Here is a 41,484-nt window from a genome sequence, read left to right as displayed (position 1 = left end):
AACCCCGGATTCCCGGGGTTTTGTTTTTTCCTGACCATAGATGTCACACCTGACAGGTTTACAAAACCTGTCAGGTGTAGCAGGTGTTCCAAACAAAACATAAAAAAACCGGAGACAACTCCGGTTTAGTGATTATTTTTAATACGTTATTTGTTTTTATTTCTATTGTAAGAAGTATTTCGATTGTTACTACCACCTTTATTTGGACTAAATGATCTCTTTGAAGGAGTGGTCGATTGTTGCACTTTTGCTTTGGGTAAACTAGCTTCTTCGGTTTTGCTGGAAGGGGCAATCAGTTCGTTAAGGGTTTTGATTTCACCGTCAGTTAGGTCGCGATATCGGCCTACCGGAATATCAAGGGTAATATTAATGATACGGATACGCTTTAAAGCGGTTACTTCATAATCAAGATATTCGCACATTCGTCTGATTTGTCGGTTCAGCCCCTGCGTAAGGATTATCCGGAATACAAATTTACTGATTTGTTCCACCTTACATTTTTTGGTAACCGTATCTAAAATAGGAATTCCATTACCCATACGTTGTATAAAACGATCGGTTATGGGTTTGTTTACAGTTACGATATATTCTTTTTCGTGATTGTTACGGGCACGAAGGATTTTGTTTACAATATCGCCATCATCGGTCATAAAAATCAAACCTTCACTGGCTTTATCCAGACGTCCGATCGGGAAGATACGTTTCGGATAATTAATATAATCGACAATGTTATTGCGAACCGATTGGTTGGTCGTACATTCAATACCTACCGGCTTATAAAAAGCCAGATATACCGGTTTTTCAGTCTTTTCACGAACCAATTTACCATCGACTCTTACTTCATCATCAAGAGTGACTTTAGTGCCCATTTCCGGGACTATTCCGTTAATGGTGACTCTTCCTTCGTCGATTAGCCTGTCGGCTTCTCTACGGGAGCAAAATCCGGTTTCGGATAAGAATTTGTTGAGTCGTTTTAAATTTTCTTCCATCTGGCAAAAATACGCTAAATAATAAGGAATGACAATTTATAGCCGCTGAATTGATTAATCGGCTTCAAAAAGAAAATGATAGATGCGTTGGTAAAGCTGATCGTCGTGCAGACTGTGGCCCAGTCCTTTTGTTGAGATAAACTCGGCTGTTTTCCAGGCTTCCGCGATCTGTTTTCCTTCGTTATAGGAAACAATAGTATCGTCTTCGTCATGAGCTATCAGGCCTTTAAGGTTAAGTCCGGAGACAAAACGTTTGCCTGAAAATTCGTTTGGATCGATATTAAAACGCTCCATGATTCGTTTTTCCAGAAGACGGGATACTTTTTTATTCAGACTTAGTGTTTTTTTATAATTGTTCAGTACAATCATAAATTCACTTGGGGCACCTAAAATGACCATTTTTTCCAATAACGGATTCTGATAGGTATACTGGTAATAAATACAGGTTGCACCACCCATAGAATGGCCAATGATGGATGTAGGGCTGAATTTCTGCATGATAGCGTCTACAAAGCGCGCATATTCGGGAATGTTGAATTCGGTTCCGCTGGATAATCCCTGAGCCGGACCGTCGAGTGCAATAATAGTGCTTCCCGATTTTTTAAGCCATCCGATAAAGCGTTCCCATCGGGCGGCGTTACTTTCCCAACCATGGACTAATAAAATACGATGATCATTTCCTTTCCAGGTATAGGTTTGAATCTGATGCTGACCAAAAGCGACCGTTTCCGGATGTGCTTCACTCAGTATTTTTGGGATTTTAGTAGCGTCGAGTTTTCCATCCCTGGGTTCTGTAAAAAAGCGATACGCCAGTTTTGTGGCTTTTTCGGGGAATAAAAAGCCCATAAGATTAATATACAATCCAATGGATTTGGTTAGTATAAAATAGGATATTTTGTCAAACAGTTTCATAAAAAAAGCCTCCGGTTGGAGGCTTTAAATTACTTATATTTTAGAGAATAATTGTTGCATTTTCTCTTTTTCTTCGTCTGCTAATGCGCTGTCAACTAAGATTCTTCCACTGTGCTCATCAGTGATGATTTTTTTACGGGAAGCGATCTCCATTTGCGTTTGTGGCGGGATTGTAAAGAAAGATCCTGCAGAAGCTCCTCTTTCAATAGAAACAACTGCTAATCCGTTACGAACACTGGTACGAATTCTGTTGTAAGCATTTAATAAGCGTTCTTCAATCTGCTCCTGAAATTCAGCTGATTTTTCCAATAAGAAGTTTTCTTCTTTTTCGGTTTCAGACATGATGTCTTCCAATTCCGCTTTTTTGTGTTTTAAGTGCGATTGTCTGCCTTCTAATTTTTCTTTTGTTTGCGAGATCACTTCTTTTTTGTGCTCGATAGATGCTTTCATCTCACGGATGTGTTTTTCCGCTAATTGGATTTCCAATTCCTGAAATTCAACTTCTTTTGTTAAAGAGTTAAATTCACGGTTGTTACGAACATTCTTTTGTTGTTCGGTATATTTTTTAATCGATTCTTTATGACCGTCGATAGCATTCTTTTTTTCTTTGATTTGCTCTTCGATAGTCTCTAAATCTGCTTTCAATTTCTCTAAACGAGTGCTTAATCCAGCTACTTCATCTTCTAAATCTTCCACTTCAAGAGGTAATTCACCTCTTACATTTCTAATTTCATCAATGCGTGAATCGATTAACTGTAAGTCATAAAGTGCTCGTAACTTCTCTTCTACACTTAGTTCTTTGATGTTTGCCATATTTTAAAAGTACTTAACTGGATTTGTATTTTCTTCCGATAAAATGATTGCAAAATTAGGAATTTTTTTCGTAAGATAATCAACTATATAGTTTTTTGTATACCTTTCACTTTCAAAATGCCCAATATCGGCTAAAAGTAGCTTGTTTTCGGCTTCATAAAACTGATGATATTTCAAATCAGCTGTGATAAAAGCATCTGCCTGAGCCGAAATAGCATTTCCAATCGCAAAACTTCCCGATCCGCCCAATACCGCTACTTTTTGTATTTTTTTACCGGTAAAGGCGCTATGTCGGATACCGTCGGCTTGCATTTTGTCTTTTACCAGTTGCAGGAATTCGGATTCATCCATCGGATTTTCCAGTTTGCCGGTCATTCCCAGGCCAATGTTCTGATGTGCATTTTGCAACGCATAAATTTCATAGGCAACTTCTTCGTAAACGTGGTTTTGGAATAAGGCTTTTAAAATTTTGCTCTGAAGGTGTTTTTCAAAGGTTACCTCGATTTTGATCTCGGTTGCTTCTACAAATTCAAAACGCTCACCGATTTCCGGATTGCTGTTTTCGTTACCCATATAAGAACCCATTCCCTGTGACGTAAAACCACAGTCTTCGTAATTTCCAATCTTTCCGGCTCCGGCTTCAAAAAGCGCGTTGCGAAGTGTTGTCGCGTTTTCCGGAATCGTATAGGTAACCAGTTTTTGGATAAAATTAGCTTTTGGAATCAATACACGGGTGTTGGTAAGTCCGAGTGCATCACAAAAGATTTTATTTACGCCTTGCTGATGGTTGTCCAGCGCAGTATGAACGGCATAGATTGCAATATCATTTTTGATAGCTTTTAAAACAGAACGCTCGACATAATTTTTTCCGGTAATCTTTTTCAGACCCGAAAATAAAATCGGATGGAAGCAAACAATAAGATTGCATTCGCGTCGGATGGCTTCGTCGATTACATTTTCCAGTGCGTCGTGGCAAACGAGTACACCGGTTGCAGTGGTATTGGTATCGCCAACGAGTAAGCCCACATTGTCAAAGTCTTCGGCATAGGCCAGTGGCGCCATTTCTTCCAGTACGTCGAGTATTGCTTTTATTTTCATCAGAACGGTTTTATTTTGCGGATGGAACCGTTAGTTTTAAGCCCAAACCGGCTAAACTTTACGGTAAAAGTTATTTTCAAAGATAAAAAATAGCTACTTTCGTACTATGAATTTTTTGCGAAAAATACTTTTTCCTTTTTCCATCCTTTACGGATGCGTTACCGGGGTTCGTAATTTTTTGTATGACAAAGACATACTAAAATCCAGTTTTTTCAATACACCTGTAATTGCCGTTGGAAATCTTAGTGTTGGTGGAACCGGTAAAACACCACAAATCGAATATTTGATCCGATTGTTGTCCGGTACCTATAAAGTAGCTACTTTGAGCAGAGGTTATAAACGTAAATCGGAAGGTTTTGTTTTGGCCGATACCACAGCTACTGCGGAAATATTGGGAGACGAACCGTATCAGTTTTATAAAAAGTTTCCGAATATAAACGTAGCGGTTGATGCCAATCGAACCAACGGAATTACGCAATTACTGGAATTGGTAAAACCGGAAGTGATTTTGCTGGATGATGCCTACCAACACCGTAAAGTAAAAGCCGGATTTTATATCTTGCTAACCGCCTATAACGATTTGTATATTGATGATCTGATCCTGCCGGCCGGAAATTTAAGGGAAAGCCGGGATGGTGTAGCGCGTGCTGCGATTATTGTGGTAACCAAATGTCCACCATCGTTAACACAGATTCAGCAAAATGAAATAAAAGGACGACTAAAACTCAAGTCCTGCCAACAGTTGTTTTTTACCTATATTAAATACGACGACAGTGTCTATTCGGAAAGAACAATATTAAAAGTTACCGACCTGGATCCGGAAAACCTGTTTCTGGTAGCCGGAATTGCAAAACCCCAACCCTTTTTTGATCACCTAAAAGTAAAGGCGTCCAATTGTATGACCTTTCCGGATCATCATCATTTTACGGACAAGGATATTGCTGCGATTCTGGAAAAAGCCGGAACCAGAAAAATTATTACAACAGAAAAAGATTATGTGCGACTGGAAGGGAAATTGCCATCGGAGCAATTGTTTTACCTGCCCATCGTTAGCGCATTTTTAAATAATGAAAACGATTTTGATAAAACTATTTTAGATTATGTGGGAGCAAGTACAAGAAACAGTTAGTTACATTAAAGAAAAAACAAATTTTACTCCGGAATATGGTGTGATTTTAGGCTCCGGCCTGGGAGGATTCACTAATGATATTACAATTGAATTTATCTTACCGTATAACGAGATTCCAAATTTTCCGGTATCGACCGTTCAGGGGCATAAAGGTGCTTTGGTTTTCGGAACTATCGGAACTAAAAAAGTGGTAGCCATGCAAGGCCGTTTTCACTTTTACGAAGGTTATTCGATGAAAGAGGTAACCTTTCCGGTTCGTGTGATGAAATATTTAGGAGTGGAAAAATTAATCGTTTCGAATGCTTCGGGTGGTGTTAATCCGGACTATAAAGTAGGATCGATCGTGATTATTAAAGATCATATCAATATGATGCCGGAACATCCGCTGCGCGGAAAAAATGACGAGCGTTTCGGACCGCGTTTTGTAAATATGAGCGAACCGTATAGCCGTAAGATGATCGCCAAAGCAAAAGAACTGGCCGCAACTTTAGAAATTGAAGTGCTGGACGGTGTGTATCTTGGCTTACAAGGGCCAACTTTCGAAACACTGGCCGAATACCGTATGGTAAAAACCGTTGGCGGCGATTGTGTTGGAATGTCAACAGTACCGGAAGTGATCGTGGCACGGCATATGAATATGGAGTGTTTTGGCATTTCGGTAATTACCGATATGGGCGATGAACACAGTATCGATACCATTACACATGATGAAGTGTTGGAAGCAGCGCAGGCAGCTGAACCGCATGTTCGAAATCTAATCCAAAATCTGATAACGGCCTATTAATTGCCGTTTCTTGAAATGATGGTGGTCGCAATAATCTCGTAAAACTTTTCCGGATCGAAGGGTTTTGTGATCACCTCATTCATACCATATGAAAGTAGCATTTCGCGATTTTCATCGAGTGAAATAGCTGTTAAGGCAATGATCGGGGTTTGCATATCGAACTTGCGAATTTCTTCGGTGGCAATCGTTCCGTTAATACCCGGAAGATGTACATCCATTAATACCAGATCGTATTCGTTTCGGTGTTTTTCCAAATGTTCAATCGCGTCTTCTCCGTTTTCGATGATCGTACAAACCATCTGTTTACGTTCAAGCATTTTTTTAGTGATCATCTGATTGATTTTGTTGTCTTCAACCAAAAGGATTTTTCTGCCAATTAGCCATTGTTCATCATAGCCCAATCCGGTTTTCTTTTCCACTTTAATTTCTTCGCCAATAGGGAACGCCAGGTCAAAATAGAATTTGGCACCTTTGTCCAGTTCGCTTTCCAGGTGAATTTTTCCGCCTAATATTTCAACCAGTCGTCGAACAATGGATAGTCCTAATCCGGTTCCGCCGTATTTACGGTTAATCTCTACCGAACCTTGTGTAAAACTGTCGAAAATAGTTTCCTGTTTTTCTTTTAAGATTCCAATTCCCGTATCGATAATTTCAAAATGCAGATCGACACAGTTGCCGTCTTTACCCGTTTGAAATACATTAACCCAAACATCGCCGTCTTTGGTAAACTTCAGCGAGTTGTTTATAAGGTTGATCAATATTTGTGAGAGCTTGGTTGGATCACCAATCAGGAAGCTCGGAACGGTTTCTTCGATGTTAAGTCGGCAAATGACATTGTTGTTGTTGGCGATCTCGACAAACGAATCCATGATGTTCTGGAACAATTCCCGGATGTTAAAATTAATATGTTCTACTTCCAGAGCATTCGATTCTACCCGGTTGATTTCGAGGATATCGTTGATAAAAGTTGACAGGTAGTTTCCGGAAAATTTCAAGGAATTCAGGTAGGTCAGCTGACTTTCCTTTGGTTTGTCTTCCAATAGAATATGCGTAATTCCGTTGATCGCATTCAATGGCGTGCGCAACTCATGACTCACGGTCGACAGGAATTCGGAACGTGCTTTGGAGGCTCGCTCGGCACGTTCTTTCTGAACTTCCAGTTCCAGATTTTTCTCTTTTAAAAGCTGGTTGGTTTTCTTCCGGATGATGTTGTTTTTATAAAGCGAAAGACTGAGTAATGATAAAATGGAAATCAGCGCAATACTTAGAATACTGATTAACTTGGAAAACTTAATCGATTTTTCCTGTTCCTTGTTTTCCTTGTCCATTTTTTCTATGGTTTTCAGCTGCTCGTTGGCAATATAGCGTTCGAATGCGGCTTCACCGATACTGTCGTTGTTAATTGCCGAAAGGGAATCTTTCAGATGAACATAACGTTTCAGGTAATAGAAGGACTGGTTGACACTGTTGGTTTTATTGTAAAGCGTACTGATTTTGCGAATGATTTTCAGCTTTTGGGAAATATTATTATTGCTGGTGAGTGCATTGGCTTTTTCCAGATAATCGATGGCTTTTTTAGGGTTGTTCCGCTCGTTGATTTCCGCCAGCTGATAATAGGCTTCAGCTTTTGTTTCAAAAAGATTGTCGATATTGTTTTTGGAAATGATGTTTTTGAACAGGGCAGTGGCCAGGTTGATATTCCCCTTTTTTTTATAAATGATTCCTTTTTGCAGGTTGATCAACTCAATTGCGTCGGGAATTTGTATTTGTTCGTAAATGGAAATGGCTTTGTCAAAATAATTTTCTGCAATCGCAAAACTGTTTTTGTCCAGATAGCACAATCCCAGGTTGTAATAACAAAATGCAATGTTGGACGATGGTTTTAAATTGTTGTAAATTGCCAGACTTCGAATAAAGTTTTCGATTGCGTCATCCGTCTTTTTTAACTGATAGTAAATGCCACCAATGGCCAGATAGGTGTCGGCCAGACCTTTTTCCAGATTGTTTCGGGTGGCATAATTAACCGCTTTTTTACCAAATTCTAATGCCTTATTATAGGTGTAATTGTTTTTATGAAAATTAGACAACTCCAGATAATAGGTAATGCTATCAACTTTTATTGGGGTGTTTTTTTCCTGAGAAAAACAGGGAATTCCTATAAAAAATAATAAAAGCAGGATATACTTCATTTCTTTGTTTAAAAAATCCGTATAAATATAGTTAATTATTTGGCATATGTATGTGTGATCAAATCTATTATTCGGGATGAATAACCAATTTCATTGTCATACCAGCCTACTACTTTTACCATTTTATCGATTACCGAAGTTAGCTGTGCATCAAATAAACAGGAGGTCGGATTACCAATAATGTCTACCGAAACGATAGGATCTTCGGTATACGATAATGTACCTTTTAAAGTGGTTTCGGATGCTTTTCGGAATGCTTCGTTGATTTCTTCGATGCTTACCTGACGTTTTACGTTAAAGGTAATGTCGGTTAGCGAACCATCGGGAACCGGTACGCGTATACCACAACCACCCATTTTTCCATCCAGTTCCGGGAAAATTTTAGTTAAAGCTTTTGCCGCACCGGTCGTAGTAGGTACGATCGATTGTGCCGCGCCTCGGGCTCTTCGCAAGTCTTTGTGCGGTTGGTCATGCAGACTCTGATCGGTCGTATAGGAGTGTACTGTCGTAATATAGGCTTGTTCGATTCCACATAATTCCTGAATCACCTTGATCATCGGGGCAGCGTTGTTCGTCGTACAGCTGGCATTGGAAATAATACGTTCGGTACCGTCCAGAATAAAGTCGTTTACACCCAATACTACAGTTTTGATGGTATCGTCTTCAGCCGGAGCCGAAAGAATCACCTTTTTGGCGCCCGACGTAATATGCGCTTCGGCCAACGGATAGGTTTTGAATTTTCCGGTAGCTTCTACCACAATATCCACATCCAGCGGTTTCCAGTTTAATTTCGAAATTTCTTTTTCGTGGAAAAATGGAAAAGCTTTGCCATCGATACTAATGGACGTTTCATCAAACGTAACCGTATTGGGAAGTACGCCATGTATACTGTCATATTTGATCAAATGTGCCATCGTCCTGTTGTCGGCAATATCGTTAATCGCTACGACTTCTATGGCAGGATGGTTTAACAATAATCGGAACAGATTACGCCCGATTCTGCCAAAACCATTAATGGCAATTTTAATTTTTGGATTCATTGAGTGTCCGTATATTGTGGGTTGACCGTATTTATAAAATGTGTTTTTGAGCATGGTAGGACGAACGTACCAAAGCACCGCTTTCTACATGGCGGAATCCAAGTTCTTTACCGATGGTCTCATATTTGGCAAATTGTTCCGGTGTGATAAATTCTTTTACCGGTAAATGTTTTTTACTCGGTTGCAGGTATTGCCCGATGGTTACAATGTCTACATTCGCCTCGCGTAAGTCTTTCATTGTCTGAATAACTTCTTCTTCCGTTTCGCCCAAACCTAACATAATACCGGATTTGGTACGACGGATGCCCTGATCTTTTAAATATTTCAGTACGGCAAGGCTACGATCGTATTTCGCCTGAATCCGAACCTCACGGGTCAGACGGCGAACGGTTTCCATATTGTGAGATACCACTTCCGGATTGGCTTCTACAATACGATCGATATTACGTTCCATACCCTGAAAATCCGGGATAAGGGTCTCTAAAGTAGTTTCCGGGTTCATTCTACGGATGGCTTTTACGGTTTCTTTCCAGATAATGGAACCACCATCTTTAATATCGTCACGATCTACGCTGGTAATTACTGCGTGTTTAATATTCATTAATTTGATCGAACGCGCGACTTTTTCCGGTTCGTCCCAGTCAACCGTTTCCGGACGCCCGGTTTTTACACCACAAAATCCGCATGAACGCGTACAGGTATTCCCCAGTATCATAAAAGTTGCGGTTCCTTCTCCCCAACATTCACCCATGTTCGGACAACTTCCCGATGTACAAATTGTATTTAACTTGTATTTGTCTACCAGGCCTCTTAATTCGGTATATTTTTTTCCGGTCGGTAGCTTTACGCGTAACCATTTTGGTTTTCCGGTCGGAAGGATATTCGTGTCTAAAACAGTTTCCATTACTGATAATTTTGAAGTGCAAAGATACGTAATGTTGTTTATTTGTAATAGTCCGTTTAACGCATTTTTAATAGACAATACCGATCAGGAAATTGTCCGAAAATGGCTTTATTTTAAAAATTGTATCTTTGTAATTATCGATAAAAAGCCGTTTAATTTATTCTAAGCATGATGAAAACTACCAAATTGTTTACCGAGTTTTTTGATAACGAAAAATCTTCCGGGATTGTTTTGATCTTTTGTACCCTGATTTCGCTACTACTGGCCAATTCCGGATTACAGGAATTTTATCAGAGTATCTGGCATTTCGAATTGGGATCACATTCGTTTGAACATTGGATAAATGATGGTTTGATGACGATCTTCTTTTTTCTGATCGGACTGGAGTTGGAACGGGAAATATACAAAGGAGAACTTTCGAATATCAAAAATGCAATGTTACCCATTTTTGCCGCTATGGGCGGTATGGTGGTTCCTGCGGCGATTTATATGATTTTTAATCACGGTACGCCAACACAGGCGGGTGCCGGAATTCCAATGGCTACCGATATTGCTTTTGCGTTAGGGGTATTGTCGCTGTTGGGGAGTCGGGTGCCGTTGTCGCTAAAAGTATTTCTGACGGCCTTAGCTGTAATCGACGATTTGGGCGCCATTTTGGTAATCGCTATTTTTTATACCGATCATTTATCATTGCTGAATTTAGGAATTGCATTGGGTATCATGGCGGTGCTGTTTGTCTTTAATCGTTTAAAAGTGAATAATCCGTTTCCGTATCTTTTAGGAGGTGTGTTGATGTGGTATTTTATGCTCAATTCCGGAATTCACGCCACAATAACCGGTGTGTTACTGGCTTTTGTGGTGCCTTTTGGTGATGGCGGTAAAAAAACAATTTCCTATAAAATGCAACATGCTTTACATAAACCGGTAGCGTTTTTTATACTGCCGTTGTTTGCTTTGGCCAATACGGCCATTGTAATCGGAAACGATTGGGTGGAAGGATTGGTACACGAAAACAGTATCGGGATTTTCCTGGGATTGGTAATCGGAAAACCACTGGGAATATTTTTATTCAGTTTTGCGGTAGTAGCTGTCGGGATTTGTAAACTACCGGACGATTTAAAATGGAAACAAATACTGGCAACCGGTTTTCTCGCTGGTATCGGTTTTACGATGTCGATATTTATAACCTTACTGGCGTTTAAATCGCAGGCTGAAGATATTACGATTTCCAAAATTGCCATCCTGATTTCGTCACTGGTGGCCGGAATTATCGGATTTGTATTTCTGAAGTTTTCACTGGATTCTAAAAAAGAAGTCGTATAAAAATATCGTTACCTACAGTAAAACAATACAATAAAGCCTGTCCGATGTATATCGGACAGGCTTTTACATATAGCATCTTTTCTCTTTTCTCTTACTTCTTAATTAACATTCACGGTTATCGGAAGATTATAAGCGGTTCGTGCCGGCTGACCGTTTCGGTAGCCCGGTGTCCATTTGGTAGTCATGGAATTTAACACCCGAATAGCTTCTTTACCCAAACCATATCCCGGATCTCGTGTTACCCGGATATTGGATAAGCTACCGTCTTTTTCGATGACGAAATACACCATTACTTTAAAGGTTTTTAATTCGTCCATTTCGGGCGTTTTAAAACGTTTGCCAATGGTGGCTAAAAAAGCGTCGATTCCGCCCGGATATTGTGGTAAGGCTTCCAGCTCGTAGGTGGAGTTGATCGTGTTTGTACCCTCCGTTCCGGTTCCGTTTCCATTCCCGGTTGGCTGTGAAGCAACACTAAGACTGGTGGTGGTTCTGGTTCCTTCACTGTTTTCAGTACTGATAGCGGCATTTTTTAACTCCTCATTGGTGGGAACTTCCTGAGTCGCCTGATTTTTGGCAACCGGTGTAAACCCAACATATTTTATTTTTTTTACCGGATCGGAAGGTGTTGTTTCCAATTTCGGTTCCTCTATTTTTTTTGGTTGTATTGGTGTAAGATCCACAATAACAATGGGATCGTTGAATATTTTTGGAATGTTATCCGCCATATCGTTTCTACTGTTAAGTGAATTCACAATAATCGGAACGGCAATAGCAGAACTCAATAGTAAAACACCAGCACACAAAGCTTTTAGTGTTGTTTTTGGATTTTCGGCTCGTAATTGATAGGCGCCGTACGCTTTGTTACGGCCTTCAAAAACCAAATCGATCCATTTGGTTTCGTAGATGTTTAATTTAGACATGATAACGTAGTTTAAGGTTAGAATATAGTGGTATATACCTGTATAACGTTATTTGTTGTAGTATTAGTATTTCAAATGTTAATAAAGTGAGAAATATTTTTCTTATTTGATATTTCGTAAATGAATTTTAAGTTTTTTTAGAGGTTGGGTTGCGAAAATTAAAATTATTTTTTCTGCTGAATGATTTCCGCCAGTAGTTTTTTCGCCCGGAGCAATTTGATTTTTACATTGTTCAACGGTTCTTCCAACTGATCGGCTATTTCCTGATAGGTCATCTCCTGGAAATACCGCAATTGAATGACTTCCTGATAAGCGGGTTTTAATTCTTTAATGTATTGTAATAACCGCGCCAGATTTTGCTCTTTAATAATCTCATCTTCAATAGTAGGAGTGGAGTCGATTACATTATAGGCCTGTTGATTTTCTTCGTCGATGGTACCTAAAAATAAAGCCGATTTCTTTTTGCGCAGCATGTCGATATGTACATTTTTGGCAATGGCAATCAACCAGGTATTAAATCCGAATTCAGGATTATAGGAGGTGATTTTATCAAAAGCTTTGGCAAACGTTTCGATGGCGATGTCTTCCGTATCGGTTTCGTTTTCCGTACGTTTTAACATAAATCCGTAGATCTCATTCCAGAAAAAATCCAGTAAAAACGTAAAAGCTACCTGATCGCCGGCTTTTGCTTTTTCAATATTCTTTTGAATTATTTCCGAATTTATTTCCAATGTACCGGTTTTGAGAAAGAGTTGGTAAAATACACGTTTAGTTGTGTGAAGATAAGGATTAATTCGATAATCGGAAACCAATACATCACATCTTTTTCATGCAATTTACCCGAAGCATAACCCAACGTGATCCAGGTGAAAATATAACGGACAACGATTAATCCGGCTACAATCATCCATTGAAATTGGAAGGCCAGTAATAAAATGGCCAGTATAAAAAAGGAAAGTTGTGAGAAAAAGAAAAGTCCCAATTGGAATTTATCAAAGCTTTTGTAATAGGACGCTGTCGAAACATGACGTCGTTTTTGCTGGAACCAGGTTTTGTAGCTTGTTTTGGGAGCCGAAATGGTAAAGCTTTCCGGACTGTAACAAATCGCTGTATTTTTGCGGTTTGCCGCCTGATTGATAAACAGATCATCATCGCCGGAGCGTACTTTCATATGATCCATAAAACCGTTTACTTTGAAAAATTCTTCTCTTTTATAAGCCAGATTTCGGCCCACTCCCATATAGGGTTTGCCCATTTTGGCCCACGAAAAATACTGAACCGCCGTTAAAAGTGTTTCAAAACGGATAATCTTATTTAAAAAGGATCCTTTAATTTTTTCGTAAGCACCATATCCTAAAATGATGGTTTTATGTAAGGTAAACTGAGAGGTCATTTGGGTAATCCAATCCTTGGAAGTCGGATAACAATCAGCATCTGTAAAAAGTAAATATTCTTTTCGGGCCGCTTTGATTCCAAGTGTGAGGGCAAATTTTTTATTTCCCCAAAAGGCTTCGTTATTCTGAACTTTTACCAGTCGGATGTTGGAATATTGTTTCTCAAACGCTTCAAAAATCTCCAAAGTATCGTCGCTGGAAGCATCGTCAATTAATACAATCTCATAGTCGGGATAATTCTGATCGGCTAAAAGCGGGATGTATTTAGCCACGTTTTCAGCTTCATTTTTAGCACATACAATTACCGAAACCGGAATGCGTTTTGAGGTGATTTTTTGTGCCGGTGCAAATGCAAATTTGCCGAAAACGATCAAATAATAGAAAATCTGGATGGCAATAATTCCGATAAAAAGATAGAGTAGAATTGTTAACATATGCAATTCATCATGATGATTAATGAAGCGACAAAGGTACGAATCAAATGTTAAATCCCAATTGGAATTTAACAAATTCGTCGCGGCTTATTTTCGGTTTTTTCGCATTTCCCGGGCAATGCTAATGGCATTCGGACGGTTTTGGTTTTCCAGCTTTTCGATAATAGCCGAATGGTTCTTGTCGTCGCGGTTTTGAGAGAGTTTATGAACCGCCTGAATTTGATCAATGCTAATCTCAAATGCAGTAATACCGTTTACCTGACGCATGGTTTTAGCGGACAGGTTTTCGATTTTTGTTGGATTTTCGGAAGTGGCTTCGTATTTGTCGACGAGCTTTTTTAAGGAAAATAAAAGTTCGTCACCTTCAATAAGGCGAATGGTACCATATATATGTACCGCAATATAATTCCATGTCGGAACATTTTCATGATCATACCAGGAAGAGGAAATATAATGGTGTGGTCCGTTGAAAATCGCCAATACGGTAGCGCCGTTTTGTAGGGCTGCCGATTGCGGATTGGCTTTGGCAATATGGCCGTAAAGAACTTCTTTGCCTTCCGGATTATACTCCAGTTCCAATGGAATATGTGTACCCCATGGTTTTCCTTCGGTTTGGTTGATCAATATCCCAAAGCTGTTCTGCTGGATAAAATCGCGGATCGCTTTGGGATCGTTGTTCTGATATTGCTCCTCGATATACATTTTAGATGATGTTGACTTCGGCTTCTATCGCAATTCCGAATTTTTCCAAAATGGTTTTCTGGATGTTTTTTGATACTGCCAGAATTTCCGCTCCGGTAGCATTTCCGTAGTTTACCAATACCAAAGCCTGGTGTTGGTGTATTCCGGCATCGCCAAATCGTTTGCCTTTAAAACCGGCTTGTTCGATTAGCCATCCCGCCGGTACTTTGACTTCCGTTTCGGAAACCGTATAATGCGGCATATCAGGATACTGACTTTGTATTTTGTCGTAATCCGCTTTAGGAATGACAGGGTTTTTAAAGAAACTACCACTGTTTCCAAGTTCTTTTGGATCCGGAAGTTTACTCTGACGGATGGTGATCACCGCATTACTCACATCTTTAATCGTTGGATGGGTAATGTTATGTCGCGTTAGTTCGGCTTCGATCGCACCATAAGAGGTGTTGATTTTATGATGGTTTCGGGTTAGTTGAAAAGTAACCGACAGGATTACAAAGCGATCCTTTTCCTGATTTTTAAAGATGCTTTCGCGGTAGCCAAACTGGCATTGCGCTTTGTCGAAAGTTACAATTTCCTGTGTTGCAATATTCATCGCCCGACAAGAGACAAAGGTGTCTTTGATTTCCACACCGTAAGCACCGATATTTTGAATTGGAGTAGTACCGACATTTCCGGGAATCAACGACAGGTTTTCCAGTCCGCCAAGTTGGTGATCAATAGACCAAAGTACAAATTCATGCCAGTTTTCACCGGCTTCTGCCTGTACCAATGCATAATCGTCGTTTTCTTCAAGAATGCTTTTTCCTTTTAAATTAACATGGATTACCAGTCGGTCGATATCTTTAGTGAGTAACATATTACTGCCACCGCCCAAAATAAAAGGTTTTTCCGAATGGTGCTTTTGTAAAATTTCCGCCAGTTCTGTTTCGTTTGTAACCGAAACAAAAGTTTTGGCCTTAGCATCAATTCCGAATGTATTGTATTTTTGAAGCGAAAAGTCTGAAGAAATGATCATGAATGAATATGCTTTATTGATGGTGTAAAAATAGGTAAACCATTTTGAATTCTGTTTCTTTTCGCCGTCATAATTTGTGAAAAACAATGGGGATCAACTTACCGTTTTTAAAATTTTAGCATAAAGTTCTTCTTTGTTTACGGGTTTAAGAATAACGGTTTCCAACGGAGAATCGTCGGGTGTTTTGTCCTGCGCCCAATAGTCGTCACCGGTAACGGCTATAATCGGTATCGCGTGCATTTTTTGTATTTCCCGCGCGAGTTGAATACCGGAAAACGTTCCCAATTGTAAGTCGGTAATCACCAAATCTGTGGTGTTATTACTAAGATGGTTTTGCAACTCGGAAGGTGTCGTAAAAGTGCTGACTTTAGCATTGGTATTATTGATCATCTTTTTAAGACTGGCCAACGTGATGGCGTCATCGTCTATGATGGCTATGGCAAGTGGTTTTTTACGGTTGATTTCCAATAGTTGCTCCAAACTTGTTTTGACATCGCGGGATTTGTTTAAGAGTAGTGAAAAACGAACTTCGGTGCCTTTTTGTAGAACGCTTTTTACAGTGATCGTGCCGCCAAAAAGATCGACAATTTCTTTACATAGGTTTAAGCCAAGCCCGGCACCAAGCTTGATCTGTTCGGAATGGAATTTACTCTGATAATGTTGATCAAATATGTTTTCCAGGTCTTCAGGCGGAATACCGGCTCCGGTGTCTTTAATCGTAACTTCCAAAAGGTATTGCGTGCCTTGATCCGATAAACCGGCCGTTACGGTTATACTTCCCTGGTCGGTAAACTTGATGGCATTTCCGATAATATTATAAAAAAGCTGGTGTATTTTTACATTATCCGCCCAGACTATAGTGTCCAGTTTTGAGTCAATCGTATGATTGAGGTCGATTTTTTTGATTTCTGCCAACGAACGTAGCGATTCCAATACCGATAGGATTTCGTTTTTCAGGTTAAAGTTGGAATTGTATACGACCAGTTTGCTGCTTTTGTTTTTAAAAAAGTCGAGAATCTGATTGACGGTAATCTGTAGTGAATTGGAAGTAAAAATTAACGAATTGACGGTAGGAAGTGCGGTTTCCGGTAGCGTAGCCGATTTTAGCCGTTTCGAAAAGTTCGAGATAATATGAAGCGGTGCCCGCATTTCGTGACTTAGCATGCCAATGATACGGTTTTTGAATTCCAGATTTTTTTCGGCTTCGGTCTTGGCGTCCAACAGGCTCTTTTCGTAGATATACGCAAACTGCGTATAGAACAATAAAATTATGGTGATGATAACCATGATTGGAAGTAATGCCAGAATCAGGGTGCGCTGTTTTTCGATGTTTTTGAGTGCTGTTGCGTATTTTAATTTGTCGAGCTCCTGAGCCGAATCCGAGTAGACCTGTAATATCTCCTGACTGTTGCGTAGTATGGTTTTGTTGATTTCCAATAATTCCCGATCCTTTTTTCGAAGGTTGTTATAGGTGCGGTTTAGTTTTTTAAATTCCTGGGTATAGTAGTGATCAATGGTGCTGAAGGTGTTTTTAAGTTGGTCTTCAAACGAGCCAACTTTTTCGGTATTACCATATACCATTTTAATACGTACCTGAAGGCGCTCTTTCATAATGTCGTTTTTTCCGGAAATAGCTTTTCCGATCCGGGCAAAAAAACCGTTCTTACGGTCTTTGTCGGACGTAAGTATCGTGTCGTAGCTGATCGAATTCAGTGTCTTGGCATAATTGAATTTCCGAATGTTGAAGTTAGACGGAAGCGAATCACTGCCCATTAAGGAAATGACTCCTTTTCGCATCAGCGAATCCAGTTGCTTGCGGATATGATAGATTTGTTTTTCGGTGGTTTCTTTCGATTTGATTACCTTGAAAAAATCTTTGTTTACAGCCGAAAGCCGATCCAGGCTGTCCAGATAAACGGTCATCTCCCGAATGGAGTGTTCGTATTGGTTTAAAGAGGTTTTTTTATAACTGAGAAGGTAGTCGTTAAACGCATTTTGGGCGTTTAGAAAACTTCGTGTCGCCTGATTGGAGAAATAAACCGCCTCATTGGGTTTGCTGGCATTCTGAACCGATTCGGATAAGGTGTTGTATTCGTTGTTTTGTTGGTACCACATCCAGAAAAAAAGCAATTGGATGATGAGGATGGAAATAAAAAGGGCAATGTGTACTTTTTTTCGCTTTTGTAAAGGAATCTTCATCAGCTATCTTTTATGAGTCAGTTACTATGTTTGAACAGCATTAAAAAGAAAGGCAGGTAGTGGTATTTGGGGCTGTAAATTTAGGAAAGTCCTGGTTTTTATTTAATAGATTGGGGATCAAAAAATAAATATCACGAATATTTAATTAAAATCCAAACAAATGTGAGGTTTGTTGTAAAAAAAGAGGCCGAGGAGTTGTTTTTCGTAAATATAGAAACGAAAAGTTACTTTTTTTACAGTTGGAAAAGGGTGTAACTCTGTAAAGTCGACTTGACAATAGCTTCGGTACGTTCCGGATGGGTGTCGGAAATAAAGAGTTGTCCGAATGTTTCATCGTTAACCATCTCGACAATTTTATGTACCCGACTTTCGTCCAGTTTGTCAAATATATCGTCAAAAAGGAGTATCGGAGCGGTACCGTTTAGTTTTTTGATAAATTCAAACTGCGCCAGTTTTAGGGCAATTAAAAAAGATTTCTGTTGTCCTTGGGAACCAAATTTTTTAATCGGAAAATGATCAATCTCAAACGAAAGGTCGTCTTTATGAACGCCAACACTGGTGTATTGCAAGGCGCGGTCTTTTGATAAAAATTCGTCAAAAAGCGTTAACATGTCTTTTTCAAAAAGCTGACTTTCGTAAACAATCTGTACCGTTTCGGAGGAATTGGTGATCAACTGATGATAACGATTGAAAATAGGAATGAATTCGCTGATAAAGTACTGTCGCTTTTCAAATACCTGCTGCCCAATTACGGCAAGTTGCTCATTATATACGGCAAGAGTATCTTTGTCGAACGTATGGTTTAGCGCAAAGTATTTTAACAAGGCGTTGCGTTGTGTCAGTATGCGCTGGTATTGGATCAGTTGTTGTAAATACAAACTGTCGGATTGCGAAATCACGCTGTCGATAAATTTACGGCGGGTTTCGCTACCTTCTATAATAAGGTCTTGATCCGACGGGGAAATAATAACCAACGGGATAAAACCGATATGATCCGAAAATTTATCATAAGGTTTGCCGTTGCGTTTTAATACTTTTTTTTGTCCTTTTTTTAAACTACAGACAATTTGCTCCGTACGTTGGTCTTTTTCAAACTGACCTTCAATCACAAAAAACTCCTCTCCATGTCGGATGTTCTGAACCGCCAACGGATTAAAATAACTTTTCCCGTAGGCCAAATGGTAGATAGCATCCAGTATATTGGTTTTACCAATACCGTTTTTGCCGACAAAGCAGTTGATTTTGGCATCAAAATCATAAGTAGCTTCGGCAATATTCTTATAATTAAACAGTGAAAGCGTCTTTAAATACACGGATAGGAAAGTGGTTAATGCTGATATTTATGTCAGTTTTTTTTAAAAGCGGGTGCAAATTATTGAAAAATATCGATAAAAAGGGCTTTTAAGTTTCAATAAAAAGTATATTTTTGCAGCTCAATAAATTTAAAATAAATGGCAACATATAACAAAAGAGGATACAAAGCCCCGAAACCGCAAGAAGAAGCTGTTGAAAATGAATTTGAGCAAGCAGTAGAAATCGACGAAAAAGGAAGTACTACTGCCGGAGTTTTTAATAAATTGGACGAAGGTGCTTCCAAAACGGAAGAATGGGTGGCTAGAAATCAGAAATATATTTTCGGATTTGTAGGTGCTATTGCTATTGCAACGGCAGGTTATCTTTTGTATGATAAATTTGTAGTAGAACCAAAAGAGGACGATGCTGCAAATGAAATGTTCCAGGCGCAACAATATTTCCAACAAGCTGTAGAAGGACAGGCTGCTGATTCACTTTTCGCCTTATCATTAAAAGGTGGTGAAGGTAAATTAGGATTCCTTGGAATCGTAGATAACTATTCCGGAACAAAAGCGGCTAACTTAGCGCATTATTATGCAGGTATGGCGTACCTGAATACGGCAAAATACAAAGAAGCGGTTCAGCAGTTGGAGCAGTTTTCTTCCGATGATATGATGCTTAAAGCCTTAGCTTTAGGAGGTATCGGAGATGCTTTTTCAGAACTTGACAAAAAAGAAGATGCTTTAACGTACTATAAAAAAGCGGCTGAAGCAAATGATAACGAATATACAACACCACGATTTTTATTTAAAGCCGGACAAGTTGCGTTGGCATTGAATAAAAAAGCGGATGCAGCCAAATTCTTTACCCAAATTAAAGAAAAATACGAAGGTTCTGCAGAAGGTGCTAATATCGATGCGTTGATCGCAATGACCGAATAATATGGCGACAGCTAATAAAAATTTATCCAATTACGATAAAAACACAATCCCAAACGCGAAAGATTTTCGGTTTGGGATTGTGGTTTCGGAATGGAACGATAAAGTAACAGAAGGATTGTATTCCGGTGCCGAAGCCGCTTTACTGGATTGTGGCGCTTTGGAAAGTAATCTGGTTCGTTGGAATGTGCCCGGTAGTTTCGAACTGATTTACGGTGCCAAAAAAATGATTGAAACCCAAAACGTAGATGTGGTTATTGTAATCGGATGCGTAATAAAAGGGGAAACCATGCACTTTGAATTTGTTTGCGAAGGGGTAACACAGGGAATCAAAGACCTGAACGTGCAAACCGATGTGCCGGTGATTTTCTGCGTGTTAACCGATAATAACGAACAACAATCTATCGACAGAAGTGGTGGCGTTCATGGGAATAAAGGAACCGAAGCGGCTATCGCTGCCATCAAAATGGCAGATCTTCGGAAAAAAGCATAAAAAAATCAAGTTATATAATTAGAACCTGTAATGTTTTGCGTTACAGGTTCTTTGTTTTTAGAGGGTTGACCATTAACAAAAAATTGAGAGGCTTCATTCGTTAAATGTCTGTCATTTTCTTTAAATTTGGTGGTTCAGAAGGAAAACCCTTTTTTAATCTAAACAGCTTCAAAACATACGAATGTCGAGTATTATCCAATTACTTCCCGATCATGTTGCCAATCAGATTGCCGCGGGTGAGGTGGTGCAGCGTCCTGCCTCCGTTGTCAAGGAATTGATAGAAAACGCGGTGGATGCCGGTGCAACAGAAATTAAATTAATCGTGAAAGATGCGGGTAAAACACTTATTCAGGTAATCGATAACGGTAAGGGAATGAGTGTTACCGATGCGCGTTTGTGTTTTGAGCGTCATGCAACGTCCAAGATTCGTCATGCGGAAGATTTGTTTTCACTTCATACCAAAGGGTTTCGCGGGGAAGCTTTGGCTTCGATTGCGGCAATTGCTCATGTGGAGATGAAAACCAAACAGGATCAGGAAGAACTGGGAACGCATATTGTGATTGAAGGAAGTAAGTTTGTATCGCAGGAAGTGGCCGTATTGCCAAAAGGAACGTCTTTTTCGGTAAAAAACCTCTTTTTTAATATTCCGGCGCGCCGAAATTTTCTGAAATCGGATACGGTAGAGTTTCGCCATGTGATTGATGAGTTCGAACGGGTGGCGTTGGCGCATGCCAATATTCATTTTGTACTGTTTCACAACGGAAGTGAAATGTTTAACCTGCCGGCTTCGAATTTCCGACAACGGATCGTAAATGTATTTGGCGGGAAGACCAACGAAAAACTGGTTCCGGTTAAAGAAAGTACCGAGATTGTCGAAATTCAGGGGTTTGTAGGAAAACCGGAGTTTGCTAAAAAAAGCCGTGGTGAACAGTTTTTCTTTGTTAACGATCGGTTTATTAAAAGTCCCTATCTGCATCACGCGGTTATGGCGGCCTACGAAGGCTTGTTAAAAGACGGTTGTCAACCAAGTTATTTCCTGTATCTGGATTTACCGCCGCATACGATTGATATCAATATCCATCCGACAAAAACAGAAATTAAATTTGATGACGAACAGGCGCTTTATGCCATTTTGCGTTCGTCTATAAAACATAGCCTCGGACAGTTTAATGTAGCACCGGTACTCGATTTTGAAAGGGATGCGACTTTGGATACGCCCTATGATTATACCGGTAAAGACGCAGAAACACCATTGATTCAGGTGGACGCCAATTTTAATCCGTTTTTGGAAGAAGACACGAAACCGGTTACCAATTTTTCGGCTTCTTTTTCAGGAAATATGACTTCCGGGACAAGGTCCGCGGGTTCGAATCCCTCTTTCTCTGCAGGTGGTTATAAAAAAGAAACATCCGGTCAGAATTGGGAAAGTCTGTATGTAGGACTGAAACAGGCGACTGAAGAGGTGGAAATCGGAGAAATCCAGCTGGAAAGCGAGGAAGTGACCGGTTCGCTTTTTGATGAGCATACCATCGATGAGGTATCGAATAACCGCACCTATCAGATTCATAAAAAATATATTGTCAGCCCGATTAAATCCGGGATGTTAATTGTTGATCAGCGACGTGCACACCAACGTATTTTATACGAGCAGTTTCTGACGAATATAACGGTACATCAGGCTTCGAGTCAGCAATTGCTGTTTCCGTTGGAATTGTATTTTTCCAAAGCGGAACTAGCCATTATTACCGAATTAAAACCATCGCTGGAAAGCACCGGTTTTGTTTTTGAGGCATTTCATGACGATCGGGTAACCATTTCCGGATTACCGGTAAATGTGGCTGAAAGCGAGGTAGCGATTTTACTGGAAGAACTTATCGGAGATTTGCAGGGCGAATTACCGGAAAACAGTTTTAGTCAGTGTGACCGGATTGCAAAATCCATGGCGCGAAGTCTGGCGGTAAAAACCGGTACTTATTTAACCGAACACGAACAGGAAACGATGGTCAATACCTTGTTTGCCTGTAAAGAACCAAATGTTTCCCCTTTCCTTAAACCGACTTTCATCACAATGCGGGTGGAAGACATTGATAAACGATTTGCACTATGATGAATATCACCGAAACCGTAAAACAGTTAATTATTATTAACGTTATCTTTTTCCTGGGAACTATGTTTGTTCCGGCGGCTTTTAACTATTTGGCGTTATGGTATTTTGAAAATCCGAATTTCCAATTCTGGCAACCGCTAACGCATATGTTTATGCATGGCGGATGGATGCATATTTTCTTTAATATGTTTGCGTTGTATTCGTTTGGATCGACACTGGAGCATTTCTGGGGCGGGAAAAAATTCCTGTTTTTCTATATTTCCTGCGGATTGGGTGCAGCTTTACTGCATAGTGGCGTGAATTATTATTTGTACCACGATGGATTAAATAGTTTAATCGAAAATGGAGTGTCCCAATCGGAAGTAGTACAGTTGTTATCGGAAGGGAAGATAAATCCAAACTGGAGTGCCGTTTTGGGAGGAATGGATAAAGTTACTGAATTTGGTTCTGCTTTTGCGGCGCCTGCTGTTGGCGCTTCCGGTGCTATTTACGGGCTTTTGGTGGCTTTTGCCTTTATGTTCCCGAATGCCGAACTGGCATTGATGTTTATCCCGGTTCCGATTAAAGCAAAATACTTTGTTCCGGGCTTGTTGTTAGTCGATTTGTATCTCGGAATGAGTGGCCGTTCTATTTTTGGCGGACCTAGTGGTATTGCGCATTTTGCTCATATTGGAGGTGCAATTGTTGGTTTTCTGATGATGTGGTTCTGGAAAAAAAATCAATTCAACAATAATCGTTGGGATCGCTAACGGTTCCAAAAATAAAGCCTAAATTAGTAGTATAAAAACCACAAAAAAGAAAGAATAGAATGAATATACTGGATGATTTTAAAATGCAATACCGACTGGGAGGAATCGCGCAAAAGCTGATTTTCTGGAACGTGGGAATTGCCATTCCGTTTTTTCTTCTGAAAGCATTTGCTCCGGATCTTTTTAGTGTGATACTGGTCTGGACGAGTTTGTCATCGGATGTGATGACCATGATAACGCGGCCCTGGACTTTATTGACGTATGCTTTTCTGCATGCCGATTTTTTTCATCTGTTATTTAATATGATCGTGCTGAATTTTGCCAGCCGTTTGTTTACGACCTATTTTACCCAAAAACAATTGTTTGGATTGTATCTTTTAGGCGCGATTTTTGCCGGACTGTTGTTTGTAGCGACCGATTTTATTTTTCAGAATAATACAATACTTGTTGGTGCTTCCGGAGCGATCATGGCGATTCTGGTAGGTGCGGCAACCTATACGCCGTTTTCGGAAATCCGATTGTTGCTGATCGGAAATGTGAAAATGTGGCATCTGGCACTGGCATTGGTTTTGCTGGATCTGATTCAGATTCCGTTAAACAATACCGGGGGACATATTGCGCATTTGGGCGGTGCTTTTTTTGGTTATTTATATATTAAAATGCTACAGAATGGTACCGATTTGACCAAAGGAATTTCGACTTTTTTAGATTATATTTTTGGTTTATTCCGTCCGAAAAAAACAACACCTTTTAAAACGGTACACCGGAATACCAAAAAACAACCCCAAACCAGCACTGTAACGACAGCTGATAAGGATATGACACAAAAAAAAATCGACGATATTCTGGATAAAATCAGTAAATCCGGTTATGATAGTCTCACAAAAGAAGAAAAGGAGTTCCTCTTTAAAGTAGGGAAATAATCCGGTTTCGAAATAATAAGCGGATAACGGCGAAGTATGAAAAATTTGTCATGGTTTAATAAAATAGTTTTCTTTTTCAATATAGTACTCACTGTATTGAGCTTTATCGCCTATGTATTGCCGTTTCTCGCACCCAAATTATTCCCGTTTTTATCGGTATTGACATTGGTTTTGCCGCTGATGCTGATCCTGAATTTGTTGTTTTTGTTTTACTGGTTGATCCAGTTTAAAAAACAGGTACTACTTTCACTATGCGTATTTCTGATCGGAATTACATTTTTTAATAAATTCTATAAATTCTCATCCAAAGATCTGATCGCCGAAGAGGATGATTTTGTTGTGATGAGTTATAATGTACGACTGTTTAACGTGTTCGAATGGATCAAACAGGATAATGTAATCGATAAGATCGAAGCGTTTGTATTGTCACAGAATCCGGATATTTTATGTTTGCAGGAATATTCGAATACGCAGCCGGTACACTTTGAAGGCTATAAACATCAGTTTATTTATATGCAGGGCGACAAGGTAAAAACCGGTCAGGCTATTTTTTCAAAGTTTCCGATTGTAAACGGTGGGAACATTAAATTTCCAAATTCGAATAATAACGTAATTTTTGCCGATATCAAAAAGGGTAGAGACACGCTTCGCGTATATAGTATGCATTTGCAGTCGATCAAGATAAGTCCCGATATTCATGAGAAAATCGATGAGGTGAAATCTAAAAAGATTTTCAGACGGATCAGTGAAGCCTTTGCGATTCAGCAAATGCAGTCTGAGTTGATCAAACAACATAAAGCGGAATGTCATTTCCCGTTAATTATCTGTGGTGACTTGAATAACAGTGCTTTTTCGTATGTATACCGCAATATTAAGGGCAACATGAAAGATGCGTTTGAAGAAGCCGGTAAAGGGTTTGGAAAGACCTATGATTATGACTATTATCCGGCTCGTATTGACTATGTTTTTGTTGACAAACGTATCGAGGTGAAAAACTTTGTAAACCACGATAGTTTTATTAATTCGGATCATTTTCCGATCACGACCCGGTTGACATTACGCGATGAAGCACCACAACATCCGGTTACATCCGATACCGAACCGAAAAAGCAAAAAAATAGTCGCCTTTAAAGCGACTGATTTTTTAGGTATTCCATGGCATAACGCCCTTCGTTAAATAACAGGTCGAGTATACTAAGGTTGTTTATAAAACCGTGTTTTTCTTCAAAAACCTGAGTGTAGGGCTCGAAAACAGCCGTGTCTTTTTTTCCGTTAACCAGATTTCTAAAATCCGTTTTGTCGGTTATTTCGTGGAAATATTCGTCCGTTTTGGCATATTTAAAATCCATTCCCAGACAATCCGTTACGATTTCCATGATCTGAAAATTAAGATCCATCATAAAGGTATGTTGCTTTTCAAAAACCGGACGGATGTCATCTTCAAAATATTCAAAGAAAGGCGATGTTCTGTAGGCTGCTTCAAGTGATTTAAAGTGTTGTTTCTGCCAGTTAAAGGCATTTTCAATCTTAACATCTTTAAATTTCTGATGTACTTCTTTAGTATGTTTTACCGGAATGTTTAACAGTTGTATTCCGTTTGGACTGTAGATATACATCCGGTTACGGTTGGTCTGTTTCTGGAAATTGTCTTCTGTTTCAAAAGTAATCGTATCCGCCTTTGCCATAGCAGCAAAATGGCTGATAGAAGGGAAGTAGGTCGGATGTAGTAAAATGTTCATAGGCTTGTTTTTTTATGAAGAAAGAGAAGTAAAATCAGCGGTTATCGCTAACCGGCTTAATCTTACTTCTCATTTCAGGTGGTTTACAGGGTAAACCGTTTTATCGCGATTTTGAATTACGAATTTCTTTTTGCTTTTCTTTTTCTGTAGAAATCATATCCGAACCAGGCTGCCAATACGATAACAAAGTATTTGAAATAGGATACCGGTTCACCGCTTCCACCCACTGTGGTGAACAAACGTTCCCAACGGATCTTATCGATCGCTTTAGCCCAAGGTACATTTTGGTCTAAACTCATCCAGATAAATACTGGTTTTCCAACTACGTTTTCAAACGGTACATAACCCCAATAACGGCTGTCCTGCGAGTTGTGACGGTTGTCTCCCATCATCCAGTAATAGTCCTGTTGAAAGGTGTAGGAATTGACCACTTTACCATTGATGCGAATTTCGTCGCCGGTTACTTTTAAATCGTTATGTTCGTACTCGGTAATGATTTGTTTGTAATACGGAAGCGATTCTTTGTTCAAAGCAACTGTCTGTCCTTTCCCAGGGATATAAATCGGACCGAGGTTATCACGGTTCCAACCCGGATGTCCTGTGAAAATATCCGCTTCGCCTGCTGTAGTCAGTTTTTTAGTAACCGATTTTACGATTGGGTTGTTGCGTAAACGGTTGGCTGTTTCATCGGTAAGACACTGGAATAGAAATTGAGTCTCTGATATTGCACCAATTTCATTCGGGTTTAATTTTAAATCGTGTATCAGGTAATTGTAGTCGAAACGATTGCCATCGGTGACCACATCATACGAAAACTGTAATTTTTGACGATCGTGTAGTGCAAGCGGTTTATTATTGATCATAACCACACCGTCTTTAATCGAAAGACTGTCACCCGGAATACCCACACAACGTTTTACATAATTGGTTTTTTTGTCTACGGGTTTGTAAGTATATTGTCCGGAATTGTCTCCAAACATCGTTTTAACGGTATCTACCGGCCAGTTAAACACAACGATATCGTTGCGCTCGATTTTCTGGATTCCCGGAAAACGAAACGTTGGAATCTGTGGCCAGTTTAAATAGGATTTTGCTTTAATCAATGGAATAGAGTCGTGCACCATTGGTAAAGCGACAGCTGTTTGTGGCGTACGGGCTCCGTAATGGAATTTACTCACAAAAAGGAAGTCACCAATTAATAGCGATTTTTCCAGGGATGATGATGGAATCGTATACGGCTGCATCACATAGGTGTGGACTAATGTAGCTACCACAATAGCAAATAACAGCGAACTTAAGGTGTTGTCTGTCTTTACATGGTTTTTATTCGGAATATACGTTACGTCTTGTGTGTAATTAATATAATAAATATATAGCCCTAAAGTTACGACACCTAAAATAGTATCGGCAGTCGATTTTTTTCCAAAAGCGCGTAAGATTTCCACCCAAATCACCGGGAACATAATCAGATTGACAATCGGGATAAAAAGAAGGATTGTCCACCAACGCGGACGGTCGATGATTTTCATCAGCACGATTGCGTTGTAAACCGGAATTGCAGCTTCCCAGGATTTACGTCCGGCTTTTTCATATAATTTCCAGGTTCCTACGTAATGAACGATTTGTATTACAAGGAAAAATATAAACCATTGGATTAGTGTCATATTTGTTTTTTTATATTATTACATCAGGTTTAATACGTCTTTCATAGTGTGGATTCCTTTTTTGCCAACGATCCACTCGGCAGCAACGACTGCGCCTAAGGCAAATCCTTCACGACTATGAGCCACGTGTTTGATTTCGATAAAATCGACTTCAGAGTTATAGGTTACCGTATGCGTGCCAGGCACATTTTCGATACGTTTGGCCTCGATATGGATTTCATTGGCTTTTGCCGTTTCCATCGTCCAATCCGTATAAGCCGAATTTTCGATGATGCCTTTGGCTAATGAAATAGCCGTTCCGCTGGGAGCATCCAGTTTTTGTGTATGGTGGATTTCTTCCATCGTTACGTTATACTCCTTTAGGTTGGCCATCATTTTTGCCAGATAATTGTTGAGTTCAAAGAACAGGTTTACCCCTAAACTGAAGTTCGATCCATACAAAAAGGCCCCGTCTTTTTCGCGACATTCGCGAACAACAGCCTCATACTGTTCCAACCATCCTGTGGTTCCGGATACTACCGGTATATTGGTATCAAAACAAGTGGAAATGTTACGTACAGCACTTGACGGTACGCTAAAATCGATGGCAACATCGGCGTTTTCAAGGCCGTCGTAGTTATCGCTACTGGTTTTTCGGAGCACAATTTCGTGTCCGCGTTCCAATGCGATGCGTTCGATCACTTTTCCCATTTTGCCATATCCTAAAAGTGCTATTTTCATTGATCAGTATGCTTTAAAAATGATAATTTAACGTTAGTCCAAGATTTTGTTTGTAGTCCAGATTATTCTGATAAATATCGGGACGGATCGACAGGTTGTCGTTTACGTTAAATTGCATTAAGTGTGCGTCTACGTTGGCATCCACAATATTCAGAATATAAATCCCAACCGTTACCAGAATGGAAAGATCCCGGTTTCGCTGATAGAATTTTTGCGCTTCGATCAGTCGGTTGTTATCCAGTCCGCCAAAATACGGATCGTTCGGATCGGCCGTACCGTTCAGACGCTTTTTGTATTCGTTACGGAAGTCGTGGTATTTGTTGTTATTGCTGTTGTAGAAATACAAACCGGTTCCCAGTCCGATATAGACTAAGGGAACCTTCCAGTATTTTTTATTGTAAATCTGACCCAATCCCGGTACTACGGCCGAATAAAAGGCGGCTTTCGATGGTGCAAGGGGATTAATACGAACAGCTTTGACCGTGTCTTTTACTTTTAGCAGCGCGTCGTCTTTTTTATTTTGTGAAAAAACAAACGGACCGATTAAAAGCAAGGTCAAAATCAGTATGGAGGAAAAGCGACCCACTAACCTTCTATTAGCTTAATAATTCGTTTAAAATCTTCTTCGGAATGAAAAGGTATGGTGATTTTTCCTTTACCGTTTCCGGCTACCTTTACATCAACTTTGGCTCCGAAAAATTCGGTAATCGCCTTTTTATTTTCTTCGGCTACTGTAAAAGTGTTTCCTTTTGGTGCTTTAGCCGGAGCCGGTTTTAAACTTTCGTGATAGGCTTTTACCAAAGCTTCCGTTTCCCGTACCGATAGGTTCTGACTTACGATTTTCTGGTAAATGTCGGTTTGAACGTCCAGATCTTCTACATTGATGATCGCACGTCCGTGTCCCATCGTGATAAAACCGTCGCGGATTCCCGTTTGAATAATCGGATCCAGTTTTAACAAACGCAGGTAGTTCGCAATCGTTGATCGTTTTTTACCCACGCGGTCACTCATCTGTTCCTGTGTTAACTGGATTTCGTCAATCAGACGTTGGTACGATAAGGCAATCTCGATCGGATCCAAGTCATGACGTTGGATGTTTTCCACCAAAGCCATCACCAGCGAATCGTTATCGTTTGCCAAACGGATATAAGCCGGTATTGCCGTTAAGCCAACTAATTTGGAAGCGCGCAAACGACGTTCTCCGGAAATCAGCTGGTATTTGTTGAATTCCATTTTTCGAACCGTAATCGGTTGGATCACACCTAGCTCACGGATAGAAGTGGCCAATTCCTGTAGCGATTCTTCATTGAAATTGGTACGCGGCTGGAACGGGTTTATTTCAATAGCATCTATTTCAAGCTCAATAATATTCCCAACAACCTTATCGGCATTTTTGTCTTCCACGGATTTAATATCGTTTTCCGGGTCTTTTAATAATGCGGATAAGCCTCTTCCTAATGCTTGTTTTTTTATTGCTTTTGTCATAAAAACTAGTTACTGTTTTTTTTGATTATTTCTTCTGCTAAATGGATATAGTTGGTTGCTCCTTTACTGGTCGCGTCATAGTTAATGATGCTTTCTCCGAAACTCGGTGCTTCACTTAACTTAACATTACGCTGGATAACCGTTTCGAATACCATATCGTTAAAATGTTTTTGTACTTCTTCTACTACCTGATTGGAAAGACGCAAACGGGAATCGTACATCGTTAATAACAATCCTTCGATATCCAGTTGCGGGTTGTGGATTTTCTGAACGCTTTTAATCGTATTCAGTAATTTGCCTAAACCTTCCAACGCAAAATATTCGCATTGGATCGGAATGACTACCGAATCAGCAGCTGTTAAGGCATTAAGCGTTAACAAACCTAATGACGGTGCGCAATCGATGATGATATAGTCGTACTTTTCCTTAGTGCTTTCCAATGCCTGTTTTAGCATATACTCACGGTTTTCTTTGTCGACTAACTCAATTTCGATCGCTACCAGATCAATATGAGCCGGAATTAACGATACGTTAGGTGCTGTACAATCCAAAGTAGCTTCGTCCGGGGTATTACTATGCTCTAATATCTGGTAGGTTCCTATTTCTACGCTTTCAACATCAATACCTAATCCGGAACTGGCATTTGCCTGTGGATCAGCATCAATCAATAAAACTTTTTTTTCCAATACGCCTAATGCGGCAGCTAAATTTACTGAAGTTGTAGTTTTTCCAACGCCTCCCTTTTGATTGGCTATAGCAATGATTTTACCCATCTGTCTCTAAAAATTTTGAACCGTAAAAATACAATTTATTATGGTTTATGAAAATCTTATTTGTTAACAATGTAATAAAGTTCCCGGTATGGCTGTTGTTCCGTTCGACGGTATTTATCTGACATTTACGGAGAACGTTTTTTGGATTTTTGTTTTACAATTTTAATCCGTCTTGGATTGTTGTTTTTGTTTTAAGTTGATTTTATAACAATTTGTTTTATTTGTGTGAATTTTTGTAAATTGTGAGATCGGATTTTAAATCCTGATAAAATTAGTGAACATAAATGTAAAAACGGATGTCTAGGAGAGTATCACTTTTAATAGGAAACATATTGCTTTCGTTGGTATTATTTTCCTGTTCGGGAAGCAAATATTATGGGGATGGTCCGTCCTATAAAAAACAAGCTCGCGGTTATGCCGGTGTTTACAGACAGGTACCGCCTGAAAAGCAGGGATTGAAAGCGGTTGATACAACGGATCGTAAAATGTGGATTGGGACCATAAATTTTGGAATTCGAAAACCGAACTATGTGGTACTGCATCATACTGCTCAGGATTCGGTCGCACAAACAATCCGGACATTTTTGTCTTTAAAACGAGAAGTAAGCGCGCATTATATTGTTGGACGGGATGGAAGTATCGTGCAAATGGCGAATGATTATTTTAGAGCCTATCATGCCGGAGTGGGAAAATGGGGAAATGATACTGACCTAAATTCGTCCTCGATTGGGATTGAATTGGATAACAATGGTACGACCGATCCCTGGCCGGAGGTACAAATTGCAACATTAATTCAGTTATTGGATTATCTGAAAAGTACCTACAATATTCCACAGGCTAATTTTATTGCACATGCCGATCTGGCGCCTACGCGAAAAGTGGATCCGCATCATTTTCCATGGAAAAGCATTGCCGAGAAAGGATTTGGTTACTGGTACACAGAAGAAGAACTGGTCACACCGCCAGCCGGTTTTGAGCCGAAAATTGCGCTTAAGGTTATTGGTTATGATGTAACCAATCTTGATGCGGCCATCAAAGCGTTTAAAATTCACTATATTCAGGAAAATGAGGAGTCCGCTGAACTAAGCGAACATGATTTGAGTATTCTTTATACGATCTACCAAAAGTATCTGTAAACGAAAAAGCCGTTCCAACTGATGGAACGGCTTTCTATATTTTTATTTGTTGCCTTTTTGTTTGATCATGGCTTCCAGCATGTCCCACATTTCTTTTGGAATGGCTTCCAGCAGGTTAAACTGTCCGGCGCCTTGCAACCATTCGCCACCGTCAATCGTGATCACTTCACCGTTGACATAGGCTGAAAAATCGGATACCAGATAAGCGGCCAGATTAGCCAGTTCCTGATGGTCACCTACGCGCTTTAAAGGGACTTTTTTGGCTAAATCGAATTTGTCTTTTAAATCACCGGGTAATAGTCGGTCCCAGGCACCTTTGGTAGGGAATGGTCCTGGTGCGATCGCGTTGGTACGAATACCATATTTGGCCCATTCTACCGCAAGACTGCGTGTCATGGCCAATACACCGGCTTTAGCTGTAGCCGACGGAACTACATAAGCCGATCCGGTCCAGGCATAGGTGGTAACAATATTTAGAATGTTGGTATTGGTTTGTTTGGTGTCGATCCAATGTTTTCCAAAAGCCAGCGTGCAGTTTTTGGAACCTTTTAGTACGATATCGATTATCGTATCGAAAGCATTGGCCGAAAGGCGTTCGGTTGGGGAGATAAAGTTCCCGGCAGCATTGTTGAGTAAAACGTCTACTTTACCAAATGCTTTTAAAACAGCCTGTAGCATGTTTTCTACCTGCTCATAATGCCGGACATCACAGGCTACAGCCAGACATTTACCTCCGGTTTCCTGTTCCAGTTCCGTTGCCGTAGTTTGCAATTTGTCCAGATCACGGGAAGTAATGGCTACTTTAGCGCCCAGTTCCAGAAAATATCGGGTCATGGCTTTTCCAAGACCACTTCCGCCACCGGTAACGACAATTACTTTATCTTCCAGTGCGTTATCGCGAAGCATTTTTGCAGTAAAATTCATAGGTTATGTTTTTTGTAATGGTAAATATACTAAAAAATAATATTATGCGTGCATAGTAATAATGTTTCTGGAATAGGACAAACTCAATTGGTTAAAAAAGCGGATTGTAATTTACAATCCGTTTTTTTTAATACGTTAGAACGAGGCCACCGCCCAATCCCATATCGCTGTCGTAATGGGCCGATAACGACCAGTATTTAGTCAAAATATACCGTGAACCAACACTATACTCAAAGTCGGTGTTCCAGGAACCCCATAAACGGAGACGTTCCGTTACCGGGATGTCTTTACGGGTAAACTGTAGTCGGGCTTTTCCTTCGTGATCCAGTCGCATATCGGCATTGACCAGCCACGGAAGTTGATAGATAATCCCAATACAAGCCACGGCGCGTTGGTCTTGCGTACTCATTTGTCCGAAGAGATTTTTACTTCGTTCCAGACTATTGTGATAACGAAAATCAAATCCGGTATAGACCGATAAATATTGATTTTTGTCCAGATAACGTCCAAAATGGGCTTCGGTTTCATAACCGGATTTTTTATCCAGTCCCAAACGCCATTCTACATCAAAAAAGTTACGGGTGTTTTCCAGTCGCATTTCTCCGTCACTACCGTTGCTTTCCAGGCCTACTTCCGCAGAAAAATAATAACGACGGTCGTCATTATAAACCATTTTTAAGGCTTTTTTCGGATCGGGTAGTTGCGGATTTGGAGGTGAATTTTCATAGGTAAAGATGCGTCCCATTCCGGCCATCATATGATACAGAATATGACAATGGAAATACCAGTCACCATATTCTTCTGAAGCGTGAAATTCGATCGTATCGGTTTCCATCGGCATGATGTCGAGTACGTTTTTAAGCGGCGCATAATCGCCTTGTCCGTTTAGGATTCTGAAAAAATGCCCGTGTAAGTGCATCGGATGGCGCATCATCGAATTATTGGTGATCACAATCCGGATGTTTTCTCCTTTCTTGATCATCACTTTATCGGATTCGGATATCGTTTTGTTGTTTAGGGTCCACACATAACGATTCATATTTCCGGTTAGTTCAAAATGCAGGGTTCGAACCGGACCATCCGGTAGATTTGTTTTTACCGGTGATTTTAGCATAGCATAATGCAACGTGACAATATCCGGATTGGTGTTGCTGTCTTGCCCGTGGTCGTGTTTTGACATTTCGGGCATGGCAGTGGACTTTTTAGGTTGTTCTTTTCCGGTTATTTCAGGATACATCACGGCATTCATATCCATCTGTTGTAGACTCATGTTCATGCCCATGTCTTTCATATTGCCGCCGACGGTCATCATGTCGTTCATCATTTTCATACCTTCGAAATACTTTAATTTCGGTAAAGGTTGTTGTAATTGCTTTAAACCGCTTCCCAACCATAACGACGCCTGACCGGTACGATCCTCAGCTGTGGCGACCAATTCAAAAGCGTTGCCTTTTTCGGGAATCGTCACAATGATGTCGTAGGTTTCGGAGACACCCACAATAAAGCGATCCACCGGAACGGGTTGTACGTCCATACCGTCACTGGCGACCACGTCTATTTTTCCACCGGCATAATTGATCCAGAAATAGGTTGAAGCACTACCATTGATCACACGTACGCGTACTTTTTCACCGGGTTTAAATTGCGGAGCCTGGTCTTCGGTTTTTCCATTTACAAAAAAGCGTTCGTAATACACATCGCTCACATCCATTGCATGCATGCGTTTCCATTCATTGGTCAGTTTGGTCTTAAAATGTCCTTTACCAATGGCTTCAGCATAGTTTTGAGTCGCTCCTTTTTTAATGGCATACCAATCGTTGGCTTTGTGTAAGGAACGTTCAATTTCATGTGGATTGGCATCGGTCCAGTCGCTTAGCAACATGGTATATTCGGGCATTGGGACTTCTTCTTTTTTATGGATGATAAAAGCGCCATACATTCCGTTTTGTTCCTGTAGCATCGTATGCGAATGGTACCAATAGGTTCCGCTTTGTTTGATCGGAAATTTATACGTATGCGTACTCATCCCTTTAATAGGTGCCGTGGTCAGATACGGAACACCATCCTGTTCATTGGGTAATAGTAAGCCATGCCAGTGAATGGAGGTTTCGTGGTGCATTTTGTTGTGTACGCGGATCACAGCGGTATCGCCTTCGGTAAAATGAAGGGTTGGCGCCGGAATACTACCGTTTATCGCAATACCGTTTACTTTTTTACCGGTATAGTTTACGATCGTATCGGAAACATACAAATCGTATTCTTTGACATTTTGTGACCAACTGTTTGCCGTAAAAAGTACTATAAAAAGTGATAACAGGCCTTTCATCGGATTACGGTTTTAAGGTTTCAACCGTACTGCCGCACGTTAGCATCGCGGAACCGTAATAGGGATTTTTGATAGTGTTTTCCTGACTTAACCAAAAAGCACCTTTTCCATCGTTATACATCGGGCATTTCTGATAGTAAATCGTATTGCCATTTGTAGCCGATTTTGCTAGTGTGTACAAGTTTTCGGAAAGGGAAGCAAAATGATCCCGCTGGTGTTTTACATCGTTGGTTTCGGCAATATGTTCCGCATCTGTTTTCAACTCGTTTAGAATTTTCATCCAGATCGTATGTTGTGCGGGTTTTAATTTGTCCATCGGAACAGCAGTAATGGCTTTAACTAATCCGGCTGCCTGTGTAGCGGCTGTTTTGCCATCGGATTTTATAAGGGCATCTTTAACCGCAAAATAATGGGTATAAACCACACTCAAAACGTCGTTGTTTTGTGACATATCGGCCATGTTGTGCCCTTGATGTTCGGAATGGTTGTTCGCTACCGCCATTGCTTTTACCGGTCGGTCGTACTGGCAACATTCCGGAAGGTTTTTATAGGCTTCGTTCGGTGCGCGGAAAAGATCACTGTCGTATCCGGCATAGGCGACTTTTTTTAAGATGGCATCGGTATTGGTTTTGGTCTGATCATAGGTAACGGTAAGCATATCGCTGTCAATGTTCCAGTTGGCTTTGACAATGCCTCTTTCGTTAGCAGCCTTTTCGATGGTACGTTTACACATACCGCAATTACCGTAGACTTTAACGGTTTCGGTTTTCGGATTTTTAATTTGAGCGTCGCATCCGGTAAAAAAGAACGTAGTAACCAGTGCCAGAAATATATTTTGGATCGTTTTCATGGTATTGAAATTTTTGAATTAATGAATTTGGTGTAATGCATACAACCGGCGCAAATGGCCGGTACTGTCGGTTAAATTCTAAAAATCAAATTCGCAATACGTTGTTCAGCAGGTAAATGTCCTGCTTATAATAAGGTTCCGGTGGATTGTAGAAAGAATGATTCCGGTTTTCGGTACTTTGATAGGTAAAGGCAAGTTCCAGTATAACGGGAATCGTAAATTGAATGTGAAACGGGTTACTGAATTTTGGCGATAATAATTCGGTTTTCTGCTGATTATCGTCGATTTTAAATTGCAGTTGTTTGTCTTCACAACAGCTTTTTTTCATCGGCTGTACACCGCAAAGACATTTGTCTGCGTCGGTTACAGCATGATTGACCGAAGCAAGTTCCTGGCCACAAAAATGCGCAGAAAGGTTAACTCCTACAGCAGGAATTAAGTACAGCAGCATTAAAAGGCTTACCAAAAACTTTTTCATCGGAATAAAATCTTGTTCAAAATTATCGAATTAATAAGATTGTAGCCCTAATAATCTGTTAAAATGATTTAGAATGCTACTTTTTGCAATCGCAATGTCGCCTGTTCCAGCGTGTTGTTGTCTTTGGCGAAACAAAAGCGAACCAGTTTCAGATCTTTTCCGTCGGCATAAAAAGTTGAAATCGGAATCGTAGCCACACCATATCGGGTGATCAATTCTTTACTAAAATCGATATCGTTTTGTTTGGAGAACGAAGCATAGGAAGCCACTTGAAAATAGGAGCCTTCGCAGGGTAATAATTCAAATGGGGTTTTTGCCATTAACTCCCGGAAATAATCCCTTTTTTGACGGTACATTGTGGCGATTTCGTTAAAATCAACAATGTCGAGGTATTCGCTGATGGCTACCTGTGACAAGCTATTGACGCTAAAAACAAGGAATTGATGTACTTTTTTGATTTCCCGCATCAGGTATTCCGGAGCGATAGCATATCCGATTTTCCAGCCGGTGATGTGTAGTGATTTTCCAAATGAAGAAATGATCACACTTTTATCGCGGAGCTTGATTCGGGTGTTAACCGAAATATGCGGTTGTTCGTAGGTGATGTATTCATAAACCTCATCCGAAAGTAAAATAACGTCGGGATATAAATCCAGCAGTTTTTCCAGTTGTATAAAGTCGGCTTCCGACCAGATTTTGCCCGTTGGGTTATGTGGATTGTTGATGATCAACATTCTGGTTTTAGCGTTCATTCGGGTTGCTATGGCTTCCCAGTTGGGCGTATAGTCGTCGTTTAAAGCCACGCGAACGGGTAGGGCGTTACTAAGGAGTATCGGTGCTTCGTAACAATCGTAGCTGGGATCCAGAATGATCACTTCTTCGTTTTTGTTGACCAATGCCTGAATGGTAGCAAAAATGGCTTCGGTCGCACCGGCGGTAACGACCATATCGGTTACCGGGTTGAGGTTTCGGTTATAGGATGCCAATGTCAATCGGGTTATTTTGTCCAGTAAGCCGCTATGACCGGCCATAGGAGTGTATTGATGTACATTTTCATAGGCTAGTTTAGCGGTGATGGCGGTTAGTCGTTCGTCAACAGGGAAATTTGGAAAGCCTTGCGACAGGTTGATGGCTTGGTGTTCGTTGGCCATTTGCGACATTACCGTAAAAATACTGGTACCGATATGAGGGAGTTTTGACATGTTGTTGTTGTTGTTGTCACACCTGACAGGTTTTTAAAACCTGTCAGGTGTTGTTAATTTCAGTTGATGAATATATTTAAAATTTTCAATTCCTCCGAAAAATTCGAGAACCATTTCTCGTTTTAGTTTTGTTTTTTTAGCAGATAAAATGGTTTTGTACGAACTCCAAAGATAGGTCGCCGGATGCTTGCATAAATTATGATGGATTGAATTGTTGTGTACATAAACAACACTGTCTAGAAAGTAATCGATTGTATTGATTTCCTTTCTTTTAAAAGGACGTTCAAACAAAGCACCAAGCCTGTTTTGACTTTTGTTATACGCTTTGGTATAGGCATTAAAGAAATTGGAAAATGCCTGTGAAGGTAAAATAGGGTTTAAGAATATATTTTCAGTAGTGTTTTTGATCCGAACAATAAAATGGAAATGATTCCGAAGGAGACACTAGGCAAAAGTTTCGGCTATCGGATCAATATAATGTGCATATAATTTCAGGAAGGATTCATAATTTTCATGTTTCCGAAATAAAGTGCAACTATTGATACCGCGATTGTAAATGTGGTAATATTTGCTGTGTTCAAGTGGAAGTAATGTTTTCATGGCGTAGAAGATTAGACACCTGACAGGTTTTGGAAACCTGTCAGGTGTAATGCTATACAATATACAAAAAAAGCCAACCCTAAGGTTGGCTTTGACTATTTAGGCATCCATCAGGATCTCAAGGATCTTAATGGCGGCTTCGCTGATTTTTGTTCCGGGTCCGAAAACGGCTACAGCGCCACTGTCGAATAAATACTGATAATCCTGTGCCGGGATAACACCACCCACGATCACCATAATATCTTCCCGTCCGTATTTTTTAAGTTCTTCAATCACCTGTGGAACCAGTGTTTTATGACCGGCTGCCAGTGAGGATACCCCTAAAATATGCACGTCGTTTTCGACAGCCTGTTTTGCAGCTTCGGCTGGCGTTTGAAATAATGGTCCAATGTCGACGTCAAAACCAACATCAGCATAACCGGTGGCTACTACTTTGGCACCACGATCGTGTCCGTCCTGACCCATTTTGGCGATCATAATACGCGGACGACGGCCTTCGGATTTTGCAAAAGCGTCGGCTAATTGCTTGGCTTTTTCAAAACTTTCGTCGTTTTTAATTTCTTTACTGTACACACCACTAAAGGATTTGATTTGTGCTTTATATCTTCCGAAAACCGATTCGAGTGCATCGCTGATTTCGCCTAAAGTGGCTCTGTTTCGCGCAGCATCTACGGCTAATTCCAATAAGTTCCCCTGTCCGGTTCTGGCACATTCGGTTAGTCTGGCTAAACATTCCTGTACTTTTTCGGAATTACGGGTTGCTTTAATATGATCCAATCGTTCGATCTGTTGTTTTCGAACGGTTTGATTGTCGACTTCTAAAATATGTAACGGATCCTCTTTTTCAAGTCGGTATTTGTTGACACCCACAATAATGTCCTGTCCGCTGTCGATACGCGCCTGCTTACGTGCAGCGGCTTCTTCGATACGCAGTTTTGGAATTCCGGCTTCGATGGCTTTTGTCATACCGCCCAATTCTTCTACTTCTTCGATTAACGCCCACGCTTTTTGTGCGATTTCATGCGTCAGACTTTCAACATAATAACTACCGGCCCATGGGTCGACTGTTTTACATATTTTGGTTTCTTCCTGAAGGAAAATCTGAGTGTTACGAGCGATACGTGCCGAGAAATCGGTTGGTAAAGCAATTGCCTCATCCAATGCATTGGTATGTAGTGATTGTGTTCCTCCGAAAGCAGCAGCAGCAGCTTCAATAGCCGTACGCGCTACGTTATTAAACGGATCCTGCTCGGTTAAACTCCATCCGGAAGTCTGACAGTGGGTTCGCAGGGCAAGGGATTTATCATCCTTCGGATCGAATTGTTTTAGGAGTTTGGCCCAAAGCATTCGTCCGGCCCGCATTTTGGCGATTTCCATAAAATGGTTCATTCCAATGGCCCAGAAAAACGATAAACGCGGTGCGAATTCGTCAATTTTCATTCCGGCAGCCAATCCGGTACGGATGTATTCCAAACCGTCGGCAAGGGTATAGGCCAACTCGATATCGGCTGTAGCTCCGGCTTCCTGCATATGGTATCCGGAAATGGAAATCGAGTTGAATTTCGGCATCTTTTTACTGGTATAGTCAAAGATGTCGGCTATGATTTTCATCGATGGCGTTGGCGGATAGATATAGGTATTCCGCACCATGAATTCTTTTAAAATGTCGTTCTGAATCGTTCCGGATAATAGCTTTGCTTCGACACCCTGTTCTTCGGCGGCTACGATATAAAAGGCCATAATAGGCAATACAGCTCCGTTCATCGTCATCGAAACGGACATTTCGTTTAGCGGAATCTGATCGAAAAGGATTTTCATATCCTCTACGCTGTCAATTGCTACACCGGCTTTTCCGACGTCGCCTACTACACGTTCGTGATCACTGTCGTAACCGCGGTGCGTGGCCAAGTCAAAAGCAACGGAAAGTCCTTTTTGTCCTGCGGCAAGGTTTCGACGGTAGAAAGCATTACTTTCTTCGGCGGTCGAAAACCCGGCATACTGACGGATCGTCCAGGGACGGCGCACATACATGGTCGCGTATGGGCCACGTAGGTTGGGTGCAAATCCAGCTCCGAAGTGCAAATGTTCCAGATCCTGAAGATCGGCTTCGGAATAGGTTTGTTTGATTTCAATTCCTTCGGCGTTGACAGTGGTCGCCACATTAACGGTTTCCGCCTGCGTTCTGGAATTGTCTAAAGTTATATGTTGAATATTTTTTCTCATTTCAAAGCTGCTATTATGATGCTGATACGCCCGGTAAACATATTATTTTTCGGTTTCCAATCGTTCCTGTTCCAGTTTTTCGGCCAGTCGTTTTTCGATGATTGGCGTGATTAACGTTTTGCGCGGGTTTACCTTTACAAACGGATACAGTTCCAGATCATGGCTCATACGGTCTTCTTTGTTCGGGTATTTGTTGGTTCCCAATAGGATTTCTTTACCATTGTCGAACAATTCCTGTTCTTTTTTGGCGCTTTCTCCAATTTTTCGTTGAATGGTACCTTCGATTAATTGGGTGATAAAACCACCGTTGGCTTCAATATCCTTAAATAGGGTAAGGGCTTTTTCGGCTAACTGATTCGTAAGGGATTCAATATAATACGCACCGTCTGACGGGTTGTTTACCAGATCAAAATAGCTTTCGTGTTTTAAAACCAATAATTGATTTCTCGAAATACGATCGCCAAACTCATTGTCTTTATGATAAATCGCATCATAGGCCAGGTTCGAAACCGAATTGGCACCACCCAAAATGGCACTCATACATTCGGTGGTGGTTCGAAGCATGTTGACGTTATAATCGTAAAGGGTTTTATTGCGTTTTGTCGGTACGGCTATAATATGGCACTCGTGTTTGTGGTCGTATTCTTTTGCCAGCGTAGTAAATAACAGGCGAAGGGCGCGTAGTTTGGCAATCTCGAAAAAGTAGTTGGTTCCTACGGCTACCTGAATTGTTACCGGCGAACCGATCGTAACCATTCTGTTAAAATATTCGTTTACATGCGAAAGCGTATAGGCCAGCTGTTGTACGATATTGGCTCCGGCATTCTGATACAAACTACTGTTGATACTCAGAAAATTCAGGTTGGTGCATTTTAACGCAATATCGTTTAACGTATTAAAATCGGTGTCGAGGTTGGTATGCCAATTACCGTCCTGAGCCAGTTGCCCGATCGGATCCACATGCAGGTAAATCGTAGCATTGTGCTTTTTAGCGATACTATTGATCTTCTCGATAA

At 40.4% G+C, this 41,484-nt stretch carries 38 protein-coding genes (1 of these 38 only partly in view); 10 read left to right on the top strand and 28 right to left on the bottom strand.

Annotated elements, in window-relative coordinates:
- Window positions 1-146 precede the first annotated feature (146 nt).
- The 4 genes from rluF to E6C50_RS11590 are packed head-to-tail and all read right to left on the bottom strand — an operon-like array spanning window position 147 to window position 3,812.
- The gene (gene rluF / locus E6C50_RS11605) at window positions 147-989 is read right to left on the bottom strand and encodes a 23S rRNA pseudouridine(2604) synthase RluF (protein WP_136403392.1); all 843 of its coding nucleotides are present in this window, start codon (window positions 987-989) and stop codon (window positions 147-149) included.
- A gap of 54 nt (window positions 990-1,043) precedes the next feature.
- The gene (locus E6C50_RS11600) at window positions 1,044-1,901 is read right to left on the bottom strand and encodes an alpha/beta hydrolase (RefSeq protein WP_136403391.1); all 858 of its coding nucleotides are present in this window, start codon (window positions 1,899-1,901) and stop codon (window positions 1,044-1,046) included.
- Between the two features lie 33 nt (window positions 1,902-1,934).
- Window positions 1,935-2,714 carry a zinc ribbon domain-containing protein gene (locus tag E6C50_RS11595; RefSeq protein ID WP_136403390.1) on the bottom strand — a complete coding sequence of 260 codons (780 nt, stop codon included), beginning with the start codon at window positions 2,712-2,714 and terminating at the stop codon, window positions 1,935-1,937.
- Window positions 2,715-2,717: 3 nt separating this feature from the next.
- Window positions 2,718-3,812 carry a Nif3-like dinuclear metal center hexameric protein gene (locus E6C50_RS11590; RefSeq protein ID WP_136403389.1) on the bottom strand — a complete coding sequence of 365 codons (1,095 nt, stop codon included), beginning with the start codon at window positions 3,810-3,812 and terminating at the stop codon, window positions 2,718-2,720.
- A 106-nt stretch (window positions 3,813-3,918) separates the two neighbouring features.
- Between E6C50_RS11590 and lpxK the strand changes: the two genes are divergently transcribed.
- Together lpxK and E6C50_RS11580 are read left to right on the top strand one after the other, a co-directional pair.
- A complete protein-coding gene (gene lpxK, locus E6C50_RS11585; protein ID WP_136403388.1) occupies window positions 3,919-4,941 on the top strand; it encodes a tetraacyldisaccharide 4'-kinase in 1,023 nt (340 codons plus the stop codon).
- On the top strand, window positions 4,913-5,725 hold the full coding sequence (locus E6C50_RS11580; protein ID WP_136403387.1) for a purine-nucleoside phosphorylase: 813 nt from the start codon (window positions 4,913-4,915) through the stop codon (window positions 5,723-5,725). Before lpxK ends, E6C50_RS11580 begins: the two co-directional genes overlap by 29 nt.
- Here E6C50_RS11580 and E6C50_RS11575 read toward each other — a convergent pair.
- From E6C50_RS11575 to lipA, 3 genes are read right to left on the bottom strand one after another with little or no spacing between them, the layout of a single operon-like run.
- A complete protein-coding gene (locus tag E6C50_RS11575) occupies window positions 5,722-7,914 on the bottom strand; it encodes a tetratricopeptide repeat-containing hybrid sensor histidine kinase/response regulator (RefSeq protein WP_136403386.1) in 2,193 nt (730 codons plus the stop codon). The two genes, E6C50_RS11580 and E6C50_RS11575, sit on opposite strands and share 4 nt — an antisense overlap.
- A 35-nt stretch (window positions 7,915-7,949) precedes the next feature.
- On the bottom strand, window positions 7,950-8,954 hold the full coding sequence (gene gap, locus E6C50_RS11570) for a type I glyceraldehyde-3-phosphate dehydrogenase (protein WP_136403385.1): 1,005 nt from the start codon (window positions 8,952-8,954) through the stop codon (window positions 7,950-7,952).
- A gap of 31 nt (window positions 8,955-8,985) precedes the next feature.
- The gene (lipA, locus tag E6C50_RS11565) at window positions 8,986-9,858 is read right to left on the bottom strand and encodes a lipoyl synthase (protein WP_136403384.1); all 873 of its coding nucleotides are present in this window, start codon (window positions 9,856-9,858) and stop codon (window positions 8,986-8,988) included.
- 171 nt (window positions 9,859-10,029) lie between these two features.
- On the opposite strand from lipA, the gene nhaA reads away from it, so the two are divergent.
- Window positions 10,030-11,181: a Na+/H+ antiporter NhaA gene (nhaA, locus tag E6C50_RS11560; RefSeq protein WP_136403400.1), complete on the top strand. Its 1,152-nt coding sequence runs from the start codon at window positions 10,030-10,032 to the stop codon at window positions 11,179-11,181.
- Window positions 11,182-11,279: 98 nt separating this feature from the next.
- On the opposite strand, the gene E6C50_RS11555 is transcribed toward nhaA, so the two are convergent.
- From E6C50_RS11555 to recF, 7 genes are all read right to left on the bottom strand, one after another.
- Window positions 11,280-12,101 carry an energy transducer TonB gene (locus E6C50_RS11555; protein ID WP_136403383.1) on the bottom strand — a complete coding sequence of 274 codons (822 nt, stop codon included), beginning with the start codon at window positions 12,099-12,101 and terminating at the stop codon, window positions 11,280-11,282.
- 164 nt (window positions 12,102-12,265) lie between these two features.
- Window positions 12,266-12,832: an RNA polymerase sigma factor gene (locus E6C50_RS11550; protein ID WP_136403382.1), complete on the bottom strand. Its 567-nt coding sequence runs from the start codon at window positions 12,830-12,832 to the stop codon at window positions 12,266-12,268.
- On the bottom strand, window positions 12,823-13,929 hold the full coding sequence (locus E6C50_RS11545) for a glycosyltransferase (protein WP_136403381.1): 1,107 nt from the start codon (window positions 13,927-13,929) through the stop codon (window positions 12,823-12,825). Before E6C50_RS11545 ends, E6C50_RS11550 begins: the two co-directional genes overlap by 10 nt.
- Window positions 13,930-14,016: 87 nt before the next feature.
- Window positions 14,017-14,631 carry an FMN-binding negative transcriptional regulator gene (locus tag E6C50_RS11540; protein WP_136403380.1) on the bottom strand — a complete coding sequence of 205 codons (615 nt, stop codon included), beginning with the start codon at window positions 14,629-14,631 and terminating at the stop codon, window positions 14,017-14,019.
- 1 nt (window position 14,632) lies between these two features.
- Complete coding sequence (murB, locus tag E6C50_RS11535) at window positions 14,633-15,646, bottom strand: UDP-N-acetylmuramate dehydrogenase (protein WP_136403379.1); 1,014 nt, start codon at window positions 15,644-15,646, stop codon at window positions 14,633-14,635.
- 93 nt (window positions 15,647-15,739) lie between these two features.
- A complete protein-coding gene (locus tag E6C50_RS11530) occupies window positions 15,740-17,845 on the bottom strand; it encodes a hybrid sensor histidine kinase/response regulator (RefSeq protein ID WP_136403378.1) in 2,106 nt (701 codons plus the stop codon).
- Between the two features lie 233 nt (window positions 17,846-18,078).
- Entirely contained in the window at window positions 18,079-19,158 is a 1,080-nt protein-coding gene (recF, locus tag E6C50_RS11525) for a DNA replication/repair protein RecF (RefSeq protein WP_136403377.1), read from the bottom strand.
- 138 nt (window positions 19,159-19,296) lie between these two features.
- Here recF and E6C50_RS11520 point away from each other — a divergent pair, with 138 nt between their 5' ends.
- From E6C50_RS11520 to E6C50_RS11495, 6 genes are all read left to right on the top strand, one after another.
- Entirely contained in the window at window positions 19,297-20,079 is a 783-nt protein-coding gene (locus tag E6C50_RS11520; protein ID WP_136403376.1) for a tetratricopeptide repeat protein, read from the top strand.
- A gap of 1 nt (window position 20,080) precedes the next feature.
- On the top strand, window positions 20,081-20,569 hold the full coding sequence (gene ribH / locus E6C50_RS11515) for a 6,7-dimethyl-8-ribityllumazine synthase (RefSeq protein ID WP_136403375.1): 489 nt from the start codon (window positions 20,081-20,083) through the stop codon (window positions 20,567-20,569).
- 181 nt (window positions 20,570-20,750) lie between these two features.
- A complete protein-coding gene (mutL, locus tag E6C50_RS11510; protein ID WP_136403374.1) occupies window positions 20,751-22,676 on the top strand; it encodes a DNA mismatch repair endonuclease MutL in 1,926 nt (641 codons plus the stop codon).
- Window positions 22,673-23,425 (top strand): rhomboid family intramembrane serine protease, encoded by a 753-nt coding sequence (locus tag E6C50_RS11505; RefSeq protein WP_136403373.1) that lies wholly within the window; start codon window positions 22,673-22,675, stop codon window positions 23,423-23,425. Before mutL ends, E6C50_RS11505 begins: the two co-directional genes overlap by 4 nt.
- 59 nt (window positions 23,426-23,484) lie before the next feature.
- The gene (locus E6C50_RS11500; RefSeq protein WP_136403372.1) at window positions 23,485-24,348 is read left to right on the top strand and encodes a rhomboid family intramembrane serine protease; all 864 of its coding nucleotides are present in this window, start codon (window positions 23,485-23,487) and stop codon (window positions 24,346-24,348) included.
- Window positions 24,349-24,384: 36 nt separating this feature from the next.
- Window positions 24,385-25,479: an endonuclease/exonuclease/phosphatase family protein gene (locus tag E6C50_RS11495; protein ID WP_136403371.1), complete on the top strand. Its 1,095-nt coding sequence runs from the start codon at window positions 24,385-24,387 to the stop codon at window positions 25,477-25,479.
- Here E6C50_RS11495 and E6C50_RS11490 read toward each other — a convergent pair.
- From E6C50_RS11490 to E6C50_RS11465, 6 genes are all read right to left on the bottom strand, one after another.
- A complete protein-coding gene (locus tag E6C50_RS11490; protein WP_136403370.1) occupies window positions 25,476-26,087 on the bottom strand; it encodes a WbqC family protein in 612 nt (203 codons plus the stop codon). The genes E6C50_RS11495 and E6C50_RS11490 overlap by 4 nt on opposite strands.
- Window positions 26,088-26,203: 116 nt before the next feature.
- A complete protein-coding gene (gene lepB, locus E6C50_RS11485; RefSeq protein ID WP_136403369.1) occupies window positions 26,204-27,751 on the bottom strand; it encodes a signal peptidase I in 1,548 nt (515 codons plus the stop codon).
- 18 nt (window positions 27,752-27,769) lie between these two features.
- A complete protein-coding gene (dapB, locus tag E6C50_RS11480) occupies window positions 27,770-28,471 on the bottom strand; it encodes a 4-hydroxy-tetrahydrodipicolinate reductase (RefSeq protein ID WP_136403368.1) in 702 nt (233 codons plus the stop codon).
- A gap of 13 nt (window positions 28,472-28,484) precedes the next feature.
- The gene (locus E6C50_RS11475) at window positions 28,485-29,057 is read right to left on the bottom strand and encodes a DUF5683 domain-containing protein (protein ID WP_230979002.1); all 573 of its coding nucleotides are present in this window, start codon (window positions 29,055-29,057) and stop codon (window positions 28,485-28,487) included.
- Complete coding sequence (locus E6C50_RS11470) at window positions 29,057-29,956, bottom strand: ParB/RepB/Spo0J family partition protein (protein ID WP_136403367.1); 900 nt, start codon at window positions 29,954-29,956, stop codon at window positions 29,057-29,059. The genes E6C50_RS11475 and E6C50_RS11470 overlap by 1 nt, the downstream gene beginning before the upstream one ends.
- Window positions 29,957-29,961: 5 nt before the next feature.
- Window positions 29,962-30,729: a ParA family protein gene (locus E6C50_RS11465; protein ID WP_136403366.1), complete on the bottom strand. Its 768-nt coding sequence runs from the start codon at window positions 30,727-30,729 to the stop codon at window positions 29,962-29,964.
- 296 nt (window positions 30,730-31,025) lie between these two features.
- On the opposite strand from E6C50_RS11465, the gene E6C50_RS11460 reads away from it, so the two are divergent.
- A complete protein-coding gene (locus tag E6C50_RS11460) occupies window positions 31,026-31,865 on the top strand; it encodes an N-acetylmuramoyl-L-alanine amidase (protein ID WP_136403365.1) in 840 nt (279 codons plus the stop codon).
- A gap of 42 nt (window positions 31,866-31,907) precedes the next feature.
- On the opposite strand, the gene E6C50_RS11455 is transcribed toward E6C50_RS11460, so the two are convergent.
- The 8 genes from E6C50_RS11455 to E6C50_RS11420 all read right to left on the bottom strand — a co-directional run.
- Window positions 31,908-32,789: an SDR family oxidoreductase gene (locus E6C50_RS11455; protein WP_168732793.1), complete on the bottom strand. Its 882-nt coding sequence runs from the start codon at window positions 32,787-32,789 to the stop codon at window positions 31,908-31,910.
- Window positions 32,790-32,916: 127 nt separating this feature from the next.
- The gene (locus E6C50_RS11450) at window positions 32,917-35,115 is read right to left on the bottom strand and encodes a multicopper oxidase domain-containing protein (RefSeq protein WP_136403364.1); all 2,199 of its coding nucleotides are present in this window, start codon (window positions 35,113-35,115) and stop codon (window positions 32,917-32,919) included.
- Between the two features lie 4 nt (window positions 35,116-35,119).
- The gene (locus E6C50_RS11445; RefSeq protein ID WP_136403363.1) at window positions 35,120-35,965 is read right to left on the bottom strand and encodes a DUF3347 domain-containing protein; all 846 of its coding nucleotides are present in this window, start codon (window positions 35,963-35,965) and stop codon (window positions 35,120-35,122) included.
- Between the two features lie 85 nt (window positions 35,966-36,050).
- Complete coding sequence (locus tag E6C50_RS11440; protein WP_136403362.1) at window positions 36,051-36,443, bottom strand: HYC_CC_PP family protein; 393 nt, start codon at window positions 36,441-36,443, stop codon at window positions 36,051-36,053.
- Window positions 36,444-36,511: 68 nt separating this feature from the next.
- The gene (locus E6C50_RS11435) at window positions 36,512-37,645 is read right to left on the bottom strand and encodes a methionine aminotransferase (protein ID WP_136403361.1); all 1,134 of its coding nucleotides are present in this window, start codon (window positions 37,643-37,645) and stop codon (window positions 36,512-36,514) included.
- Window positions 37,646-38,089: 444 nt separating this feature from the next.
- On the bottom strand, window positions 38,090-38,245 hold the full coding sequence (locus E6C50_RS17990) for a hypothetical protein (protein WP_230979001.1): 156 nt from the start codon (window positions 38,243-38,245) through the stop codon (window positions 38,090-38,092).
- Window positions 38,246-38,344: 99 nt separating this feature from the next.
- Window positions 38,345-40,468 (bottom strand): methylmalonyl-CoA mutase, encoded by a 2,124-nt coding sequence (scpA, locus tag E6C50_RS11425; protein ID WP_136403360.1) that lies wholly within the window; start codon window positions 40,466-40,468, stop codon window positions 38,345-38,347.
- A 42-nt stretch (window positions 40,469-40,510) separates the two neighbouring features.
- On the bottom strand, window positions 40,511-41,484 hold the 3' portion of the coding sequence (locus E6C50_RS11420) for a methylmalonyl-CoA mutase subunit beta (RefSeq protein WP_136403359.1). It continues 391 nt past the right edge of the window; only the last 974 of its 1,365 coding nucleotides appear in the window; the start codon falls outside the window, past its right edge — the gene reads right to left on this strand; the stop codon is at window positions 40,511-40,513.

This window comes from Flavobacterium supellecticarium, from assembly GCF_004801375.1.
Classification (GTDB): Bacteria; Bacteroidota; Bacteroidia; order Flavobacteriales; family Flavobacteriaceae; genus Flavobacterium; species Flavobacterium supellecticarium.
Note: the sequence above shows the minus strand (reverse complement) of the source record. Positions and strands in the feature narration are given on the sequence as shown.

Coding starts and splice junctions, on each gene's coding strand:
- rluF (WP_136403392.1), bottom strand. CDS start 989: ATGGAAGAAAATTTAAAACGACTCAACAAATTCTTATCCGAAACCGGA.
- E6C50_RS11600 (WP_136403391.1), bottom strand. CDS start 1,901: ATGAAACTGTTTGACAAAATATCCTATTTTATACTAACCAAATCCATT.
- E6C50_RS11595 (WP_136403390.1), bottom strand. CDS start 2,714: ATGGCAAACATCAAAGAACTAAGTGTAGAAGAGAAGTTACGAGCACTT.
- E6C50_RS11590 (WP_136403389.1), bottom strand. CDS start 3,812: ATGAAAATAAAAGCAATACTCGACGTACTGGAAGAAATGGCGCCACTG.
- lpxK (WP_136403388.1), top strand. CDS start 3,919: ATGAATTTTTTGCGAAAAATACTTTTTCCTTTTTCCATCCTTTACGGA.
- E6C50_RS11580 (WP_136403387.1), top strand. CDS start 4,913: ATGTGGGAGCAAGTACAAGAAACAGTTAGTTACATTAAAGAAAAAACA.
- E6C50_RS11575 (WP_136403386.1), bottom strand. CDS start 7,914: ATGAAGTATATCCTGCTTTTATTATTTTTTATAGGAATTCCCTGTTTT.
- gap (WP_136403385.1), bottom strand. CDS start 8,954: ATGAATCCAAAAATTAAAATTGCCATTAATGGTTTTGGCAGAATCGGG.
- lipA (WP_136403384.1), bottom strand. CDS start 9,858: ATGGAAACTGTTTTAGACACGAATATCCTTCCGACCGGAAAACCAAAA.
- nhaA (WP_136403400.1), top strand. CDS start 10,030: ATGAAAACTACCAAATTGTTTACCGAGTTTTTTGATAACGAAAAATCT.
- E6C50_RS11555 (WP_136403383.1), bottom strand. CDS start 12,101: ATGTCTAAATTAAACATCTACGAAACCAAATGGATCGATTTGGTTTTT.
- E6C50_RS11545 (WP_136403381.1), bottom strand. CDS start 13,929: ATGTTAACAATTCTACTCTATCTTTTTATCGGAATTATTGCCATCCAG.
- E6C50_RS11540 (WP_136403380.1), bottom strand. CDS start 14,631: ATGTATATCGAGGAGCAATATCAGAACAACGATCCCAAAGCGATCCGC.
- murB (WP_136403379.1), bottom strand. CDS start 15,646: ATGATCATTTCTTCAGACTTTTCGCTTCAAAAATACAATACATTCGGA.
- E6C50_RS11530 (WP_136403378.1), bottom strand. CDS start 17,845: ATGAAGATTCCTTTACAAAAGCGAAAAAAAGTACACATTGCCCTTTTT.
- E6C50_RS11520 (WP_136403376.1), top strand. CDS start 19,297: ATGGCAACATATAACAAAAGAGGATACAAAGCCCCGAAACCGCAAGAA.
- ribH (WP_136403375.1), top strand. CDS start 20,081: ATGGCGACAGCTAATAAAAATTTATCCAATTACGATAAAAACACAATC.
- mutL (WP_136403374.1), top strand. CDS start 20,751: ATGTCGAGTATTATCCAATTACTTCCCGATCATGTTGCCAATCAGATT.
- E6C50_RS11505 (WP_136403373.1), top strand. CDS start 22,673: ATGATGAATATCACCGAAACCGTAAAACAGTTAATTATTATTAACGTT.
- E6C50_RS11500 (WP_136403372.1), top strand. CDS start 23,485: ATGAATATACTGGATGATTTTAAAATGCAATACCGACTGGGAGGAATC.
- E6C50_RS11495 (WP_136403371.1), top strand. CDS start 24,385: ATGAAAAATTTGTCATGGTTTAATAAAATAGTTTTCTTTTTCAATATA.
- E6C50_RS11490 (WP_136403370.1), bottom strand. CDS start 26,087: ATGAACATTTTACTACATCCGACCTACTTCCCTTCTATCAGCCATTTT.
- lepB (WP_136403369.1), bottom strand. CDS start 27,751: ATGACACTAATCCAATGGTTTATATTTTTCCTTGTAATACAAATCGTT.
- dapB (WP_136403368.1), bottom strand. CDS start 28,471: ATGAAAATAGCACTTTTAGGATATGGCAAAATGGGAAAAGTGATCGAA.
- E6C50_RS11470 (WP_136403367.1), bottom strand. CDS start 29,956: ATGACAAAAGCAATAAAAAAACAAGCATTAGGAAGAGGCTTATCCGCA.
- E6C50_RS11465 (WP_136403366.1), bottom strand. CDS start 30,729: ATGGGTAAAATCATTGCTATAGCCAATCAAAAGGGAGGCGTTGGAAAA.
- E6C50_RS11460 (WP_136403365.1), top strand. CDS start 31,026: ATGTCTAGGAGAGTATCACTTTTAATAGGAAACATATTGCTTTCGTTG.
- E6C50_RS11455 (WP_168732793.1), bottom strand. CDS start 32,789: ATGAATTTTACTGCAAAAATGCTTCGCGATAACGCACTGGAAGATAAA.
- E6C50_RS11450 (WP_136403364.1), bottom strand. CDS start 35,115: ATGAAAGGCCTGTTATCACTTTTTATAGTACTTTTTACGGCAAACAGT.
- E6C50_RS11445 (WP_136403363.1), bottom strand. CDS start 35,965: ATGAAAACGATCCAAAATATATTTCTGGCACTGGTTACTACGTTCTTT.
- E6C50_RS11440 (WP_136403362.1), bottom strand. CDS start 36,443: ATGAAAAAGTTTTTGGTAAGCCTTTTAATGCTGCTGTACTTAATTCCT.
- E6C50_RS11435 (WP_136403361.1), bottom strand. CDS start 37,645: ATGTCAAAACTCCCTCATATCGGTACCAGTATTTTTACGGTAATGTCG.
- E6C50_RS17990 (WP_230979001.1), bottom strand. CDS start 38,245: ATGAAAACATTACTTCCACTTGAACACAGCAAATATTACCACATTTAC.
- scpA (WP_136403360.1), bottom strand. CDS start 40,468: ATGAGAAAAAATATTCAACATATAACTTTAGACAATTCCAGAACGCAG.